The sequence below is a fragment of the Sorangium sp. So ce426 genome, from assembly GCF_051475585.1.
GTDB lineage: Bacteria > Myxococcota_A > Polyangia > Polyangiales > Polyangiaceae > Sorangium > Sorangium cellulosum_B.
Genome location: NZ_CP150341.1, coordinates 1,384,116 through 1,441,786, shown reverse-complemented (window position 1 = coordinate 1,441,786; position 57,671 = coordinate 1,384,116). Strand labels below are relative to the sequence as shown.

Here is a 57,671-nt window from a genome sequence, read left to right as displayed (position 1 = left end):
TACTGCAACTACCCGCCAGGCGACTGCGGAGAGGGCGGCGTCGTCCCGGGAAATTACGGCATCTGCCAGGAGCGGCCCACGTCGTGCGACACCGCCACGCCGCGCGAGATCTGCGCCTGCGATGGGCGCTCCTACGCCAACGCCTGCGAGGCCGCGCGGGCCGGCGTGAGCGTCGGCAACGGCGAGGAGTGCGCGGGCGCAGCGCCGCCGGGGACGTTCGCCTGCGGAAGCTACTTCTGCCGATCGGACGGCGAGTACTGCCAGACCATCGAGGATCAACACGACGAGCTGTTCCGGCTTCCGCCGCAGAGCTCCTGCAAAGCGGTCGCCGTCGCCTGCGCGCCGGAGCCCTCCTGCGCCTGCCTGATCGACGTGGTCAAGCCGGCTGGCAGCAGCGACAAAAGGGAGTGCACCACCGCGCCGACCTGCACGCAGGACGCATCCGGCAATTTCGCCCTCCGGTGCGCCGGCGATCTCTACTGAGCTGCCATCGCGAGCGGCGGGATCTGCTGAGCCCGCGAGGCGCGGCACCAGGCAAACGCTCGGTCGAGTGTACCAAAAATGAACACGATCTCCATGGAATTGTATGAATCAGAGGAATAGCGCTTCCACGAATCTGCCCGTGCCTCGCTCACACCTACGTTCGAGATCAGGAGAAAGGGTAGACAGACTCATGCAGACATCACGCACGCGAGAGGACGCAGGCACACCCGAACACCGAGAGACGAGCTGGTCGAGACGATCGAAGGGCGCCCTCTGCGCCGCCCTGCCGGCGCTCGCGGTCATCCATGCCTGCGGCGCAAATGACGAGTACATCGAGGAGGTCCTGGAGACGCGGCAGACGCTGACCACCGTCTCCTTCCAGCAGGGATCGCTCCCGAGCTCGTCGTACGCCGGCTCGACCGACGCGACCCTCCGGCAGGCCGCCGCCACCACGAACCACGGCGGAGCCACCACGTGCGAGGCCGACGGCGACGACGGCTCGGGCGTGGACAAATCTTGCCTGCTGAAATGGACCCTCTCCGGCATCCCCGCGGGGAGCATCGTCCAGTCGGCGTCGATCACCCTCCAGGTCACGGACGGCTCCGCGAACACGTACAGCGTCTACGAGGTGAAGCGCTCGTGGAGCGAGTCCCAGGTCACCTGGAACAACGCGACGTCCACGACGGCGTGGGCCACCGCGGGCGCGATGGGCTCGACCGATCGCGGAAGCCTCGTGGGCAGCGTCACCGGCAGCGCCGGCGCCAGGACGATCACGCTGAACGCGGCCGGCGTGGCGCTCGTCCAGGCGTGGGTCGACGGGACCCCCAACGAAGGCCTCCTCATCGCGAGCGCGTCGAACACCGATGGCATCGACTTCGCGTCCTCGGAGCACGCCACGGCGGCGCAGCGGCCCAAGCTCACGATCACGTATGGCGCGCCCGGCGGCGGCGCGGGCACGCCGACCGATCCCGATCTCCTGATCGCCTTCATCGGCGATCAGGGCGCGAACGGCAACTCGGACGCGGTGCTCAACCTGATCAAGGACGAGGGCGCCGCGGCCACCATCCACAACGGTGACTTCGACTATGCGAACAACCCGACCGCGTGGGACAACCGGATCAACGGCATCCTCGGCGCGAACTATCCTTACTTCGCGATCATCGGCAACCACGACGCCGCGGCCTGGGGCGGCACGAGCGGCTACGCCAGCAAGATCCAGGCTCGTCACGCGGCCGTGCCGTCGATGAACTGCACCGGCGAGCTCGGCGTCAAGGCGACGTGCAACTTCCGCGGGCTGCACATCGTCCAGTCCTGCGTCGGGACGAGCGAGCTCCGGTCGACCTGCGCCGCCAACGCGGCCGACCAGGTGGACTTCATCCGCGACTCGCTCGCCGCCGACAGCTCGATCTGGTCCATATGCAACTGGCACAAGAACCAGAACGACATGCAGGTCGGCACCAAGGGCAACGAGGTCGGCTGGAGCGCGTACCAGGAGTGCATGAACGCCGGCGCCATCGTCTCGACCGGCCACGAGCACTCCTACTCGCGCACGCTGACCTTGACCGACGTCGGCAACGCCGCGACCGGCCACGGCAAGACCGGCGCCTACGACCTCGTGGAGCTCGGCCCGAGCCGCAACTTCGTGTTCGTCTCCGGCCTCGCCGGCGTCGGCATCCGCGACTACGACGCGGCCAGCCACGACGACGACACGTGGTGGGCCTCCTACTACGCCGACAACAAGTGGAAGAAGAACAACGTGGTCATGTCGGGCACCGCCGCCTATGGCGCCCTGTTCATTCGCTTCCACGTCGGCGGGGATCCGAAGCGCGCGACGGCGTACTTCAAGGACGTGAACGGCCGCCTCGCGGACGAGTTCACGATCCAGGTCCAGTAAACCCGGGCGGACTCCGGCGGACCTGCGGGATCCGTGGGCTTCTCCTCCGGAACGGCGCGTCAAGAGGGCGGGCGCAGGGTCACGGTATTGTTCGATGTGGATTCCAATTTCGGGATCGCGGCTCGCCTCGCGCCGGTTCATTTGAGTTGACACGGACAATGTGAACGTTCACAGTCCCGTCTCGGGGCGTTTTTCCGCTTTGTCCCGGGTAGTCGTCGTGCGCAGCGGACTCTTGGTCCCTTGTATCGGGATCGATCTCTGCGCCGGCTCCGCTCGGGTGTCGTGAACGCACGTCATGGCGCGATCGCGGGGGCTCGCCCGCGCTGGGCTCGCTCAGGTGGAGCCGACCCAGGTGAGACAATCCTGGCGGAGGGAACAGCATGGCGATAGGTAGGACGAGATCGTGGTTCGGAGTGACGATGACGGCGTGCCTCGCCGGCGCGTGCGGCGGCGCGCAGACCGTCGACACGCCCCCTGCGGCAGCGCCGCCTGCGCCGCCTGCGGTCCCCGCGGCGGACGCCGCTCCGGCGGCCCCGGCCGCCAGACCCGAGCCACCTGGTGGTGAAGCCGTGAACGCAAAGCCCGCTCCCGTCTCCAAGGCGCCCTTCGGCAACGCCGATGGCAAAGAGGTGATCCTCTACACGCTCACGAACGCGAACGGCCTGGTCGCGAAGGTGATGACCTACGGCGCGACGGTGACCGAGCTCCACGTCCCCGACAAGACAGGGAAGATGGACGACATCGTCCTCGGCCACGACAACCTCGACGGCTACCTGAAGAGCAGCCCCTACTTCGGGGCGACGGTCGGCCGCGTGGCCAATCGCATCAAGAACGCGCAGTTCCAGCTCGATGGCAAGACGTACAAGCTCGCCGCGAACAACGGCGCCCACACGCTGCACGGCGGCAAGAAAGGCTGGGACAAGGTCGTCTGGGACGCGGAAGCGACCGAGACGCCGGACGGCCCGTCCGTCAAGCTCACATACGTATCGAAGGACGGGGAAGAAGGATACCCCGGCACGGTCAGCGCGACCACGACCTACACGCTCACCAACAAGAACGAGCTCAGGGTCGAGATGTCGGCCACGACCGACAAGACGACGATCGTCAACATGGCCCACCACGGCTACTGGAACCTGGGAGGGCACGGCTCGGGCTCCGTCGCCGACCAGGAGCTGACGCTGCACGCCGACAGCTACACCCCGCCGGACGCCACCGACATCCCCTCGGGCCAGATCAAGCCGGTGAAGGGGACGCCGCTCGATTTCACCGCCGCCAAGCCGATCGGCAGGGACCTGAAAGCCATGGGCGGCAAGCCGGTCGGATACGACCACAACCTCATCGTCAGCGGCGACCCGCACAAGCTCCGCGAGGCGGCTCGGATCAAGGATCCGAAGACCGGTCGGGTGCTGACGATCGAGGCCGATCAGCCGGGGATCCAGTTCTATACAGGCAACTACCTCGACGGGTCGATCAAGGGCAAGGGCGGCGCGGTCTACGGCCAGTACAGCGGCTTGTGCCTCGAGCCGCAGAAGTTCCCGAACTCGATCAACGTCCCGGCCTGGAAGAACGAGGTCATCCTCAAGGCCGGCCAGCGCTACGCGCAGACGGCCGTCTTCCGGTTCACCACCGAGTAGCTCATCGACGGTCACAGGGATCCATGACCCGCTCTATCCCACGCCGTATCTCGCTCCTCGTCGCGCTTTCAATCGCTGCCTGCGGGTCCGACAACGACGCCGCCGGCGGCTCGGGTGGCAGCGGAGGACAAGGAAGCAGCAGCTCTTCGAGCAGCAGCAGCTCTTCGAGCAGCAGCAGCAGCTCTTCGAGCAGCGGCGGCAGCACCTCGGGCGCGGGCGGCACAGACGACCCGAACCCGAGCGGCGGCGGAGGCCAGGGCGGGACGGTCGATCCGGTCGGCACCGAAGGCGACGGCGATTTCGAGATCGGGCCTGACTACCGGGACGCCCCGGAGATCAAGAGGATCGACGGCGTTCCCCAGGGGCGGACGTTCACGTTTTCCCTGTCGTCCCGGGAGAGCGAGATCTTCACCGGCCACGATCCGACGTTGAACGACAACGCCAAGGGGGATTTCAACCGCCGCGTGGAGGTCGCGATCCCCGCGACGTACGTCGACGGCGCGGAGGCGCCGTTCATGGTCGTCCAGGATGCGCGCGACAGGAACGAGATCATCAACACGATCAACAACTTCGTCGCGGACCCGAACAACCGCTTCCCGAGCGTCATCGCCATCTTCGCCGCGAGCGGAGGAGGCGACTCGTATGGCAGCGAGCGGGGGCTCGAATACGATACCATGTCGGACGCCTATCAGAGGTTCGTCGATACGGAGCTCCTCGAGGCGGTCAAGAACGACCAGGCCGTCCACGCCGCGTACCCCAACCTGAAGTTCACGAGCAACCCGGATGGCCGCGCCACGTACGGATGCAGCTCGGGCGGGGCGGCGGCGCTGACCATGGGCTGGACCTAGGGAGTGTCCTTGCGCGGCGGGATGACGTCGAAGCGCCGGGTCCCCGGCTTCCCATCGGGCATCTCGGGGATGACAGGGAGCTCGTCGACCGGGATCGGCGCGGAGCCGTCGATCGAGGAGCCCCCGCCGCTCGGGTAGGGATCGCTCGGAGCGCCCAGCCAGCAGCACCGCTCGCTCGGGACAGCGCACCTTCCCTCCACCTCCAGAGCGCCCAGGGCAGGACAGTCGTCGTGACAGGTGAAGGGGCACGGGGTGGTGGCCGTGGCCGGGCCGGCGCCGCCGCTGCCGCCTTCCCCCGCCGACGTCGTGCCTCCGCTCGAGCTCGAAGGCGAGCCACTATCCGCCCAGCCGCCTCCAGCTCCACCGGTGAGGTGCGGCGCATCGGCCTCTGCCGCGATGCGTCGCTCGCCGCAGCCCAGGAGCGCCCCGCACAACGCACTGACGCACAGCGTCGTGAAGCGGACGGTCCGACCCTCGATCATGAATGTCGCTCCTGGGGAAATCAGGGCATCGGGATGACGAAGGTGGTGACGGAAAAGGCCGGGACCGTGACCACCAGGCGATAGCCTTCGATCGCCATGTCGGGGAGCCGCTCGAGGTCCTCCGTGCGCGAGGTGCGGTGCACCTCCGCGGCGGGACCGACCGCGGGGAGCCGGGTGAGATCGAGCGTGTAGCCGCGGCTCGCGCTGCGATCGCCGTTGCGGACCACGAGCGAGAGAGAGCCCCCGCCGGCGCTGACCGCGGCCACCATGTCCTCGCTGTCGACGTCGACGAAGCGCGCGCCGGGACGGATGTAGCGGCTGAAGCCGGCGTGCATGTAAAAGCGCTTGATGGGAGCGAAGGACTGGTCGCGGTCGTTCAGCGTGAAGCTCGCCCAGCTGCGCGACGGATCGCCCGACTGCCAGTCCACCCAGGCCTCCGGCTTCAGGTCGCGTAGATCGTCGATGATGCGCGCCGCCATGAACAGCGCCGCGTCCGTGTCGTCGCTGATGTTCTGCCCGAGCGGCCCCGACTCCGATTGCCACAGCCGCTTGCCGAGCCTTGTCGCCAGCTGCCGGAGCTCCCTGCGCTGGCTGCCGGCGTAGGAGTGGACGTTGAGCTGCTGGAACGCGGCGAGCGTCCCCGCGCCGAAGGCGCCGATGTTCCGGACGGCGTCATCCATGCTGTTCTCGTCCGACGCGCTGACCGCCGTCTCGCCGAGGCCCTTGCTGGTCAGCTGCCTGGCCACCTCCTGGATGATCTTCTCCTGGCTCGCCCGGTCGAAGTGGCATCCTTCCTGGGAGCCGTTCGATTTCCACCAGTCGGCGAAGGGCTCGTTCAGCGGCTCCAGCGTGCGAAAGGTGATCCCGTGCTCGTCCCTGTAGTGGCGGACGACCTCCGTGAGGTAGTGGGCGAAGTCGTCGTAATGGTCCGCTTTGAGGTTGTCTTTGCCGTTGCTGCTGCCCGAGGCGCAACCGCTGTTCGTCATCCAGTAGGGGGGAGAGTTGGAGAACGCCTCGAAGATCAGATCCGCTCCGCGCTCCGCGATGCGCAGGAGGATGGCGCGCTGCCTGGCGTCGTTCGCCCACGTGAAGGTCCCGTCGGCGCCCTGGAATCCAGGCATCTCGCGGTGCTCCTTCATGTGCTCGTGGGACGGGTTCTCCCCGCCGCCGATGTTGTAGCGGAAGACGTTGTAGCCGAGGCCATTCACCGGATCGACGACCGCTTCGACCACGGCGTTGCGCTTGGCTTCCTGCCATCCGCCCACGTGATCGGCCCACCAGCACAAGCTCGTGCCCCAGCCCTCGAAGGACTGGTGCACCACGCTCGTGTCGACCCGGACGAGCTCCGTGCCCGGAGCGGCGGTCACCGTGGGGCGAGGCTCGCTCGGTGAGCCCCCGCTCCCGCCCGACGAGCCGCCGCTGGACGAGCCGCCGCTGGTCGAAGCCGCGCTCGCCGCCCCTGCCCCGCCCGAGCCCGCTGGCGCCCCGCCCGAGCCCGCCGGCGCCCCGCCCGGGCCCGCCGCGCCTCCTGCTCCGGTCGAGGGCGCGCCGCCACTCCCACCGTTCGACCCGGCCTCGTCAGGGGGGGCCGCTGAATCACGACCGCAGCCCGATACGAGGACCAGGGTGATCGCAAGGAGGGACGAGGTTCTCGACGTCCTGGTCATCATGGGGCCGCCCCGAGCGCCGGCGCCTCCCGGTCGCTCCACGGTGAGAGGTCTCAACAGCGCTCTCTGGTTGCCGATGACCCGTCCGGCCGGACAAGCAACGTCTTCCCGAGAACCGCAACAGTAGAGCATGGCGGCGCGGAGCGTGGAAGATGGGACCCAGGCCGATCCCGACGTCCCGCCCTCATGTAGTTCTCTTGCGCTGGTTCACGCGACTCGGCGCGTCAAGGCTCCAGCGCGTCAGGGATCCAGGGTGACGGGGGGGCGCTTGCCTCGGCAGCTGTTCGCAGACCCACCGTACCGGGGCGGTTGTGCGACCTCGTCCGCAGCTTAACCGGATCGAGCCGAGGGCGGGTCTTGAAACAGCAGCTGGAAGGGCTCTACGGGTCGTTGTCGCCACCGAGCCCTGGTGCTAGCCATGATCACGAGATCGGCCGCAGGGAATTGACCCATCTCGCCAAGGAGGATCTGTGAGTTTAACTTTGTTAAAACATTTTACTATCGCCCTAGGAGTCGTTGCCATCGGCTGCGCGGGGCCGGACGAGTCCTCTGCGGAGAGCGGGGCGGGTGGCGGCTCGTCTGGGACGGGCGGCGTGACCGCGGGCAGCACCGGCCCTACCGGCAGCACCGGCCCCACCGGCACCACCGGCACCACCGGCAGCACGGCGGGCCCGGGCGGGTCGACAACGAGCGGGACGACCGGCAGCACCACCACGAGCGGGTCGGCCGCGGGCGGGGCCGGGGGCTTCGACGGGTCCGGGGGCGGGAGCACCACGACCACGAGCAGCTCGACCACCAGCAGCTCGACCACCAGCAGCTCGACCACCAGCAGCTCGACGACGAGCAGCACGACCGCGAGCAGCTCCGCGGCCACGACCGGGGCCGGCACACCTACCCGGTGCACGGAAGCCGACCTGGAGGTCTGCAGCGACAGGACAGGCACCCATTGCGGGCTCACCTTCGAATACTGGAAGGACCGAGGAAACGGGTGCCTGGTCAACACGGCGGATGGCTTCCGCGTGGACTGGAACAACATCAACAACCTGCTGGGCCGCAAAGGCGTGAGGCCGGGCGGGAAGAACAATGTCGTCACCTACGAGGCCGACTACCGGCCGAACGGCAACTCCTACCTGGGTGTCTACGGGTGGACGAGGAACCCGCTCATCGAGTATTACATCCTCGATAGCTGGGGCACCTGGCGTCCCCCGGGCGGAGAAGGATTCAGGGGCACCGTCACCACGGATGGGGGCACCTACGACATCTATCGGACCCAGCGGGTCAACCAACCTTCCATCGATGGCACGGCGACCTTCTATCAGTACTGGAGCGTCCGGCAGCAGAAGCGCACGAGCGGAACCATCACGGTCGCCAACCACTTCGACGCGTGGGAGAAGCAGGGGCTGACCCTGGGGTCCTTCTACGAGGTCTCGCTCGTCGTGGAAGGCTATCAAAGCAGCGGCAGCGCCGATGTGAAGGTCTCGATCGAGTGAGCGCCGAGCCCTGAGCATCGCTCCGGCCAGCAGCCGCTCCTGAACGGGCGACGGCGGGCACCCGAAGCATCCCCTCGAATTCTCGGGGGGAGAATTCACAGGGAGGCGGGGAGACGGGGAGTACACTCCCGACGATCTCACCGTCTCCCTGTTCGCTCCCTGTTCGGTTTCCCGCCGAGATGCCGGCCCATGAGGGGGTTTGTCGGGACGACGACACGCGCCCCGTCCAGGCGCTGGCCGCCCTGCGCGCGCCCGAGCGCCGGCGGCGCCCGCCGCGCCGGCCCGCTCGTGCGGCGCTCGAAGGTCGACCGCCCGTCGGGTACGCTGCGGGCCGGACATGAAACAGCACGCGCCGCGCTCCCCTGACGCCCCGGCCCCCGGGGCCCACGCGAACGCGCCCTCTCTGCCGTCGCCGCCTTCCAGCGCGACGACGCAGGTCCACAAGACGCGCGTCCCGGAGGCGTTCGGAGAGGCGCCCACGATCATGTACATGCCGGGCGACGAGCCCGATCGCTCGCCGGGCCACGCCCCGCCCCACGCGGCCGGACAGGCCCGGCCCCCGGCGACCGACGAGGCCACCCTGCGCATGCCGCCCAGAGGCGGCGCCCTGGCCGGGGACGAGGCCACCCTGCGCATGCCGCCCAGAGGCGGCGCCCTGGCCGGGGACGAGGTCACCCTGCGCATGCCGCCCAGGGCCAGCGGCGGGGAGCACGACGACCGCACGCTCAAGATGCCCGAGCGGCAAGCGCGCGGCGCGGCAGCGGACGAGGACAACGCGCCGACCGTCAAGGCCGAGCCCAAGGCGTCCTACGTCGACCTGAACGCCGAGGACGAGGAGAAGCCCGGGGATCTCCGCTCGTCCGCCCGCGCCTTCCTCAAGCGCCACCACAAGAAGCTCTGGTGGCTGCACACCGCGTATGCGCTCAGCCTCGGCGCCTTCGTCGTGACCTTCGCGCAGAAGGGGTTCCAGCACGCGCGCTTCCTCGCGGTCACGGTCAGCGTCGCCTGGCTGCTCGTGCTCCTCTTCTTCCGGCTCTTCGGCACCGGCGCCCGCCAGGACTTCGCGACGGCGTGGCGCGGCGCCCGGCTGCGCTTCCTCGTGATGACCTATGTCCTGAAGAACCTCTATCAGGGCATGCTCTTCTTCCTCCTCCCGTTCTACTGGAAGAGCGCCAGCCTGGACGCGCCGAACCGGTGGTTCGTCCTCCTCCTCGCCGCCTGCGCGGTGCTCTCGACGCTCGATCTCGTCTTCGACCGCGTGCTCATGCGCTGGAAGACCCTCGCGTCGGTGTTCTACGGGGTGACGCTGTTCGCGTGCCTGAACCTCGTCATCCCCGCGCTCCTCCCCGACACCCGCACGCTGTACACGCTGCTCTCCGCCGCCCTCGTGTCCGTGGTCGGCTTCTGCACGCTGCACCTGCCGTTCGGGGCCCTCTGGAGCCGGATGGGCGCCGTGTTCCTCGTCGTCGCGATGGCCGCCGGGGTCGGGCTCGCCTACGGGACGCGCGAGCTCATCCCGCCCGTGCCGATGCACCTGTCCTCCGCGGCCGTGGGCCCCTCGGTGCTCCCGGACGGGCGTCTCGCCATGTCCGTTAAATCACTGCATTTTTCCGTGATTCGCGAGCTCCGCGCGGTGACCGACGTGGTGGTGCCGGGCGGCGACGGCGATCGGCTGCTCCACGTCTGGCGGCGCGAGGGGCGCGAGGTCCTCCGCGCGCCGGAGGAGACGCTGCGCGTGCCCGGGCCGGAGGGCGCGGTGCGCCTCCAGTCGCAGCTCGTGGGCGGGAGGCTGCCGCGCCGCCTGGCGGGGCGCTGGACGGTGGATGTCGAGACCGAGGACGGCCAGCTCGTCGGCCGCGCCTCGTTCGAGGTGACGGAATGAGCTGGCCGCTCCGGGGCGGAGGCGAGGCGAGCGCCGCGGAGCGCGCGCGCTGGGTCGACGCCGGCAACGTCGCGAACGGGTTCCTCGTGTTCGGCAACGTCGTCACGGGCTTCATCGCGATCGGCAACGTCGCGCGCGGCTTCATCGCGATCGGCAACGTCGCCGTCGGCGTCGTCGCGATCGGCAACGTCGCCGTCGGCGTGGTCGGCGGGTTCGGCGCGACGATCGCCGTGGGCGCCTTCGCCGGCGCGGGCGTGCTCGCCCTGCCGGTGCTCGACGGGGTGGCGGGCGTGACAAGCCTGCTCGCGCTGAATCCATTCCTGTCGGCGCTGCCGATCGCCCTCTGGCTCCTCGCCGCGCGCGTGCTCCCGGGGGAGCGCGCGCCCCGGCTGGGCCCCGATCCCGAGCTCGCGTCGCTCTCCTCGGTGCTCCGCGGCGAGCGCTCCGAGGGCTGGGTCCGCGGTCGGGTCGAGCGCGCGGGGGACGGCGCGCTCCGCCTCACGCAGCGCGGCCGGGCCGCCGAGCTGCCCGCGACCCCGGAGGCGCTGCGCGCGGGCGCGGCGCTGCTCCCGGAGGGGCGCGGCGCGCGGCTGCTCGCCCTCGTTCGGGCCGAGGAGCACGTCCGCGGCGGCGAGGGCGGCTACCGCGCGGCGCAGGAGCGCGAGCGGGTCGTCACCGTCGCCGATCTGCTGGCGCCGCCGGCGTGGGTGCCGCCGTGGATCAACGGCGCCGAGGTGCAGTGGTGGCTCGCGCGCGCGTGGAACGTCGGGGCGGTCGTGGCGGTCCTCCTGAGGGCGGCGCAGCTCATCGCGGGCGCGATGGGATGAGCGCCCGCCGCTCATCTACTCCCGTTACTCCGTCCCTCCATCGCTCCGCTCCTCCGCCGCCTTCCGCTCGCTCTCGGGCGCCAGGGCGGCGTCACCTCCCTCGATCTCCGGAGGCAGCGGCAGCCGGACGCGGAACGTCGTGCCCTGGCCTGGCTCGCTCTCGACGAGGATCTCTCCGCCGTGCGCCCACACGATCAACCTGCAGACGTAGAGCCCGACGCCGAGCCCGCTGTGCGCCTCCGGGGTCCACCGGAACGGCTCGAAGAGCCTGTCCCGCTGCTCCGGCGTGATGCCGACGCCGCGATCGCGCACGGAGATCACCGCGAAGCCGGCCTGCCGGACGACCGACAGCGTGATGGGCTGTCCAGCGCCGTGCCGCGACGCGTTCGACAGCAGGTTCGTGATGACCTGCTCGACGCGCGCGTCGTCCCAGTAGCCAAACAGGGATCGATCGAGCTGGAGCTCCAGGGAACACCCGTCGGCCTCGAGCTGCTCCGTCACCTGCCGGGCGGTCCTGCGCACGATCTCGTTGAGCTCCGTCCTCTCCAGGTTCAGCGCCGGCGGGCCGGTCGCGAAGCTCGCGACGACGAACATGTTGTTGATGACCTGCGTGATCCGGGCGAGCTCCCGCGAGGACACCTTCAAGAAGCGGCTGATGTCCTTCGAGCCCAGCGTCACCATGAGGGGCTGCGATCGCGATCGCAGCATGTGCTCGTACAGGAGCCGCAGGCTCGTCAGCGGCGTGCGCAGCTCGTGCGAGGCGAACCGCAGGAACTCCTCGCGGACGCGGATGGCGTCCTTCAGCTCCGTCTCCGCGCACTCCAGGCGACGGACACGATCCTCGAGCTCCCTGCGCAGCTCCTGCTCGCGCTGCACGCCTGTGGCCAGGTCCTTCGCGCGCCGCTGCAGCAGGATCGTCAGGACGAGCGTGGCGAGCAGCATCACGCCGCAGGCGGTGAGGACCACACGGCGCGTCACGACGTACACGCCGTACGCGCTTGATCTGTCGATCTCGGTCGCCAGGCCGAGGTCGAGCTCCTGATCCCACAGCCACGAGCCGACGACCTCGACGCCGCGATAATCGCGGTATCCCTCGACGTCGACCCCGGCGATCCCCGCGACGGCGCTGGTCGCCATGCGCGTGAGCGGCTGCTCCATGCGAGGCAAGGGGCGCGCGGAGCCGTCCGGCACCTCGCCCCCGGGATCGCGGATCTCCACGTTGAGGCTCGTGCGGTCGCCGGCCGCCAGGAGGCCCATGTCGCGGAGGTTCTGGGCGAACCTGAGCTCCGTGACGACGCGACCGTGCCTGTCGAACGCGTAGGTCTCCCCTGCCGCGCCGACCTGGCCGCGATGGGCGATCTGCGTCAGCTCCCTCCCGGGATCGACGCGGAAGGCGAGCGCCGCGATGATCTCCCCTTGCCCGGCGACGGAGCGCACCGGCGCCGCCACGACGAGGACGGGGGTGACCCTGCCGAGGACGGGAGACCGCATGGTGAAAGGAGTGCCCATGACGGTCGAGCCGCGCAGGGCCGCGGCGATGGTGTCCGGGTCGTGGGCGCTCAGCGTCTTGGTGGCGAGGAGCTCATCGCGATCCGAGGCGATATGGGTGCCGTCCAGCGCGATGACGTCGAAGCCGAGGCACTGTTCCCGCTCGACGACGCCCTCCAGCTCCAGCCGCAGATCCTGGAGGTAGGGGCTATCGCGGAGCGAGCCGTCGCTGCGGCGCACCTCGACCTGGGCGGCGACCGCGCGCCGTATCCTCGGCTCGTTCGCCCAGAACCCCGCGGCGCCCTTCGCCTGCCGCGCCCAGGTCAAGAGCCCTTCGCGGGTCGTCGAGAGCACGGCCTGCAGGGTCGCCGCGATGTTCCTGCGATGGACGTCCTGGATCTCGTGGAGGCTCAGGAGCAAGACGACGCCGATCGGCAGCAGCGCCGCCAGGGGCATCCAGTCGAGCCATTCCTTCCGTCGCCGTTCGTTTCCCATGCATGACGCAGGCGAGACGCGGGGGAACGGCTCCTCACAAACCACGCCACCCCCCCGTGTGAGCGCGCTTCACGCTCGCCCGCTCGGCCTGGGCTTGCCTCGATCGCCCGGCGCCGAGGAGAGCCGGCGCCTCGCCTCGGTCAATGCGCGGGCGGGCCCGGGGGCGCGGGGCTCCCCTCCACGATCGAAGGGCTCCCGCTGTACACCACCGCGTCGAGCAGCCGCTCCTCCCGCACCATCGCGAGCGCCGGCGCGTCCCGGCGCACCGAGATGCTGCCGCCGGGATCCGCGAACCCGCACGCCTCCGCCCCCCGCTGCGAGCCGATCTCCCAGAGCGCCTCGGCGGGCGTCGCCCCGCCCTCGCCCCGCAGCGTCACGCGGCGGCCCGTCCGCAGCCGCTCGACGAGCTCGACGCCGCGCATGTCCTCGAACGGATCGGTGATCACGTGGCTGTCGATCCCGACGCACAGCCGCGCGCCCGCCGCGCGCAGCGCGCCCACGTCGGGCAATCCGTCGCCGAGGTCGCGCTCGGTCGTCGGGCACAGGCACGCGAACGCCCTCGCCGCGCCGAGCAGCGCCGGCTCGTGCGGCGCGAGGTGCGTCGCGTGCACCGCCACGAAGCGCTCGCCGAGGACCCCGCGCTCGGCCAGGAGCTCCACCGGCCGCCGGCCCGTCTCGGCGAGGCACGCCTCGATCTCGGCCGGCTGCTCGGCCACGTGCATGTGCACCATGAGCCCGCGCTCCGCGGCGTACCGCGCGATCTCGCCGAGCCACGCCGGGGGCACGGCGCGCACGCTGTGGGGCGCCACGCCGACGCGCACGTCCTCGCAGCCCGCGTAGCGCGCCCGGAGCGCATCGACGTCCGCGAGCGCCGCGTCGAGCGAGGCGTCCGAGAACCGCCGCTGCGCCCCCTCGGGCGCCCTGCCCGCGCCCGCGCGCGCGTAGACGACCCGGAGGAGCGCGATCCGGAGGCCCTCCTCGCGCGCGGCCTCGATCACCGCGTCCGCGAGGACCGTGCGATCCGCGTAGGGCGCGCCGCCCGGCTGGTGGTGCACGTAGTGAAACTCGCCCACGGTGCGCACGCCCGCGGCGCGGAGCTCGCGATAGGCCACCGTCGAGATCGCATGAATGGACTCCGGCGTGAGCGACTCGGCGAGCGCGTACATGGCGCTGCGCCACGACCAGAAGTCGTCCGCCCCCGACGGCCCCGGCCGCTGCGCCTCACCGCGCATCCCGCGCTGGAAAGCATGGGAGTGGGCGCTCGCGAGCGCCGGCAGCTCGATGGCTCGCTCGGTCAGCCTCATGGCGCACGTCTATCACGTCTATCACGTCCATCGCGCCGGGATGGCCGGGGAAAAGCGCGGCTGGCCGCGCTGCGGCGCTGCGCCGCGCGCCGGAGCGGCCCTCCGCGCTGGAGCAGGGAGCGCGCGGCCCGCGGCGCGCCGCGTCCGGCGCTGTCTGCTCACTCCGCGGGTGGCGTCGTGAAGAGAGGGAAGCAGCCGGCGCCGAGCTTGCCGCAAGCCCCGTCGAGCAGGGTGTCGCCCCTGTCGGTTTGCTCGTAGAAAGCCATGGTGAGCGCGCTGCACTCGGGGAACACATCGCGCGCGTACGCGCGCATCTCGGCGGCGCAGGCGTCGATCTCCGCGATCGTGGCCGTGCACTGCGTCGGCTGGCCGCAGGGCTTTGCGTCGACCTCCATGAGGGCCTGCTCCAGAAGCTGCTCTGCCTGGCTCGGGTCGGCCATGCACCCCTCGACCAGCTCGGAGCATTTCGCCTGCAGCTCGGCGTCGCTGGTCCCGGCGTCGTCCCCGTACTCCGCGCCGAGCACGCCCTGCATGAGGCAGATGTACTCGACGGTCACCTGCTCGGCGCTGCAGCGGCGATACCCCCTGCACGCCTGCTCGACCTCCGCGGGCGAGAGCTCGCTGACGAGCGCCGACGTGTCGAGTCCGGAGCAGGACGCGGTCCCGGAGCCCCCGCCCCCCGCCGGACCCGCCGCGTCACCGGGCTTCTCCCCGTCGTCGTCGCCCCCGCAGCCCAGCCCCGACAGGCCGCAGGCCAAGCACACCCCCACCACACCAGCCCAGAACGTCGTTCGCATTCCTCTGCGCTCCCGATGAAAGGTCAAGAACCGAGCCCTGCCGCGGCGGCAGAACCACGTTTCCTTACGCCGGGCGGCTCCGGTTCCCCCCTGATGAGGCCGTCACGATGCTGCTCGCGGCGCGCCGCGAAGCGGGATCGTGATCGTCTGGATTTTCCTCGGACCTTCGCGGCCCGAGCGCGCTTCACGGCTTCGGCTCGACCTCGAGCTCGGGCAATCCCGCGAGCTTCACCTCGACCTCCGCGGCGGGCGGCGCTTCACGGGCCTCCTCGCGGCGGGGCGCCATGACCGTCAGGGCGCGCGGGAGGCACTCCACCACGAGCGGGGTCGTCCCGGCCTCCTCGCCGTCGATGAGCACGTTCTGGGGCGGATCGGTCGTGATGCAGACCCGCCGGGCGGCGAGAAAACCTATGTTGTCGCGCTCGGCCGGCTCGCCGTCGATCGCGGTCCTCAGGAGATGCAGCCCTGTCGCGACCGCCTCCACCAGCGTCGTGGCCGACACGATGGTCAGGTCGAGCCGCCCGTCGTCCGGGGACAGGACGGGCGGCCCCTGCGCCAGCACCGTGCGCGGAGGCGCCATGTTCGCGACGGTCACCGCAACCGCACGGCAGTGGACCCGCTGGTCCTCGGTCTCGATCTCGACAACGAACGGCTCGAGGCTCATCAGCTTCTTCAGCCCGGTGCGGATGTACGCGAGCACACCCCAGCGCTGCTTCTCGTCCTGCGGGGTCTCGCCGACCGTGTCGGCGTGCAGCCCGACCGCCGACAGCAGGATCATGGTCTTCCCGTTGGCGCGGGCGGCGTCGATGCGCGTCGGCTCGCCGTGGACGAGCACGTCGATCGCCCCCTCCAGGTCGGCCGGGATGCCCAGGGAGTGCGCGATCGAGTTCGCCGTTCCCAGCGGCAGGACCCCCAGGCACGCATCGGTCCCGAGGAGCGCCGACGCCACGCTGGAGATCGTCCCGTCGCCGCCCGCCGCGATCACCAGGGAGGCACCTTCGCGGCGCGCCGCGTCGGCGCAGGCGGCGGCAGAGCGCTCCGCGCTCGTCTCGTAGACGCTCAGCGCAAACTCGCGCTGGAGCCGGGCAGGCAGCGACTCGACCGAATCGCCCGCGTGGCCGGCAGCAGGGTTGACGATCAGCGCCGCTCTCCGCTCGGTCATGGCGGCATCGTAGAACGCCGAACCGGTTGAAACCCCAAGAAAAATCGGCGGGGTGAGCGCGAGCGGACCCGCGCGGGCGGCCATCGCCGCGCCCGTACGGCTGTGCCTGCGTGCGCCACGCGCGCGACAGCGGCGCCCCGCCGCGCAGCCCGGAGACGCCGCTGGCCGCACGATGGCACGGCAGTTGTACCGCGATGTTGTTCATGAGACTTCATCGAATCGGTCGACCGGCTTGTCTTGCACTCGCGCTCCTCGGCGCGGGGACGCTCGCCGCCTGCGGAGAGGACTCGGCGGCGGGCGCGGGTGGCAGCGGCGCCACGAGCAGCGGGGGCGCCACCGGCGGCGAAGGCGGCGCGGGCGGCGAAGGCGGCGCGGGCGGCGAAGGCGGGAGCGCCGGAGGCGGCGCGTCATGGCCCGTCGACACCTACCCGATCGACATCACGCCATCGGAGGACTGGAAGAACCAGATCAGCTTCCCCTTCGAGCCCTTCGCCGCCTGGCCCCCGACCTTCGAGACGCCGGGCTGGGTGAAGTTCACCGTGCTGATGCACGATCCCACCAAGGTCTATTACCAGGACAGCAACAAGTTCCCGTTCCACGGCGAGTTCGCCACGGCGCGGCTCGACCCGTTCTTCGAGATGTCGCGGGACGAGTTCGACGAGGTCTCGCTGCACGAGGAGGGGCAGAAGGCCATCCTCGGCGCCGTGATCTTCCCGCCGACCCCGGAGAGCGTGCCGGAGTACGGCATCCAGCTCGTCCGCCAGGACGCCTACGATCCCGAGGTGGCGCGCGTCGTCCTGGAGCTCGTGAAGAACAGCGTCGTCGCGCCCGAGGGGGCGCAACCCTTCTATTTCCCGACGTACGAGCAGGCGGCGTCGGCCGCGGAGAACAGCGCGTTCTTCGAGGCGAGCGGGTTCCCGGTGAGCTCGGTCGAGCGGTGGCTGGACGGCGACGCGTGTTATGCGACGGGCTGGGCCGTGGGCCGGCTCCGCTATGTCCCGCCGGACGCGATCGACGCCGCCTACGCGAGCGGCGAGCTCCGGGCCGAGGACATCCTGCTCACCGACTCCATCCCCGCGGAGGTGCCTTATGTGGCGGGCATCGTCTCGCTGTCGCCCGCGACGCCGAACGCGCACACCGCCCTCCTCGCGACCTCGTTCGGCATCCCGTTCGTCTACCTCGGCGATCCGGCCGCCGCGGACGCGGCGAAGGCGCTCGACGGCGAGGAGGTCGCGCTGCGGGCCTCGCTGCAATACGGGTCCATCTGCCGCGCCGTGCTCTTCGAGGCCGGAGGGATCGCGCCGGCGGACAGGGAGCAGCTGCTCGCGCTGAAGCGGCCCGGCGAGCTCGGGATCCAGCCCAAGGAGCCCCTCGGCGCCTACGCCGGGTCCACCGAGGATCTCGGTCCCGCGGACATCGTGCATTTCGGGGGCAAGGCCGCGAACTATGGCCTGCTGCGGGACGCCATCCCGGAGAGCTCCGATGTCGCGGTCGCGCTGTCGTTCGATCTCTGGGACGATTTCCTCGATCAGGTCATGCCCGGCGGCCGCACGCTGCGCGCCGAGATCGCGGAGCGCCTCGCGGGCCATGCCTACCCGCCCGACATGCTGGCGCTCAAGGCCGATCTCGCGGCGATCCGCGCGCGGATCACCGGGGAGACCGCCTTCTCGGCGGGGCAGCGGCAGGCGATCGAGGCGGCGCTCGAGGGCTTCACGCCCACGAAGAAGATCCGGTTCCGGAGCTCGACCAACGTGGAGGACAGCGCCGTCTTCACGGGCGCGGGCCTCTACGACAGCTACAGCGGCTGCCTGGCCGACGATCGGGACGCCGACCAGGAGGGGCCGAGCCTGTGCGACCCGGACGAGGCCGGCGAGCGCGGCGTGTTCCGCGCGATCCGCAAGGTGTACGCGAGCTTCTACAACGACAACGCCTTCCTCGCCCGGCTCCTCCATGGCGTCGACGAGGCCGAGGTCGGGATGGGCGTCCTCGTCCATCACTCCTATCCTGACGAGGACGAGATGGCGAACGGCGTCGCGACGCTCGAGCGGCGCGAGCTGGTCAACGACCAGATCCAGATCGTGACGCAGCTCGGGGCGACGTCCGTCACCAACCCGGAAGGCGGAGCGCAGCCGGAGGTCGTGACCGCGAGCCTCTTCGACCAGGAGACCTCCGTTTACCTCCTGTCCAGCTCGACGCTCGTCCCGCTCGGCGGCCACGTGATGCAATGGGAGGACGATTACCTCGCGCTCGCCGCGCTGCTCGGCCGCGTCGAGGCGCGGTTCAGCGAGCTGAACCCCGGCAGGAAGTCGTTCCTGCTCGATTACGAGTTCAAGAAGATGAAGCCCGGAGATCTCGTCGTGAAGCAGGTGCGCGAGGTCGCGCTCCCGGACACGACGCCGAGCCTCACGCCGTTCCTGCTCGACGAGCCGCGGGAGGTCTGCACCTTCCAGGGCGAGTTCGGCGACGTGTTCGCGAACCACCGGCTCAAGGTGCGCGCGAGGCTCTCGGCGAAGAGCGGGTTCCTCACGCCGGCGGCGCTCGCCAGCAGCTTCTTCGAGGACGCGCGGCTCGACTACCTCTCCGGTGGATCGGTGGCGACGCTCTCGGGCAGCCCCGCGGCGTGGCCGGCCGCGTCCCACGCGTACGCCGAGGAGACGGCCACGGACTCCTTCGTGGACGGCGCCGGGGCCTCGGAGATCACCTATGCGCTCGCCACCTCCCCGGTGCCCGAGCTGTTGCCGCCGTCGCTGGGCCCGCTTGTCGCGCTGCGCGACGTCGGGATGATGCTGAGCGCCGCCTACGCCACGCCCGTGCGGGCGCTCGACTGGGACGGGACGCCGCTCGAGGTGTCCTCGGAGGTGGTGCAGCTCGACGCTTGTCCCGCGGACGGCCCCCCGGTGGCGGGCGCGCTGCTCCAGGAGCGCTCGCTCTCGTGGACGTCCGGCGTCGCGGTGGAGACCTCGTTTTACTGGCCGCCGGCCCCCACGGGCCCGACGGCGGGGTACACGGCGCCGCTCCACAAGTGGGTGGAGACGCGCATCGAGGGGCTGACGAGCGCTCCGATCGTGCTCAGGGGCTATCACGCGCAGACGTACCGCCCGCAGCACCACAACTTCTCGGAGGACTTCATCTTCGAGCCCCGCCTCGAGCCCGGCCTGGATCCCGCGATCCTCGCCGAGCTGGAGGAGAAGGGCATCCGGCTGATCCACGTCCGGACGTCGGACGGCGGCGGGGAAGGCCCGAAGCTGTGGACGCTCGATCCAGCGGGCGTGTTCCACCAGGTCGACTGAGCGTCCCCGGAGGGCCTGCGGAGCCCCGGCGAGCCCCGCCGCCGCCTGAGGCTCCGCCGGGCTCGTCACTCCTCCTCGAAGCGCACAACCGGGCTCGACCGCCGCTCCAGGCGACCACGCGACGTGGACCGTGGCCGGCGCGCGCGCGGAGTTGACGCGCGGAGGCCGCGGGTGGACCAGAGGCGCCAGCTGTTCCTGCTGACGAGGAGAAGATCATGAGCCTTTACGACAGCTCGTTCCCCCAGATGACTCGCATGCTCGGCCAGGTGCTGGTCTGGCTCGACAAGGCGGAGGCCTACGCACAGCAGAAGAAGTTCGACCCGGAGGTGCTCCTCACGGCGCGCCTCGCGCCCGATCAGTGGAACCTCAGGCGTCAGCTCCAGAACGTCATCGCCTGGCCCCTGAGGCTGAGCGCGCTGCTCACCGGCGGGGAGCCGCCGCAGCTCGAGACGGGCGACGAGACGATCGCGGAGCTGCGCGCGCGCGTCGGCAAGGCGATCGAGCAGGTGAAGGCGGTGAAGCCGGAGCAGCTGAAGGGCGCGGAAGACCGCACGATTCCGCTCTTCTTCCTGCCGGGCAAGGGCATGAGGGCCCCGGAGTTCGTGTTCGGGTTCGTGCTCCCCAACTTCTACTTCCACGCGACCACCGCGTACTCGATCCTGCGGCACAACGGGCTCGACGTCGGCAAGTCCGACTTCATCGGGTCGCTCGACCTCCGCGACCTGTGACCGAGGCGGCCCTCCCCCGCGGGAGGCGGCGGGGGGCCGTCAGTCGTCCTCGCGCTCGTCCCCGAAGAGCACCCCGACCTGAAGCTCGATCGCATCGAACGGCTCGGCCCTGATGCGCTCGCCCCGCTCCGCGCGGAGCGCCACGAGGTACCCCTCCGGGGTCCACCGGTGCACGGTCAGCGTCTCCTCCCGGGGATCGACGATCCAGTAATGGGGGAGCTGACAGCGCTGGTAGACGCGCATCTTCTTGACCGTGTCGTTGCGCGGGTTGCTCGGGGCGAGCACCTCACAGACCCAGTCGGGCCGGAGCCGGACAGGGCACCCGCTGAGCCGCTCCGGCGCGCGCTCGCGGCGCCAGCCGACCACGTCAGGCCGGTACACCTGGTCCGGCATGAACTCGACCTCGATCTCGGTGGCGAACCACCATCCTCCGGGCCAGCGGCCCCCGGGGCGCCGCTGGAAGGGGATCTTCACGTGCGCGACGATGGCGGACTGCGCGTCGCCGTGCTCGAACGAAGGGACGGCCTTCTGCACGAGCTCGCTGTCGAGGATCTCGTGAAAGCGCTGCTCCTCGGGGATGGCCAGGAGATCCGCCACGGTGGCTGGGTGTGGCTTCTGTGCAGCGGGCACGCGTCGAGCATAGCGCCTCCGAGCGAGGTGTCGCGGCGCTTCGCTCGGCCTGACCAGCTCGCTCCGCCTGCCTCCGGGACGTGGGACCGCGACGCGCTCTCTCGCCCGATCAGCGCCGAACCTCGGTCCAGCGCGGCGCCCGCTCAGGGAACACGATCCACCTCGCCTGGCGCAAAGGCGCGGCGCAGAGCGCGCGCTTCCGGGCCGTGCAGGCGGCGCTGCTGGAGGAGGGCCGAGCGCCGCGCGGGGCTCAGCCGCCCGCGTCGCGGAGCGTGCTGGGCCCGGAGCGCGCGCCGTCCGTCCGCCGCCCGTCCAGAGTCCGCACGCTTCACCGGGCGCAGGCGCGCCGTCGAGCGATTCAGTGAAACGACGGGCAGCGCGGCGGCTACACTCCACGCCGAGAGCCCATGCTGAACTCGATCACGCTCGAGAACTTCAAGAGCTTCCGGAAGGCGGCGATCCCGCTGGGCCCCTTCACGCTGCTCGTCGGGACGAACGCCTCCGGCAAGAGCAACCTCCGCGATGCGTTCCGCTTTCTCCATGGCGTCGGCCGCGGCTACTCGCTGGCGGAGATCCTTGGCGAGAAGTACGGGGAGGGCGGCGAGCTTCAGTGGAAGGGGATTCGGGGCGGCACGAAGGAGGTTGTCTTCGGAGGAGGACCGGAGTTCTCGATCAGTGCAGAGCTCAAGGACATTGAGAACCAGTACCATCACAAATATCGAGTCTCCGTCGCCACCGGGCTCTCGAATGCTGCTCCCAGGGTCACACGCGAGGCCCTCTACGGGAGCACAGACATGGACTTCGACTCACACCCCGCTGAGGACGCCCCTGCGCAGAAAGACAAAGAGCACTTGCTCGTACGCCTCGCGCGAGGTGGTGAGGAATCCACCTTGTCAAGCTCGCCTGCGATAAGCTCGCCTGCGATCGCGCAGGTCAGGGATCCTCGTTACGTCCGGAGACAAGCAAAGCGGACGCTGCACACGCTGCGCTCGATGCGTTTCCTGGACCTCTCACCGGACGCTGCGCGGCTACCCTCGTTGCCGGGCAGACAGGTGCTCGGGGATCGCGGCGAAAACCTCTCGTCCGTGCTGCAAGCGATCTCCCTGGATCCGAAGCGAAGAGACACGCTCCTCGAGTGGATCCGCGCCCTCACGCCGCTCGACGTGATGGATCTCGAATTTCCCCAGGATTTCGCCGGACGCGTCCTCGTGCACCTCGTGGAGCAGGGCGGGCGCAGGATCTCGGCCTACAGCGCCTCGGACGGCACGCTGCGCTTCCTCGCGATCCTCGCCGCTCTTCTCGACACCGACTCCGCTCACTTCTATTTCTTCGAGGAGATCGAGAACGGCATCCACCCGACGCGCCTTCACCTCCTCGTGCAGCTCATCGAGCAGCAGTGTCGCACCAGGGACATCCAGGTGATCGCGACGACCCATTCGCCACAGCTCCTCGGATTCCTGAGCCCCGAGTCCAGGGAGAGCGCCCTCCTCATCTACCGGCTCCGCGGCGCCGACGAGTCCAGCGTACGCAAGGTGGTCGACCTTCCCGACCTGAACCGGATCCTCGAGACGCAGGACCTCGCTCGCCTTCACGCCTCCGGCTGGCTCGAGGACATGGTCGAGCTCATGGCAGACGACGCGGGCGAGGCCGCCCAGTGAGCTACCGCGTGCTCGTCATCCCCGAGGACTTTCGCAAGGATCAATACGTCCTCGAGCCCATCGTCGCGAAGATGTTCGAGGCCATCGGACGCAAGGCCAAGGTGCTCGTGTGCCGCGATCCGCTCCTCGGCGGCGTCGACCAGGCGCTCCGGTGGGAGCGCGTCCAGGAGATCATCCTGCGCTATCAGGCCATGATCGAGTGCTTCCTGCTCATCGTCGATCGCGACGGCAAACCGGGGCGGCGCGAGGCCCTCGATAGGCTGGAGTCGCTGGCCAGCGCCGCTCTTCCACCGGGAAAACGCTTTCTGGCCGAGAACGCCTGGCAAGAGATCGAGGTGTGGCTCCTCGCCGGACACGATCTGCCCTCCGAGTGGGCGTGGAAGGCAGTACGCGCCCACGAAAACCCGAAGGAACATTACTATCAACCCCTCGCCAAAAAGCGCGGCGTCCTCCAGGAGCCGGCGGATGGGCGCGGGATCCTGGCCCGCGAGGCAGCCTCGCGGTACAGCCGCATTCGCTCCCTGTGCCCGGAGGTCGCGGACCTCGAGCGGCGCCTCGGCGCGTAGCACCCCGCGCCGCCCGCGCCCCGTACAGGCTCACCCGCCCCAGTCGACCTTGGGCCTCCCCGGCGGCGTGACGTTCGGCATCTCGTGGAAGAGCCCCCGCGCGAGGTCGGGCAGCGGCGCGCACGCCTGCTCTCCCAGGTTGGTCAGCTCCAGCGGGTCGTCGAGCACGTTGAAGCAGTGGTACTCGCCGTCCCACTCGCGCGCCTCGATCTTCATCGGCCCCTGCATCATCCCCCAGTTGCGGAACGCGCAACCCCACACCCACGTGCAGTTCGTGAGCGGCATCGGCGCGACCGTGCGCTCCGGCCGCGTCAACGGGTGTCCGATCATCCGCCGGCGGAACGGTTCGAGGCCCGGCTCGTCCCAGAGGCCCATCAGATCGAGGAACGTCGGCGCCAGGTCGAGGTGCCACACGAACGTGTCCTGCGCGCCCTCGATGCTCGCCCGCTCCTCCGGCGCGAGCGTCCCCTCCGGCGCGTCGACCCACGTCGGGACGAGGATCTCCTCGTCCCAGAGCGAGCTCGTGTGGCCGAGCTGCCAGTGCTCCCGGAACGACTCGCCATGATCCGACGTGTACACGATGACCGTGCGCTCGCCGCTCGGCGTCCCGCGGATGTGCTCGATGAGCCGGCCAACCGCCATGTCCGACAGGTAAACGACGTTCTTGTAGTAGTTCTTGAAGTGCTCGTTCTTCTCGGGCGCCTTCGTCAGCTCGCTCGGTTGAAACGGCGAGTGGAGCGGATCGCTCACGTAAGGGAAATGGACGTTCGAGTAATGGACGACCGCGAAGAACGGCTCGACGAGCTCGTCCCACTCCTCGATCACCCGATCCGTGAGCTGCCGATCATAGGCGCCGTAATCGAGGTCGGCGCCCGGATCGAGCTGGGTCGCGACAGCCCGGTGCGAGACCGGGATGTCCTGCACGTAGAGCCGAGCGTTGCCGAACATGAGGTTCTGGCTCGTCCAGTACGCGGTGTCCCACCCGGCCGCGTGGGCGTAGTCCCAGAGCAGCGGCGCGGCGCCGAGCACCGCGAGGCTCTCCGTCGGAGGGACGCCGGACCAGATGTTCGAGATGGAGATGGCCGTCGTCGAGTCGTGGGCCCGCATCTGCAGGAGCGGCATGCGGCGGGGCGCGGCGGCGTTGGAGAACGGCGTCGCCTTGTCGCAGGCCGGGTCGTACGCGACGCACGTCACGTCCGCCCGCTGGCTCTCCTGCAGGAGGAGCACCACGTTCCGCGGCCGCGCGGGCCGCGCCGAGAGCCGCGGCACGCGCTCCGGGTTGCGGCGCTGCACCCGCAGATCCGGCGAGTCGTTCGTGACGCCGAGGTGCTCCTTCACCAGGGCGGTGATGCCGTGGAAGTAGATCATGTCGGCCGACGACGACTGGATCACCCGGTAGCTCACCGGGATCATCGCCACGCCGGCCAGCGCGAGCGGCACGACCGCGGCGGCGAGGCGCCGCCGGAGCCGCCGGGGGCGCACGAGCCGGCGGGAGAGCCGGAGCGCCCCAAGGGCGAACCCGAGCGCGACAGCGAAGTGGACGATCACGCGCGGGTGCCCGAGCGGGAGCGTGCCCACGATCGACCAGGGGATCGACTGGGAGTGGATCTGGGAGTCGACCGAACAGTAGATGTTGTAGAGGGCGTGGAAGCCCCCCTGCACGCCGCACGCGAGCGTGAAGAGCGCGACGAACAGCGCGCCCGCGGCGCCGCGCGCCGCGCCGCGGCGGCCCGAGGCGACGTAGAGCAAGAGGCCCCAGAACCCCAGCGACGCCGCCACGGTCGCGGCATACCCCGCGGCGTGCGGCCGATCGAACGTTGTCATGTGGCGGGCCCGGCGCAGCACGTCGAGGACGAGGATCCAGAGCGCCGGCGAGGCCAGGAGGGCCGCGCTGATCAGGCGGGCGCGGCGGAGCGCGGCCTTCCGCGCGGCGCGCGGGCGGACGCGGTCACGGGCGGCGCGATCGCCCGCGCGGGCGGGCAGGCTGACGGCGGGGGACGCGGGCGGCTCGGCGAGCGCGCCGCCCTGTCGGTCGATGTCCTGGGTCATCCGGATCAGTCGTGGCGAGGCCCGACCGCGAGGTCGCGGAGGTGGGCAGGGACGTCGACGCTGCCGGCGGGACCGCCGTAGAGGGCGTCCGCGAGCCGGGGCAGGTCGCCGCAGGCGGCGGGCCCGAGGTCGCGCTGCTCGCGGGGGTCGGCGAGCACGTCGTAGCAGTGCCAGGCGGTGTCCCAGGCGCGGGATTCGAGCTTCATGTTGCCGCGCATCATCCCCCAGTTCTTGAACGCGCAGCCCCAGATCCCGGTGCAGTTCGTGAGCGCCAGCGCCGCCGGCCCCGGCGACGGCCGGAGCAGGCTGTGCCCGACCATCGCCGCCCGGTACCCCGCGAGCGCAGGCTCGTCCCAGAGGCCCATCAGGTCGAGCAGGGTCGGCGCGACGTCGGTGTGGAAGACCAGCTCGTCCCGGGCCGCGCGCAGCGCGCCCTCCTCCGCGGCCGTCAGCGTGCCCGGCGGCGCGTCGATCCATCCGGGCACCCGGATCTCCTCGTCGAGGATCGAGCCCGTGTGGCCGAGCTGGCCGTGCTCTCGGAACGCCTCGCCGTGGTCCGACGTGAAGACGATGACCGTGCGATCGCCGACCGGAGAGCTGCGGACGAAGCGGATGAGCTCCGCGATGGCCGCGTCCTGACGGTAGACCGCGTTCCTGTAGAAGTTGCGGTACGCCTCGTTGTCGTCCGGCGCCTTGCTCTCGAGGGCGGGCTGGAACGGCGCGTCCTCCGGGTCGACGAGGTAGGGGACGTGGGTGTTCCCGAAGTGCGCGACCGCGAGGAACGGCTCGCGCAGCGAGAGCACCTCGGACCGGACGTGCGCCGACAGCAGCCGGTCGTCGGCGCCGAGATCGATGTCGGCGAGCGGATCGAGCTCGGTCGCGCCGCACTGGTGCGAGACCGGCAGGTCCTGCACGTAGAGGCGCGAGTTGGCGAACATCATGTGGTGGCTCGTCCAGTAGGCGCTGTCGAAGCCGGCGGCGTGCGCGTAGTCGAAGACGAGCGGCGCCGTGTGGAGCGCCTCGCGGGTCGCGACCGGCTGGAGGCCGGACCAGAGCACCGCCAGCCCGATCGCCGTCGTCGAGGCGTTCGAGCGCATCTGCGTGAGCGGCAGCCGGTCGGGCACCGCCGCGTCGATGCGCGGCGTGCCGGGGCACGCGGCGGGCGCCTCGCCGGCGGCCACGGGCGTGCGCGCCGAGCACGTCGCGTCGGCGCGCACGCTCTCGGTCAGGATGAAGAGGACGTTGCGCTGCGGGCCCGGCCGCGGGGTGACCGGCGGCAGCGAGGGCGGCGTGCGGAGCCCGGGGCGCACCTGCGCCGTGGTCTGGACGCCGGCGAGCTCCTTGAGCAGGCCGCCGATCGCGTGGAAGTAGATGACGTCGGGCGTGGAGGCCTGCACCGTGCGGTAGGAGCACGGCAGGACGAACGCGGCCACCACGACCGCGGGCGCGGCGAGGCGGGCGGCGCGGGCCCACGCCGTGCGACCTGGCCGCACGATCCGCCGGCCCAGCCACACGAGCGCGATCGCGAGCAGGAGCGGCGGGAGGACCGAGCGGAAGAAGTTCTCGCCGTCGGCCCGGAGCTGGCCGAAGAGGCTGGCCGAGAGCGAGGTCCCGAAGAGCGTCGCGTCGAGGTTGAGGTACGTCGCGTACTGGCGGTGGAAGTAGAGCTGGCCGCCGAGCGACAGCGTCGCGAGCGCCACGAAGAGCAGCGCCGCGAGCCACCGCGCCGCGCCCCGCCGCGACGAGGCCGCGAAGAGCAGGAGCCCCCAGAGCGCGGCGCTCTCGACCATCGCGCCGAGGTAGCTCGCGATGTGCTTCCCGCCCAGATCGAGCAGGCGATCGCCGCGGAGGAGGACGTCCGCCATCACGATGAGGAGGAGCGGGAGGGCGAGGAACAGGCGGCCGTAGCGGCGGCGGGCGCGGGCGACGGCGCGCAGCCGCGCGCGCGCCGCGGCGCGATCTGCGCCCAGATCGCGGGCGAAGCCGCGGGACGAGCGACTTGCGGCGTCGGCCTCGGCCGGCGGAGGATCGTTGAGCGCCTTGGAGCGGAGCACGGAGGCGCCCGAGTTTACCGAGGACGTGGCGTATCGGGAACGTTTCTGAGGCGGCTCGGCGGCATCGAGGTGACGGCGCCGGCCGGGGTTGCCCGCCCGGGAGGCGAGAAAACCCTTCGACCGCCGCGCGAGGCGTGCCATGGAGGCGTTCGCATGGCGGAGCAGCTCTTCCTGAACGGGATGCGCGGCGCGCAGCAAGGCCCTGGGGCCGCGGCGCCGCCGGCCGAACCCGCGCCGACCGAGGCCGCCGCGCAGCCCGAGGCGCGGCCGTCGCCGGACGCGCCGGCGCCCGAGCCGCCGCTCGAGACGGCGGCCAGGCTCAGCGCCGAGCTGGAGGCCGCGCTCGTGCGCGAGCTCATGGCGGCCTACCAGAGCCTGAACTACACGCATTTCCGGCGGAAGCTGCGCTCTGCGTCCATCGAGCTGTCCGACGCCGCGAGCCGGCTCGGGCGGTGGGTCTCGGAGGCGCGCGCGATCGAGATCTCGCGGCCGCTCGTCCTGACGCAGCCGTGGGGCGTCGTGATCGAGGTGCTGAAGCACGAGATGGCGCACCAGTACGTGCACGAGGTGCTGGGCGTCAGGGACGAGGCGGCGCACGGGCCGGCGTTCCGCGAGGTGTGCACGCGCCTCGGCATCGACGGGACGGCGGCCGGGATGCCGGCCGCGGGGCGCTCGCCGGCGGATCCCGGCGGGGTCGCGCGCGGCGGCGACGCGGACGCGTCGGAGGCGAGCGTGGACGCCCGGATCCTCGATCGCATCGCGCGGCTGCTCGCGCTCGCCGACAGCCCGAACGCGAACGAGGCGCAGGCGGCGATGAGCGCCGCGCAGCGGCTGATGCTGAAGTACAACCTCGACGTCGCGAAGGCGCGCGCCGCGCGGCAGTACGGCTTCCGCCACCTCGGCGCGCCGAGCGGGCGCGTGGGCGAGACCGAGCGGATCGTCGGCGGCATCCTGGGGAAGCACTTCTTCGTCGAGGCGATCTGGGTGCCCGTCTACGTGCCGCTCGAGGGCAAGCGGGGCAGCGTCCTCGAGATCTGCGGGACGCCGGCGAACCTGGAGATGGCGGCCTACGTGCACGCGTTCCTGCACCACACGGCCGAGCAGCTGTGGAACGAGCACAAGCGGACCCAGGGGGTGAAGGGCAACAAGGACCGGCGGACCTACCAGGCCGGGGTGATGCTCGGGTTCCTCGAGAAGCTGAACGCGGAGCGGAAGGTGTCCGCGGAGCAGGGGCTCGTCTGGGTGAGGGACGCCGATCTGGACGGCTACTATCGAACGCGCCACCCGCACGTGCAGCACCTGCGCCACACGGGCAACCAGCGGACGGCGGCGCACGCGCACGGGCGCGAGGCGGGGCGAAAGATCGTCCTGCACCGCCCGATGCAGGGGGCGACCGGCAACCGGGGCATGCTGCTGCCGCCGGGCAAGAAGGGCTGAGCCCGCGACTCCGGATCCGGGCCGCGCGAGGAGCTCGGACGGAAGCCGAACGATGCGAGAGACGCGAGACGGCGGGGCGCCAGCGTCTCGGCCGCTGCGCGCGCTCGACGCGCTCGTTGACGGAGAAGGATCGGTTCCGGCACGATGGCACGGCGCGCGGGAAAGCCTAGGAGAAGAACGAGATGCCGCTCCTGTTCACCATTGAAGAGCGCTTCGACGCATCGCCCGAGGACGTCTTCCGGCTCGCGACCGACATCGACGCGTTCGGCGACTGGATGCCCAATTTCGTGCGGGTAGAGAAGCTCACGGGCGCCGTCGTCGGCAAGGGCGCGATGTGGCGTGAGACCCGCAAGATGTTCGGCAAGGAATCGACCGAGCTGTTCGAGGTCACGGCGGCGGAGCCCGGCAGGCGTCTGGACCTCTTCGTCGACGGGCAAAAGGGCACCACGGGGCGGGGGGCCTACCGCTTCCGGTATGTCTTCGAGCCCGAGGGCGCCGGCACGCTGCTCAAGATGGAGGGCGAGATCGCCGGGATGGGCTGGTTCATGGAGACGCTGGGGCGGCTGTTCATTGGCAGCTTCAAGAAGGCGGTGCACGGGGATCTCAAGGCCATGAAGACGCACCTGGAGCGGCGGCGGGCGAGCTAGCTAGCGCTGCGCGCCCGGCCCCCCAGGAGAGGGCGCTGGTCCCGGCTGCCCGGCCCCCGGAGAGGGTGTCCGTGGGGCGGCGCGGGGGCCCCACCGAACTCGCCTGATCGACGTGCTCTCTCCGGCGCGCTGCGCACGCCGGAGAGAGCACGTCGATCAGGCTCAGACAGCGGTCCGTCCCCCACGCCGCCCCACGGACACCCTCTCCGGGGGCCTCATCGGTGTTCAAACAAGGTCGTTCGATCGCGCTCAGGGCACCAAGGCCGACCAGCGCTCACCAGCGTAATCGTGGTTATCTTATCCTCAGCGTAATCGTGGTTATCTTATCCTCCCTCGACACGAGCCTGGGGGACATCCGCTGATGCAGCGAGGGGTGATTCGCCACGATGCCGGCGTACTTCCCGCGTTGCGCTCGGGCGGACGGCGGAACAGCATCCCGGCATGGCGATGCGACGGCGGAAGGATCCGGCGAGGTCGAAGTCTACTCTTATGCCCGAGAGGCTGCCGTCTATCCTGCTGTCGCTGTTTGCGGCGTTCTTCGCCGCTATCGCGAGCTTCGTGATCTCGGCCGCCTACGCAGAGCACCGAGAGGCCGAGATCGACGCGGCGGCCAAGAGCTTGGCGGAGAACGCCACGTCGAGCATCATGCACCTGGCGGCCGCGCGCGCCGAGCTGAGGCATACCCAGGCGCTCCTGGGCGATCTCGTCAACAACGCCGCGCTGGGCCGCCCGTTCGCTCGCCATGAGCTCGACGAGGCGCGTGACACTCTCTCCCGGAGCCTCGACGCCTACCTCGACATGCCCGTGTATCCGGGCGAGCTCAGGCAGTGGCAGACCGTGGCTCAGGAGCTCGCCAAGCTCCATCTGGACGCCGACCGGGCCCTCTCGCTGGTGGCGAGCGGCCATCCGGACCAGGCCAACAAGCTCGTCGACGGCGCGCTGCGAGCGGACTTCAACTCGACGAGCGAGGCCGTGATGGCGAGCATCGATCTCAACGCGCGGCAGGCGCTTCGTCTGGCGACCGAGATCGCAGCCAGCCGCGTTCGCTCTCGCCGGATCGCGCTGGTGCTCAACACGGCGAGCGTGATGTTCGCGCTGCTGGCCTGCGCGGCGGCCGCCGTGCAGATCCGGCGCCATGTGAGGCTGCTCTGGCGGCAGGGCGTGCTCCTGGAGCGCCGAGCGGATGAGCTCGAGCAGTTCGCCGGCCGGGTCGCGCACGACGTGCTCAGCCCCCTCGGCTCGGTCGCGCTCGCGCTGGACCTCGCCCTGCGGCGGAGCGACGAGGGAGATCCGGCACGAAATGCGCTCGAACGGGCCCGGCTGTCCATCCTGCGCGTCAAGCGCATGACCGACGGGCTCCTGGAGTTCGCTCGCGCGGGCGCGAGTCCGGAGTCAGGCGCGCGCGCCGAGGTGCGCTCCATCATCGACGATCTCATGGTCGAGCTCGTTCCTGTCGCGGTGGAGCTCGGCGCGGAGCTCCGCGTCGAGCCCTTCGCCCCGTGCGCGGTGGCCGCGAGCCCCGGCGTGCTGACCAGCATCCTCGCCAACCTGATCCGCAACGCGCTCAAGTACCTCGGCGACGCGGCGGTCTGCCGCGTCGTGATCCGGGTGCTCGACGCGAGAGAGGCTGTGCGGATCGAGGTGGAGGACACAGGGCCCGGCGTCGCGCCGGCCCTCGAGCAGACGGTGTTCGAGCCTCATGTCCGAGCGCAAGGCGCTCGAGTGCCGGGCCTGGGCCTGGGCCTCGCCACCGTCAAACGCTTGACCGAGGCGCACGGCGGCCGCGTGGGGCTCCGCACGGTCGTGGGCAAGGGGAGCCTCTTCTGGTTCGAGCTGCCCAGAGCGCGCAGCGAGGCAGCGCACGCGCCCGAAATCGGCCCGAGCACCACCGCATGACATCCGGGAGGCTGCGCTCCGCGAGCGACGTGAGGATGCGCTTGCGAGAAAAGATAGGCGCCGAGCTCCTGCTCGACACGCCGGTCCCGGACGCGCCGCGGTAGCCGCCCCATCCGAACGGGGCCGGCGGCGCCTCCCCTCGCGCGAGGCTGCCGCCGACGAGACCCACGGCGCCTCGAACTCGTACGAGGTGCCCCCTCGGACGACCCCGGTTTCCTTCAGTCCACGCCGATCCGTCTTTGTTGACCCGGTACGCTGCCCCAGGCACCATCGGCGCGCAGCGCCCGGCCGGCCTGCATGGCTGGAGGCTCGACTCCGGCTCGCTCCCCTTCCCTAAACAAGCTGTTGAGGTGCTTTGATGCCCGTTCGTACGATGCTCTTGCTCTGCTTCGCGCCCTTTGTCATTGGCGCTCTCCACGGTTGCGGCGGCGACGACGGCGGCGGCAGTACCTCCGGGGACTCGCCGCTCGGTGAATGTCCGCCCGACGCGACCGCGCAGGAGGAGGCGGGCTACCAGGCGCTCCAGGACCAGTGCGTGCCCTGTCATCTGTCGACCTCGGTGGGCGCGTCGCGCATCAACGCTCCGGAGGATGTCAACGTCGACGACCCCGCCAGCGTCAGCGCCGAGGCGGAAGCGATCTTCTCGGAGATCCAGATCGGCGGGGCGAACGGCGCGGACGGGATGCCCATCGGCGTGAAGCTCTCCGACGACACGATCGAGGCCATCCGGGTCTTCCTCGCCTGCGACGCGACGAAGTAACGCCGCGCCACTGCCCCGCACGCTTCCACACCACGTCCGAACGCCGGGGCGCCAGCTCACGAGAGGGCGCTCCGGCGGCTCGCAGGCGCGCCGCTCGCCTCGATCGCTGTGCGGCCGCGCGATCCGGAGTATGGTGCAGGCATGTTCAGGCTGGATGCCCGCTCCGGGGCCGCCGCGCTCGCGCTGGCCGCCACGCTCGCGCTGACCGCGTCGCTCGGCGCCTCGTGCGCCGGCGCGCCCCCCGCGCAGCGCGGGGCGGCGGCCTGCCCGCCGCTCTGCCCGCGGCCAGCGCCCCCGCCGAGCGCAGCGCCGGCGGGGCCCGTCGTCACGGGCACGCCGGGCCAGGCGCCGGCGTTCGACCCCGAGCGCCTCACCCTCGTGCTGGACGACCCGCGGCTCGCGCAGGTGCAGAAGCTCGTCGAGCAGGAGGCGTACGCAGGCGCGGCTGCGGCGATGGCCCAGGCGCTCTCGGCGCCCCTGCCGCCCGCGGACGCGGCGGCGTTCCGCTACCAGCTCGGGCGGCTGCGCGCCCTCGCGGGCGATCCCGTGGGCGCGGCGAAGGAGTACGACGCCGCCGCGGCGGCGGGCGGGCCGCTCGCGGATCACGCGAGGTTCGCGGCGGCCGATCTCCTCGCCAGGGCGGGGCAGCCCGACGCGGCGCTCGAGCGCGCGCGCGCCGTCGCGTCGGACGTCGCGATCGCCGACGAGCTCGATCGCATCGTCGCCGGCGCGCTCGCCGACAAGGGCGACATCGAGGGCGCGGCCGCGCGCTGGCGCGCCTACCTCGCCCGCAGCTGGCCGGCGTCGACGTGGGTGCCCGAGGCGCTCCGCTTCGCCCGCGCGCTGCTCCGCCACCCGAGCGAAGACCACGCCGAGGAGGCGATCCGCGTCGCCCGGCGCGTCATCGACGAGGCGCCGGGCGGCGCCGGCGCCGGGGAGGCGAAGGAGATCCAGGACCAGGCCCTGTCGACGCTGCCGTTCGCGCGGCGCAAGCCGTTCCTCGACCTGGGCCCCGCCGATCTGCTCGCCCGCGCGCGCGCCCTGCTCGCCTCGCGCCAGGACAAGGAGGCGCTCGCCGTCACCGACGCGCTGATCGCCCTCCCCGAGGCGCAGGCGCCCTCGGCCTTCGCCTGCGACGCGTTCGCCGCGCGCGGCGAGGCGCTCGGGCGCCTCCGGCGGCGAGCCGAGGCCGCCGACCTCTTCGGCACGGCGATCGAGCGCTGTGGGCCGGCCGCGGCCGCCGCCGCAAGCGCGGCGCCCGCCGCCGCAGGCGCGGCGCCCGCCGCCGCAGGCGCGGCGCCCGCCGCCGCAGGCGCGGCGCCCGCCGCCGCAGGCGCGGCGCCCGCTGCAGGCGCGAGCGCGCCCGCCCCGCGGCGGCCCGAGACCCTCTACAACGCCGGGCGCGCGTCGCTCCGCGTCGATCGGCACGCCGAGGCGGCCGCGCGCTTCGCGCTGCTCGAGAAGGAATACCCGGATCATCGGCTCGCGGACGACGCGCGCTACCTCGGCGCGCGCGCGCTGCTCGGGCTCGGGGACCAGGCGCAGTTCGTGCAGCTGCTCACCGCCATGCCCGACGATTACCCGTCGGGCGACATGGTCGCCGACGGCCTGTTCGAGCTCGCGCTCTTCGAGATGGAGCGCGGCGACTGGGCGGGCGCGGTCAGGCCGCTCGAGCGCGCGCTCGAGCGGTTCCCGCACGAACGCGCGTACCACGCCGCCGGCAGGCTCCCCTATTACCTCGGGCGCGCCCGCATCGAGACGGGCTCGCCCGACAAGGGGAAGGCGCTGCTCGAGCAGGTGATCCGCGATTACCCGCTCTCTTTCTACATGGCGCTCTCCCACGCGCGGCTCGCCGACGTGGACCCGGCCGCCGCCGAGCGTGCCCTGTCCGCGGCCCTGGAGCGCGACGCGAGCGCGCCGTACACCGAGCTCAGGAGCCCGCTCTTCGCGCAGCCCGCGTTCACGCGCGCGGTCGAGCTCGCGCGCCAGGGGGAAGCGAAGCTCGCGCGGCGCGAGCTCGACCTGCTCGGCGTCGGGGGCAAGACGGCGCCGCGCGAGGTGATGTGGGCCTCGGCGTTCCTGCTCGCGCGCTCGGGCGCGCTGCCACAGTCGTACAGCATCCTGCGCACCGCCATGGCGGCGCCGGCGGCCGTCGAGCTCGCGGGCGAGTGGGTCGATCACTACCCCGTCGGGCGCTGGCGCGGCGCCTGGGAGCTCGCCTACCCGCGCCCCTTCTCCGGCCTCGTCGCCGCGGAGACCAAGCGGAGCGGGATCCCCGAGGCCCTCGCCTACGCGATCATGCGCGAGGAGTCGGCCTTCGACCCGAGGGTGGCCTCGCCGGCCCAGGCGTTCGGGCTGATGCAGCTCATCGTGCCGACCGCGAAGCGGATGGCCAAGCCGCTCGGGCTGCCGTGGAGCGCCGACGCGCTGAAGCGCCCCGAGGTGAACATCGCGCTCGGCTGCCGCTACCTCTCGCAGCTGCGCAGCCAGTTCTCGGACAACCCCCTGCTGGCGATCCCCGCCTACAACGCGGGGGGCGGCGCGCCGAAGCGATGGATCGCGGAGCGCCCCTCGCAGAGCTTCGACCTGTGGGTCGAGCGCATCCCGTACGAGGAGACGCGGCTCTACACGAAGCGCGTGATGACGAGCCTCGCCGTCTACGAGCTCCTCTACGCCGGGGCTCAGCCGGGCGAGGCCCTGCGGACGCCGCTGCCCGCGAGCCCGGCCGCGCGCTCGGCCGTGGCGAACGCCGCGCCCTGACCCGCGCCGGCGTGAGCCGCGCGCCGAAGCGCCGGCGGGAGCCGCATACCGCCGAGGTTTCGGCGAGCGGGCCGCGCCTAAGCTTTGGTAGAGTCCGCGTGTGATCGACCCATCGAGCCCTTCCCACCAGCTCGTGGGCGCCGTGCTCAACGGGCGCTTCCGGATCCTGCGTCTCCTCGGCGAGGGGGGCATGGGCGCGGTCTACGAGGCCGAGGGCCTTCGCGGCGAGGGCAAGCGGGCGATCAAGGTGCTCCACCCCGAGTTCACGCAGGAGGAGCAGGTCCTCCACCGCTTCTTCGCCGAGGCGGAGGCGACGAGGGGGTTCGTCCACCAGAACATCGCCTCGGTCTTCGAGGCGACCCGCGCCGAGGACGGCACGCCCTACCTCGTCATGGAGCTCCTGCAGGGCGTCCCGCTCGCCGCGTACATCGACACGGGCAACCCGATCCCCCCGCAGCAGGCCGTGCCGATCATCCACGAGGTGCTCCAGGCGCTCATGGCGGCGCACAGCCACAAGGTGATCCACCGCGATCTGAAGCCGGAGAACCTGTTCCTCATCCGCGATCCGCGCGGGGGCTTCCGCGTGAAGGTGCTCGACTTCGGCATCGCGAAGGTGATGGACGCGGCCGGCGGAATGGGCCTGAAGACCCGCGCCGGCACGCTCCTCGGGACGCCTGGCTACATGAGCCCCGAGCAGATCAAGAACGCGCAGGGCGTCGACGCGCGCACCGATCTCTGGAGCGTCGGCGTGATCTTCTACGAGATGCTCACGGCGACGCAGCCGTTCCCCGCCGAGAACGAGTTCGCGCGGCTCACCGCCGTGCTCGCCAAGGAGGTGCGCCCGATCGAGCAGGTCGCGCCCCACCTCGCGGCCTGGGGCCTCTTCTTCCAGCGCGCCCTCTCCAAGGACGTGGCCGGGCGCTTCCAGACGGCCGAGGAGATGGCGCAGACGCTGGGCGCCATCGCGCACCGCACGGGCATCGCGACGCCCAGCGCGTGGCCCGACGCGCCGGCGTCGCCCGCGCTGACGCACCAGCTGCCCTCGCTGCCGCCGCCGCAGCCGCTTCAGAGCATGACGCAGCCGCCGCAGAACATGGCGCAGCCGCCGCAGAACGTGACGCAGCCGGTGCAGAGCGTGCCGCCCATCGCGTCCAGGGTCCCGACGGTGCCCCCGCCGCGCATGACAGCGCCGCCCGTCCAGGCGTCCCCGTCGGTGGCGCCCACGGCGACCTTCTCGGCCAGGCCAACCCACATCAGCGCGCAGCAGCCCGCCGGCGTGCCGACGCTCACGGGCGGCCACTACGACGTGCGGGTCGTGGAGGTCCCCTTGGCCGCCGAGGGCGGGGGCTCGGAGGGCGCTGCCTGGTGGCTCGTGGGGCTCATCGGGCTCGTGTGCCTCGGCGTCGGCTTCGCGCTGGGCGTGCTGGTGAGCGGGTGAGCGCGTGAACGGAGGCGCCCGCGTCCGCGCCCTGCTCGCCGTCACCTGCGCCGCCGGCGCCCTGGGCTCGCCGCGGCCCACGCTCGGCGACCCGCCCGCGGAGCCCCCCGTGCCGGTCGTCGATCTGCACGTCGACGTGCCCTGGCAGGTCCACTTCAAGGGCCGCGACAGGCGCCTCGGCGAAGGCCACGCCCGCCGGGAGACGCTCGTCGCGGGCCACTACCTCGGCGTCGTGCTGCCGATCTACCTGCCCGACCAGGCGCGCCCCGAGGGCCCGCAGATCGAGGACGCCAGCGCGGTCCTCGCGACGATCGAGGCGATCATCGCCGCGAACCCCGTGCTCCTCCCGCTCGGCGCGGCGCGGGCCGAGCCGGGGAAGATCAGCACGTTCCTCTCGATCGAGGGGGCCGGCGCGTTCGCGGCGGACATCGCGCAGATCGACCGCTTCATCGCGCGCGGCGTGCGGCTCATCAGCCCGAACCACGCGAAGAACACGCGGCTTTCGTCGTCCGCGACCGGCGAGCCGGCGGCGTACGGGCTGACCGAGCTCGGCAAGCGGTTCTGCGAGCGCGTGTACGCTCAGGGCGCCCTGATCGACGTCTCGCACGTCTCGGACGCCGCGTTCGCGGATCTCGTCCCGATCGCCGCGGCGCACGGCGCGCCGATCGTCGCGACGCACTCGAACGCGCGCGCGGTGGCGAACCGGCCGCGCAACCTGACGGACGAGCAGCTGCGGCTCATCGCGCGGAGCGGCGGGGTCGCGGGGCTCAACTTCCACGCCCCCTTCGTGAACGGCACGAGCGAGGCGGGCGTCGACGACGTGGTCGCGCAGGTCGATCACATGGTCCGCGTGGCCGGCGTCGATCACGTCGCGATCGGCTCGGATTTCGACGGCGGCATCGTCCCGCCGAGGGGGCTCGACGACGCGTCGGCGCTGCCGGCGCTCGCCGCGCGGCTCAGGCAGCGCGGCATGTCGCGCGAGGACGTCGTGAAGATCTTCGCGCAGAACGCGCTGCGCATCCTCGGCTGGCGGCCGGCGGGGGACGCGAAGAGCGCGAGCGCGGCCGGCGGCGCGCGCCCGTAGCCGAGGGCCGCCGCGCGCCGCCCGCGCGATCGTGATAAAGGCGCCCATGCGCAGGGAAGTCGCTCGGTCCGTGCGAGGGCCGCTCGCCCGCGCGCTCTTCGCGTCGATCGCCGGCCCGAGCTGCGCCGAGCTCCCGCACGTCGAGGGCGCCGCCGAGGCCTCCTGCCCCGAGCTGCGCAGCCCGGGCGACGTCCTCGGGGCCCAGCGGCGCCTGCGGCCCGGTCTCGGCGGCGATCGACGCCATCTTCCTCCAGGGCGCCGGGGTGGGGGTCACGCTGAGGTGGCCGGACTGCGAGCCGAGCGGCGCGCGATGCAGCGGCTCGTGCAACGTGGAGCTGACCCTGGAGCAGATCGTGACGGAGTGCGACCCCGCGCGGCTCTCCGGCTACTGCCAGGGCCGCTGCTACGGGCCGTGCGACGGGCGCTGCACCGGGCAGTGCTGGGGGCAGTGCTCCGCCCACGACGCGCAGGGCCGCTGCGTGGGGCAGTGCGACGGCAAGTGCGACGGCGGCTGCGACGGCACGTGCCACGCGCGCTGCGCGGGCACCTGGCAGGACCCGCAGTGCTCCTGGATCGAGTGGCCCCCGAGCGGCGACGCCGACTGCGATGCGTGCTGCCGCGCGCACGCGGCCGTCCACGCGCCCTGCACGCCCACGCGGGTCCATGCGCGCGTGGTGCAGGGCGGCGAGATGGCCGCGCGGCTCGCGGCGACGCTGCAGGCCAACCTGCCGGCGTTGCTGCACGCCCAGAAGGCGCTCGGCCACCGGCTCCTCGGCGACGCCCTGACGGTGCTCCAGGTCGGCGCCGCGCTCCCGCGGCTCGTGGGCGGCGCGGGAGCGCGCGCGCTCGCGTGCGTCGCCGGGGCGGCCGAGGCCTCGAAGAGCGCGTTGGTGCGCATCCAGGTGAGCGTGCGCGCGAGCTCGAGCGTCGCGGGGCAGGTCGGGTTCGGGTTACCGGACGAATGATCGCGGGGCTGCCGCGGGAGAGCGCCCGCGCGCGCCGCGCGGCGCGCCGCCGGCGAGCCCCGATCGACGCGCGCCGGCGACGCGCGCCCGCGCCGGCAACGATGTCCTGGTCGCAGCGCCCGGCGCCCGGAGCGGCGGCGAGCGCCTTCGCCTGCATGGATGGCATGGACGGCGCCGCGCCCCTCGGACTACCCTCCGGCTCCCGCCGGGAGGATCCCATGACCGATCTCGACGACCGCTGTCTCGACACGTTCCCCGAGTGGCTGCGCAGCCTCGCCTCGGACGCCACGGATCTGGCGGGCCTGCTCGCCTCGCCGGAGAGCCCGGAGGCCACGCGCCGCTCGCTCGCGGGGGGCCTCAACTACCTCTTCAAGTCGCTCGACCTCATCCCGGACGGCATCGAGGATCTCGGCTTCCTCGACGACGCCTTCGTGCTGCGCGTCGCCGCGTCCTTCGCCGCGGCGGAGAGCCCGGAGCTGCGCGACCAGGCGCCGGCCCTCGCGCGGCTCGCCCGCGACGCGGAGCTCATCGCCGAGCTGCTCGGCGGCGACTACGCCCGGCTCAAGGGCTACGTGCGCTCGCTGGAGAAGGGCGCCGCGCGCGGCCGCACCGTCGACGACATCCTGAGCGACGAGCAGGTCCGCGCCTCGTTCATGCACGAGATCACCGGCTGGGCGTCGAGCTACACCGCCCCGAGCTTCAGCCGTGACGCGAAGAATCTGATCAAGCTGAAATCATTCCTCTCCGCCAAACTTCCGGCCTGATCGCGCGCGTCGAGGCGCCGCCGCGGCGCGGCGCGGCGCGTCCACCGCTCGCCATGGTACACCCCCGATCATCCTCCGGAGGATCGCGTCCGATGTCAGCCGCTCTCCGCCTCACCGCGCTGCTCGCCGCACTGCTCGCCGCGGGCTGCGACGCCGACCGACCCGCCTCGACGGCGCACAGCCCCGCCGCCACCTCTCCGCCTTCGCGCTCGACAGGAGCCCCGGCCGCGCCGCCGCCCGACGCGGATCGCTCCTACGCCTACCCGGCCGCCGATCGCGTGGTCGCCATCGGCGACGTCCACGGCGACCTCGCGGCGACGCGCACGGCCCTGCGGATCGCGGGCGCCATCGACGGCGCGGATCGCTGGATCGGCGGCAAGCTCGTGCTCGTGCAGACGGGCGACGAGCTCGACCGCGGCGACGGCGAGCAGGAGATCGTCGACCTCTTCGATCGCCTCGCCGTCGAGGCGCGCGCCGCCGGCGGCGCCGTGTACGCGCTGAACGGCAACCACGAGGTCATGAACGTCCAGCTCGATTTCCGCTACGTCACCGAGGGCGGCTTCAAGGACTTCGAGGACGTGCCCGGGCTCGACGCGTCGGGCCCCCGCCTCGCGCCGGTGCCGCCCCCCGCGCGAGCCCGCGCCGCCGCGTTCGCCCCCGGCGGTGTCTACGCCAGGAAGCTCGCGGCGCGCGACGTGATCATCGCGGTCGGCGACACCGTCTTCACGCACGGCGGCGTGCTCCCGGCCCACACGCGCTACGGCATCTCGCGGATCAACCGCGAGGTGCGCGCGTGGATGGAGGGGAAGAGCCCCTCCGCGCCGGCCGTGATCGCGGCCGAGGACAGCCCGGTGTGGGCGCGCCTCTACTCGAGCGAGCCGCCGCCGAGCCCGGGGTCGCCCCCCTGCGCGGCGCTGGACCAGACCCTCGCGGCGATGTCCGCGAAGCGCATGGTCGTGGGCCACACGGTCCAGAAGCACGGCGCCACGTCGGCCTGCGGCGACAAGATCTGGCGGATCGACGTCGGCATGGCGGCGCATTACGGCGGAAAACCAGCAGCGCTGGAGATTGTCGGTGACACCGTGCGCGTCTTGACGGCCGAGTCAACCAAGGCGGCCGAGGCAACCGAGGCAACCGAGTCAACCAAGGCGGCCAAGGCGACCAGCGCGGCCAAACCGAAAAAATAGCCGTAATTGTGAGAAAACTTCAGCACCGTCGGCAATGCGATCGCGTGTCGTCCACGACCACGTCCACGTTTACGTTCACGTTGACAGCCATGTTCACGCCGACGAGCGGGGGGGAGAAGCCCCCCGGGCGCGCCCCGAGCTCCATTGACGGGCGAGGCGAGAACCGGATAACGTGAATAGCAAACTGGGGTTCTTCGATCCCCAGGGGAAGGGAATCAGATGCCCGAGCGACCGCTCGCGCTGATCCACGAGGCGAATCTGAGCGACGGGGTGCCTACCCTGACGCTCGGCGAGCGGCGCCCCCCCCTTCCGGTCCCCCTTGCTGCGCCCGCGCTCCTGAGCCGGTGCCGGCGGGGCGAGCGCTGTACCGCGTGGCGCGACGCGGGGAGCGACTGATGGACGACGACGAGCTGCTGCGCGCCCTGACGCGCATCGCACAGCGGGATCCGACGACCGATCCGCGCTGGCGCAGGCTCGCCGAGGAGACGCGCCCGGACGGCGCGCAAGACGCTCCGGGAGACGCCGCGAACACCGCGGCGCGCTCGAGCGCCGGGCGGGAGGAGCGCGAAGTCCGGCCGCCCCTCGACGACGAGACCCGCGCCCGGCTCTCCGACCAGCTCCTCGCCCAGCTCCGGGAGCCGCGCGGCGGTGCGCCCGCGCCGTCTCCGCTCGCGCGTCCAGCGGTCGATCGGAAGTCGGGGATCCGCTTCCGGTGCCCCGAGGAGTGGGACTGCGACGCGGAGGAGGCGAGCGACGTCGCCGATGCCGCGCCGCTCGGCGCGGACGCCGACTCGCTCAGCGGGACGAGCGCGCCGTCCACCACGGACGCGCCGGTCTGTCGCGCGATCGACGGCGAATCGGTGCCGCCCGGGACATCGGAGCCGCCGCGCGATGCGCGATCGAGCGCGGCGCCCGGGCAGCCTGCCCAGCGCGCGCAGGACGGCGCGGACGCCCTCGCCAGGCCGCCGCGCAAGGGCCTGTCGCACCCCGAGCTGGTCGTCGAGCGGCGGAGCGCGCGGCGGACGACTCCGGCGGCGCGGGCCCGGGCGGCCGTTGGCGTGGTCGGCTGGGTCGTGTCGGCGGCGCTCGTGTCGCTGCTCGCGCTGCGGCCCGCGCCGTTCGCGCCGGGCGCCGCCCCGCTCCCCGACTACACGCTCGCGACGACGACCCTCGGCGACGGCCCGCAGCAGGGAGCTCGCGGGCCGGGCGCCCCGCGCCACGTCGGCAGGGGCGAAAGGCTCGCGATCGCGCTCTCGCCCGGCGCGCGCGTGCCGGCGCCGGTCGCGGTAAGGGCCTTCCTGGTGCAGGGCGGGAGCGCGCGCCCGTGGCCCGTGGAGCTGGCGCTGGACGGCGCCGGCGGCGCGAGCATCTCGGGCACGCGCGAGGAGCTGTTCCGGGACGTCGCGGTGGGTCCCTGCGAGGTCGTCCTGGTGGTCGGCCCCCCCGACGCGCTGCCAGGCCCGGACGACCCGCTGCCCGACGAGGACGCCATCCACCTGGCGGGCGGCCGGCTCCTGCGGCAGCGATTGTTCCTTGACTGACCGCCGGCTGCGCGCATGAGGTAGCCCGTCCTTTCCCTGGCGAGGGAGGCCCGCCGCGCCCGCGGGCGCGCTCGACCCGGCGCGCGCTCGACCCGGCGCGCGCCGCCGTCCCTGGCCGGGAAGGGCAGAGGGCATCACGCATGAACCGACGGATGTTCAAGAGCAAGATCCACCGCGCGACAGTGACCCACGCGGATCTGCACTACGAGGGCAGCGTCACGATCGACGCCGACCTCCTGGAGGCCGCCGACATCCTGCCGTACGAGGCGGTCGACATCTGGAACGTGACGCGCGGCTCCCGGCTGACCACGTATGCGCTCGCGGGGGCGCGCGGCTCGGGCGTCGTGTGCATCAACGGCGCGGCGGCGCACCTCAACCAGCCCGGCGACCTCGTGATCATCGCGACCTTCGCGGACATGGACGACGCCGAGGCGCGGCGGCACACGCCGCGCGTGCTCCGCGTCGACGGGCGCAACCGGCCGCTCGCCGACCAGCCGCCCGAGACGCCGGGCCCGCTCGCGCCCAACTGAGCGTGCGCGGGCCAGCCGGGCGCCTCGCGCCTCGCCCGAGACGCGCCGCGCGCCCGCACCCCAGGCCTCACCAGGCGAGGTGCGCCCGCCCGTCGAGGTACACGCGCTGCGCCTCGCCGAGGCCCGTCGACTCGCCCTCCACGACGCGCAGGATCCCCGTCGCGGGCCCGAGCGCCACATCCCGCCCCGCCTCGAAGCGCTGCGCTCGCACCAGGGCCCGGTAGGCCTTGTCCAGCAGGAGGGCCCGCTCGCGCGACGGCGCGACCAGGTACGCGAGATCGCGGTCGCCGCCGGGCGCGCCGCGCCGCACCTCGGCCTCGTCGAGCGCGCCGCCCGGGAAGAAGCGGGCGAGCATCTCCGCGTTCCCGCGGTAGTCGTCGGCCCCGCGCGCGCGGCGCAGGTAGGTCAGCACCTCCGGCTCCGCGTGGCCGGCCTGCGGCACGTCGGGCATGCCGCGCAGGTCCTGGTGCCGCCAGCCGGCCGCGCCGGGCACCTTGCGCGCCAGCGAGAAGGTGTGGTCCACCGTCACCCCGACCGCGCCGTGGCAGCCCATGCACGCCCGGTGCTCCTCCGCGGTCTGCAGCCGCAGCCGGCCCTGCTCGTCCTCGATGAACGCCTGGATCTGCCAGCCGAACGCGTTGCGAAGCCCGACCTCGGGCCCGCCCGGGTGGAACGGCGGCTGCCCCTCGTCCTTCTCCTCCGCCTCGCGCTCGTACGCGCGCGCGATCGCCCAGTCGTCCGGCTCGTCGACCTTGCGCGCGTAGCGCAGCTCCTTCATCCGCGCCGCGAGCAGCGCCGGGCGATCCGGGTCGAGGTACCGCACCGAGTGCAGGAGCTCCGCCCCGCGCGGGTAGAGCCACGCCCGCACCGGGACGCCGGCCGCCCCGCCGGCGTACCGCGCGGGCAGGCGGACGACGCGCGTCACCGCGGGCTCGAGCGCGCCGTCGCCGTCGAGATCGAAGCCGGCGAGGAGCTCGCTCACCGGCTCCACCTCCCGCCCGGCGGCCGCGCCGGCGGGCCCGGCCGCGCCCTCCCTCGGCAGGGGCGACGGCGACGCGATCGCCGCCTCGAGCAGCGCGAGGTTCAGCTTGTACACCTCGCGCGACGGCGCGCCCGAGGCGTCCTCGCGGAACGCGGCCGGCAGCCGTAGGAAGACGTCGCCGGCGCTGCCGTTCGTGGGCCAGAAGCTGCCGGGGAACGGCTTGTAGCGGACCGCGCGGAAGCCGCTCCCGTCGCGCGCGAAGCCCTCCTCGTCGAGCCCGGCGCCGAGGTCGAGATCCGGCACGTAGCCCGGGTAATCCCGGCGCGCGGCGAGCGCCTCGCGCAGCGGCGCGTAGTTGTCCTCCCGGATGTACTCGAGGATCTCCGCGTCGCTCGTCCGGGCGGCGGCGGCCGAGAGGTCCTCGATCAGGTTCGTCCAGGGGTTCTTCCGGGCCGCGTCCGAGAAGCCGTACTCGCGCTGGAGCTCGTGATCGGCGAGCGTGTTCGGGCCGATCCCGATCGTGTGGCACGTCCAGCAGCCGTTCGCGCCGCCGGCCGTATTCGCGTAACACATCGGCGGGATCGACGCCTCGGGGTTGCCCGCGCGCCCGGCGCGCGCGGCCGCGGTGGCGAGCGGGTCGTAGCCGCCCCCGCCGCAGCGCGCGCCCGCGGCGAGGACGGCGGACACCGCCGCGAAGGCCAGGGGCGCGGACAGCAGGCGCGCGCGGCGGGCGGACATCGGGGGGATCACTCGGGCAGGAAGGTGACCGCGATGACGCTCGACAGGGAGGCGTCGCCCTTCGGCCAGGTGCTGTAGGCGTTCTCGCCGGGGTGCTGCACCGACATGAAGATCGTGCCCATGTCGGGCGTGAAGGACGGGCCTGTCGCCTCCGCGTCGCTCGGCAGCCCCACGACGCGGAACGCCTTGCCGAAGCTCGGCTGGGTCACGCCCGGCTGGCCCGCGCGGTGGGCGGGGTCGAGATCGAGGTAGTAGAAGGCGTCCGCGTGCGAGGCCACGCCGAAGTTGCCGTCGGTGCCGAACCACACGCCGCCATCGCGGTCGAGGAGCAGGTTGTCCGGGCAGGAGGCGTCGAAGTCGCCCTGCCCCTTCGCGCCGTGCCAGACCTCGAAGTACAGGAACTCGGTCGACGCGCCCGGGTTCGCGGGGTCGGACTCCTCCAGGGCGAAGATCGAGCCCACGGCGTCCGCGCGCTTCGGGGACTGGGTCGCGTGGGTCGCCGGATCGAAGACAGCGCCGCCCTGATCGAGCGCCGTCTGCCCCGTGTGGTTGGTGAACGCCACGTAGAGGCGCGGCGTGCCGCTCGGGTCGCGCGGGTTCCACTCGATGTCCTCGGGCCGGTTCAGCTCCATGATCCCGACCTTGTTGCTCACCGTGAACAGCGCGCGCCAGACGTCGTGATCCGTCTGGAAGCCGCCGATCCGGTTCCAGCTCACGTCGCGCAGCGCGTCGCCGACGGTCCTGGCCGGGTCGCCGAGCGCTGCCGCGTTCGGCGCGATGGCGGCGCTGTCGACGGAGAGCTCGATCCACTGCCCCGTGCCCGGGGCCGCCTCGGTCGGGGCCGCGCGGGTCGCGACCAGGGTGTTGCCTGTCGTGTTGTCGAGCCCGGCCATGTGCGCCGCGTAGAGCTTGCCCTCGTCGAGCAGCGCGCGGATCGCCGCCCGCGTCATCCCGGCCGTGTAGTTGCCGCTGGTCACGTACTTGTAGATGCGGCCGCCGCGGCGATCGTCGGTCCCGTAGACGACGATCGGCCGGCCGGGCGCGAGCCTCCACGCGTCGTCGACGGCGAACGTCGCGGCCTCCCAGCGGGCGCGGCCCATGAAGCCGAACTTCTTGTGGCCCGTGCCCGGCTGCGTCTTGCCGTCGTACTCGCCTGCGGGCTGCCCCGGGTCGATCTCGGTGAGATAACCGTAATGGTCGCGCGGCTGCCGGCCGTTCGGATCGGAGATGCGCCCGAACTCCGCGCTGGTGCTCGCCTCGAAGACCGGGCTCACCGGCGCGCCCGGGTCGAAGCCCCGGCCGGTGAGGAACCGCTGATCGCCCGACCAGCTCGCCTCGAGATCACCGTAGTAGTCCTGCACGTTCTCCTCGGCGGTGATCACCGTGCCCCAGGGCGTCTGCCCGCCGGCGCAGTCGCCCATGATGCCGGCCACGAGCCCGCCCGCGAGCGCCGCGCCGGTCGTGTCGTCGTGGCCCGGACTCGAGAGCACGTGCCCCGCGAGGCGGCTCAGCGTCTTGCTCGTCGCGTCGTAGCGGACGGCGGTCGCGCTCCGGTCGACCGACCATGCGCCCGTCGCCGGGTCCTGCACGGTCCGGAGCCAGGAGCCGCCGACCTCCTTCTTTTCCCATCGAATATAGGTGTCGACGTCCGCCTGCGACCAGACGTTCGACTCGACATCATTCGTGAGGACGCCGAGCTTGCGCAGGTGCCGGGCCAGCGTGAGGTGCTGCCCGGTCGGCGCGGAGCTGACCGTCGGGCTTCGCCCGGAGACGTACTCGTGGTTGACCCAGAGCCACCCGGCGGTGGCGGAGCCGCTCCACTGCGGCGCGTCGCCCGCGGTGGCGGCCCACCCTTCGCCGAAGAACGCTGTGTAATCGTTGTTGGCGCCGAAGCGGGGCGCTTCCGGCGCGGTGCTGAAGGTCAGCGGATCGAGCCAGGTCACCACGATGTCGGAGCGCACGCCGGCGAGCGCTCGGATGGTGTCGGTCGCGGCCGCGCGGAGCGGGAACTGCTCGCCCTCGGGCAAGTTGCCGGTGGCGAACAGCGCGACGCGCTCTCTCACGTAGTGCGCGAGGTTCGCGGCGTTGCTCCACACCGGCGCGTCCTCGCCGGGCGCGCCGGGCTCGCCTGGCACACCGGGCTCGCCTGGCACACCGGGCTCGCCTGGCGCACCGGGTTCACCGGGCGCCCCGGGCTCGCCTGGCGCACCGGGTTCACCGGGCGCGCCCGGCTCCCCCGGCTCCCCCGGCTCCCCCGGCTCACCGGGCTCCCCCTGCTCACCGTTCGCGCCGTCCTTGCCTGGTGCGCCCTGTTCACCGGGCGCCCCGGGCGCGCCCTTCGCGCCATCCTCGCCGCAACCGCTCCCGATCGCGCCAAGACCGCCTGCGAGCACCAGAAGCAACGCCGTCCTCAGGGTCCGCCTCGTCATCATGTCCTCGTCTCCGCCGGGTAATGGCCGCAGACGATGCCTGGCGACGGTGGCGCCCCAATGCCCCTCACGCGACGAGTTGTTGTCAGAGATCCCCTGACCCTCGATCAGGCGTGTCATGAGCACCGCACGACCGGCGGCCACGCGACGGGGCCGCGGCGAAGAGCCCTCGGATGACCGGCGGAGCCGCCTTGCTCGTCATGACCGCGCAGGCGCCATGACCGCGCAGCCGTCGTCGCCGCTACTCGTCGTCCTCGTCGGGCACGACGACGTCTTGGCCGAAGCGCGCGCGCGCCTCGAGCAGCTCCCTGTCCGAGATCCAGGTGCGCTCGCAGCCGAGGAGCGGCTCTACCTGATAGACGTCCTTGCGCTGCTCGCCGTGCCCGTCTTCGAGGACCCGGACTACCTCGTGATGGAGGCCGCACGTGGGGCAGAGCGCTCGCATGAAGGGTCACTATAGTGCGGGCGCGCTGGGCGCAAGGCCCTCCCCTGCGCGCCGTCGACCGCGGAGCGGCGTCGGGCGGCGGGGGAGGTCAGCGCGCGCGAGAGGGGGGCGAGAGGGCGCGGGGAGCGCCGAGCGCGAGAGGAGACGCCCGGCTCAGGCCGTGGCGCGGGCGCCCGCAGCGGCGGTCGCCTTCTCGTCCGACTTGATCCGCATCCCGTAGAAGGAGCGGTACACGAACACCATCGAGAGCACGAAGAAGATGCCCGCGAGAACGAGGCTCGTCCCGCGGTCGATCTCGATCGCCAGCTCGACCGCGAGGAGGCCGAACAGCGTCGTGAACTTGATGATGGGGTTCATCGCGACAGACGAGGTGTCCTTGAAGGGGTCGCCCACGGTGTCGCCGACGACCGTCGCCGCGTGGAGCGGCGTGCCCTTCTCCTTCAGCTCCACCTCGACGAGCTTCTTCGCGTTGTCCCAGGCGCCGCCGGCGTTCGCCATGAAGATCGCCTGATAGAGCCCGAAGAGCGCGATGCTGATGAGGTAGCCGATGAAGAAGAACGGCTCGAGGCAGGCGAAGGCGAGCGTCGAGAAGAAGACGCCGAGGAAGATGTTGAACATCCCCCGCTGCGCGTACTGCGTGCAGATCTCGACCACCTTCTTGCTGTCGGTGATCGAGGCCTTCTCCACGCCCTCGAGGCGGATGTTCGCCTTGATGAACTCGACCGCGCGGTAGGCGCCGGTCGAGACCGCCTGGGTCGACGCGCCGGTGAACCAGTAGATGATCGCGCCGCCCGTCACGAGGCCGAGCAGGAACGGCGGGTGGAGCGGCGAGAGCAGGCCCATGATCTCCTTCAACCGCTCCTGGGGCGTGAGGTTCGCCGCGTTCTTCACCAGCGTGTTGCTGAGCACGACGATGATCGAGAAGATGAGCGTCGTCGCGCCGACGACCGCCGTCCCGATGAGCACCGGCTTGGCCGTCGCCTTGAAGGTGTTGCCCGCGCCGTCGTTCTCCTCGAGGTAGTGCTTCGCCTTGTCGAAGTTCGGGGTGAAGCCGAAATCCTTCTTCAACTCGGCCTCGACGTTCGGGACGCTCTCGATGAGCGAGAGCTCGTAGACCGACTGCGCGTTGTCGGTCACCGGGCCGTAGGAGTCGACCGCGATGGTCACCGGGCCCATGCCGAGGAAGCCGAACGCCACGAGGCCGAAGGCGAACACGCTCTCCGCGATCATCAGCTGCCCGAGGCCCTGGGCGGAGAAGTAGTACGAGATGCCCATCAGCGCGACGAGGACGATGCCCATCCAGTACGCGCTGAAGTTGCCGGCGGTCAGGCCCGACAGGACGTTCAGCGAGGCGCCGCCCTCGCGCGACGCGGTCACGACCTCGCGGACGTGGCGCGACTCGGTCGAGGTGAAGATCTTGATCATCTCCGGGATGATGGCGCCCGCCAGGGTGCCGCAGGTGATGATCGACGAGAGCTTCCACCAGAGCGTCGTGTCGCCGCCGAGGTTCGGGATCATGAACGCCGACACGGCGTAGGTGAGCGCGACCGACACGATCGAGGTCAGCCAGACGAGGCGCGTCAGGGGGGCCTCGAAGTTCATCTTGTCGGCGTCGGCGTAGGACCCCTTCGCGATCGCCTCGTTGAGGAGGTACGAGCCGATGCTCGCGAGGACCATCACGATGCGCATCACGAAGATCCAGACGAGCAGCTGGACCTGGACGGCCGTGTCGGGGACGGCGAGGAGGATGAACGAGATGAGCGCGACGCCGGTGACGCCGTACGTCTCGAAGCCGTCGGCGCTCGGGCCGACCGAGTCGCCGGCGTTGTCGCCGGTGCAGTCGGCGATGACGCCCGGGTTGCGCGCGTCGTCTTCCTTGATGTTGAAGACGATCTTCATGAGGTCCGAGCCGATGTCGGCGATCTTCGTGAAGATGCCGCCCGCGATGCGGAGCGCGGAGGCGCCGAGCGACTCGCCGATGGCGAAGCCGATGAAGCACGGGCCGGCGTAGTCGCCCGGGATGAAGAGCAGGATCACCAGCATGAGCATGAGCTCGGTGCTGATGAGGACCGCGCCGATGCTCATCCCGGCCTTGAGCGGGATCGCGTACGTCGGGAACGGCTTGCCCTTGAGGCTCGCGAACGCGGCGCGCGAGTTCGCGAACGTGTTGATGCGCATGCCGAACCACGCGACGCCGCAGCTGCCGGCGATGCCGACGAGGCTGCTCAGCAGGATGACCACGACCTTCGCGGCATCCATGTGACGCAGCACGCCGAAGTAGAGAACCATGACCGCGCCGATCAGGATCTCCAGGACCAGGATGAACTTGAACTGCGTGACGAGGTACGTCTTGCAGGTCTCGTAGATGAGCTCCGAGATCTCCCGCATCGCGCGGTGGACCGGGAGCTTGTTCAGCTGCGAGTAAATGACGAGCCCGAACACGAACCCGAGCGCGCAGACGCCGATGCCGCCCATGAGGAGCGTGCGGCCATCGATGCCACCGAAGGACTGGGTGCCTAGGTCGGGGAGGACCAGATCGGATTCACTGGCGCTGGCGAGCCCGCCGCTGAGCAGCAGGGCAAGCGCGGCGAGCCCAGCCAGCATCGGTGCGAGCCAGGCCTTGTGGGACCGGAGAACGTTCATGGACGGTGTGCCTCCATCGCAAAATCCGAGGCAGAGGACGGCGCCATCGCCGCTCGCTGCTTCGTGGTTCCGAGGGGTTGGCCGCCTGCGTAAAGGGGAAGGGGACCGGCGCGCTGCCGGAGGGGCTCTTGCTCTAACGCCGACGCTTCAGCACAGCCTCGTCCCTCGACGACCGGAGGGTGTCGGAGCGCCCAGAGCTGCCAGGCATGCCTCCACCGTGACCGGACCCCCGAGGCGCGCGCTAGCTACCATGCACCCGAGACGCCGTCGAGAGGGTGTGATGCGCGCCCACGACGAGAAGGCCTGTCAGCGGCGCGACGTCAGGAGATCACGTAGGGAGATTACGTACGATAGTGAGAGATTACGTACGATGGTGAGAAGAGAAAGAAGCACGCACGACCGAACGCTGTCCCACGCTGTCGCGTCCGGTCGTATTCAGCTGCGCTCGGACGCTTTCAGCTGCGCTCGATCGTGTTCAGCTGTCCTCGTCCGTGTTCAGTTGCGCTCGGTCGCGTTGTTCAGCCGCCGATCCGAGCCGGAGAGGCGCTGATCCGAGCCCGAGTCCGCGCCAGGGCTGGCGTGGGACGTGAGGAGCTCCGCCACGAGGTCCCGACACTCCGGCTTGTTGCGGAGGTGGCTCAGCAGCAGGTTGGAGGCCTCGCTGAACGACTTCTCGTAGGCGAGCCCCTCGCGCGTGCGCGCCGCGACGCGCTCGCGCCCCTGGGCCAGGTCCTCCTCCAGGGCCTCGGCGTAGCGGGCGAGCTGGGCGCGGAGCTCGTCGATCTGGCGGCGCAGGTCGCGCGCGTTCGCCTCGCGCGTGTTCTTCTTGTGCTCGTAACGCCCGAGCTGCTCGCGCTTCGCCTGCGCGGTCGCGCCGGCCGCGCCCGCGCGCTCGTAGATGAGCGGATCGTGGTTGCCCTGGCGGGCCGCCCCGTCCGCCAGCTGACGCGCGGACAGCGCGAGCTTCTCGGCGGCGGCGAGCTCGACGCGGACCTTCTCGACGTCCTCGCCGTCGGCCATCGCCTCGCGCATCACGCGCGACTCCTCGTGCGCGAGCTCCTCGACCTTGCGGCCGATCTCGGCGCGCAGCGCGCGGCCGCGGCGCTCGAGCGCCTCGAGCTTGCGGGTGAGGCTCGCGACCTCGCCCTCGAGCTTGTTGGCGCGCGCGGCGAGGTCCCAGGCCTGCGCAAGGCCGTTCTGGACCTCCTGCGGCACCTGCCCGGACGGGTAGGCGCGGGAGACCATGCGCGAGAACAGGGCCGCCCGGCTCGCCCACTCGATGACGCCGGCGCTCTGCGGCGGCGGCGGCGGCGGCGGCACCGGCACGCCGTCGCTCCCCTCGACCTCCCACGCGTGGGCCGGGAGCCCGCGCTGGAGCGCCTTCAGCTCCTCCTGGAGGTGGTGGGCGTCGCGGTAGCGCTTGCGGATGTCCTTCTCGAGCAGGCGCAGCACGATCGCCTCGCCCTGCGCGTGCGCGTCGGGGCGGATCGAGCGGGGCCGCGGCGGCGCGTGGGTCCGCTGCATCTCGAGGAGCGTGTCGCGGTCGTTCGCGCGGAAGGGGAGCTGCCCGGTCAGCATCTCGAAGAAGAGCACGCCGAGCGCGTAGAGGTCGGACTGCGACGTCGCCTCCTCGCCGCGCGCCTGCTCGGGCGACATGTACTCGGGCGTCCCGAAGACCGCGCCCTTCGGGGCGAGGCGCGGGTCGCGCGCGATGGCGGCGAGGCCGAAATCGAGGATCTTGACGAAATCCTTCCGGCCGCCGCGGTGGGTGAGCAGGATGTTGTCGCTCTTCAGATCGCGGTGCACGACGCCGAGGTCGTGGGCGCGCGCGAGCGCGGCGCACATCTGCTCGAGGATGTCCACCGATCGCGCGATCGGCATCGGGCCGCGCGCGAGCTCCGCCGAGAGCGGCGTGCCGACGAGGTACTCCATGACGAGATAGAGCTCGCCCTCCTCGGTCTCGCCGATGTCGTGGATATCGATGATGTGGGCGTGATCAACGCGGTTTGCGGCGCGCGCCTCGCGCAGCATCCACGCGCGGAGGTGGGTCTCTCCGCGGAGATCGGGCCGGATGAGCTTCAGGGCGACGACCCGGTCGATCAGCACGTGGCGGGCGCGATAAACGACGCCCATGCCGCCTTCGCCAAGCCGTGCCTCGAGCCGGTACCTGCCGGCCACGACCTTCCCGATCAACGGATCGGTGCTCGAAGCCTTGGGACCTGCCGGTCGCTGAATCGCGCGCTCCATGGTGCCTTCGTTTCTCCTCAGCGCTCCCCAGAAGAGCCGTTCTCGTCTCTCAGGGCCCTATTGCGCTGTGCGGTGAGTCGGATCGCTCGCTGAACGTATCCGGTTTGAAACAGCTGGTCTACGGGCCCGCGATCGGGTTGCGATGAATCTCGCGCGAGCTCCGCGTGGAGGTGGGGTGGGAGACCGGCGCCGAGGACGCGCTCGTCTCGTCGAGCCTAGCCTAGCCTAGCCGCGCGACAGGCCGAGCGGGCGGGCTCGCCTCCGCGGACGGCCGTGCGGGCGGGCTCGCCTCCGCGGACGGCCGTGCGGGCGGGCTCGCCTCCGCGGACGGCCGCGCGGGAGGAGGGGTATCGCCTTGCGGACGGGCGCTCGCCGGGCGAGGATCGAGGGGCAGGCGACAGACGAAGCGCGCGCCGTGGACCGAGGCCGGCGCTCCGCGGCACGGGTGTCCGCCGCGGCCGGCGTCGCCGTCTTCTCGTTCTGGTTCCGGCTCTGGCGCGAGGGCGAGCGTGCCGCCGTGCCGCCGGACGATCTCGGTCGAGATCGACAGCCCGAGGCCGGTCCCCTGCCCTCGCGGCTTCGTCGTGAAGAACGGATCGAAGATGCGCTGGGCGAGGTCCGGCGGAACGCCCGGCCCGCTGTCCGAGATCGCGACGGCCGCCATGTCCTCGTCGACCCAGGTCTCGACGCAGATCGCCGGCTCGCCGGGCGCGCGCGGCGCCGCGCCCCCGCCGGAGGTTCCCTCCTCTGCCCGCGCGGCGGGCGCCGGCGGCGCCTCGAGCGCCTGGATGGCGTTGACGAGGAGGTTCATGAACACCTGGTTGATCTCGCCGCCCCGGCAGGTGACGGGCGGCAGCTCGCCGTAGCGCCGGATCACCTCGATGCGCGCCTGCCGGAGCCGCGGGCCGAGCAGGAGCAGCGTCTCCTCGAGCCCCGCGTGCAGGTCGACAGGCAGCGGCTCGCCCGAGACGCGCGAGAAGCTCTTCAGGTTCGTGACGATGCGGACGCTGCGCTCGACCGCGCGGTGGACGAGCGTCGAGATGCCGGCGAGATCGTCGAGCGCCGCCTCGGTCTGGAGCCGCTCGCGGAGCGCCTCGAGCGCGCGGCGGCGCTCGCCCGGGAGATCGCGCTCCGCCTCGCGGTACGCGTCGAGGACGGCGCGGAGCTCCGCGGCGCGCTCCTCGATCGGCTGGGCGGCGCCGGCGATGGCGTTCAGCGGGTTATAGATCTCGTGCGCCACGCCGGCCACGAGCTCGCCGATGGAGGCGAGCCGCTCGCCCTGGATGAGCGCGGCCTGCGTCCGCTTCAGCTCGGACAGGGCGCGCGTGAGCTCCGCGGTGCGCGCGGCCACGTTCTCCTCGAGGCCGGCGCGCTCGGCCTCGAGCTCGGCGATCGTGCGGGACAGCGCCTGCCGCATGCGCTCGACGCTCTCGCCGAGGCCCACGACCTCCTTCGGCCCTGACAGCCGCGGCACGGCGGCGTCGAGCTCGCCGCGCGCGACCTCGTCGGCGGCGCGGGCGAGCTGCGCCATCGGCCGGGAGAGCTCGCGCGCCGCCCGCGCGACGACGCCGAGGGCGGCGAGGACGAGGAGGGACAGCGAGGCGAAGAGCGCGGTGATCGCGTTGAAGTCCTCGTCGAACGACGAGCCGGTGGCGAGCGCGCGGTAGAGGCCGATCGACGAGAAGAGCGAGAGGAGCCCCGTGAACAGGAGGGGCAGCCCGAAGTCGCGCAGCATGCGCCGCCGGAGGGGCGTCGGGGGCGCGCCGCCGTGCTCGGGCGCGCCCGTCCAGGCGCGCAGGAGGTCCACCGCGCGGGCGACCGAGTCCCTGTGCCAGGCGCGCTGGTAGAACGAGACGCCGAAGGCGAAGAGGGCGCCGAAGCCGAGCTGCATGAGCGCGTCGGCGACGCTGGAGGTGGCGCCGACGCGCACGTAGGCCATGCCGATCGCGGTGCACCCGAGCCACAGCGCGAAGTTCAAGGAGGCGAGCACGTCGGGGAGCCGCTCGGCGCGGGCGAGGCCGCGGCCGAGCAGGGCGCGGGCGCCGGAAGGGCCGGCCGCGAGGGCGGCCAGGATCGGGCGCGTGGCGGGGCGCACGGCGAGCGTGAAGCCGAGGGTGCCGGAGAGGGCGAGCAGGGGGACGACCTCGAACCACGCCTGGAACACGACCTGGCTCTGGGTGCGGAGGAAGGCGACGCAGAAGAGCAGCATGACGTGCCCGCCGACGATGCCCGCGGTCGCCGCCGACTCCGCGAGCCTCGGCCGGAGCGCCGCGGCGAGGGCGCGCGCCGAGGCGGCGTCTCCGGCGCCGCCCTCGACGGCGCCTTCGCGGAGCAGCGCGCGGTAGATCGCGCGGCGCATGCCGCCCGCCATGACGCCGAAGGCGACCGCGGTCACAAGGAGGCCGAGCCACGACGGCGGCGTCGCGCGGCCGATCCCGAGCGGGCCTGGCCAGGAAGGGGGCGCGGTCGGGGCGCCCCGGAACGCGAGCGGCAAGACCGCGAGCGGCCACGAGAGGGCGCGGATCGCCGCCGCGACGGCGAAGCCGCGGTCGCCGCGGCGGGTGAGCGCGCCCGAGAGCGCGGCCGAGGCGGCCAGGGAGGCGAGCAGGAGGATCGCCGGCCACGGCGTGGTGAGGGCGGCGGGGACGACGGCGGAGAGGAACAGGAGCGCCGAGAACAGCTCCCAGCCGGTCGCGACGATCTCTGCGCGGACGCGCGTGGCGCGGAGCGCGGCGGGCGGGGGCGGCGGCGGCGTGGTCACGAGGCGGGCGGCATGGAAGCGCAGGGCGCGCGCCCTCGCAATGGCGCCCTGGCCCGCGGCGGGATGAGGCGCTCAGCGGGCTCCAGCGCGATTGGCGATGTCCGCCAGGTGCTGTTTCAGCACCTCCGCGCGGACCGGCTTGACCAGGTGCACGTCGAACCCGGCCTCCCGTGTCATGCGGCGGTCCGATTCCTGGCCGTAACCGGTCATCGCGAACAGCGATAGGCCCGCGAGGCCCGGAATGCGGCGCAGCGCGCGCGCGACGTCATATCCTGTCATGCCCGGCATGCCGATATCGAGCAGCACGACGTCCGGCTGGAGCTGCGCCGCGAGCTCGAGCGCCGAAGGGCCGTCGAACGCGGCGTGCACGTCGTTGCCCATGCGCTTGAGCAGCAGCGCCATGCTCTCGGCCGAGTCGCGGTTGTCGTCGACGACGAGGATGCGCAGCTTGCGCCCGGCCTTCGTCGCGGGCGCGCCCGCCGTCGGCGGCGCGAGGGGGCGCGTCAGCCGCGGCAATCGCACGATGAACTCGCTGCCGCGGCCGGGCCCCTCGCTGAGCGCCCGGACCGTCCCGCCGTGCAGCTCGACCAGCCGGCGCACGATCGTCAATCCGAGGCCCAGCCCGCCCTCGACGCGATCGAGGCCGCGATCCCCCTGCGTGAACAGATCGAACACCTGCGGCAGCAGCTCGGGCGATATCCCCACGCCGCTGTCGCGGACACGGAGGATCGCGTGCGCGTCGTCCGCCTCCACGGTGACCCGGATCGAGCCGCGCAGCGGCGTGAACTTCGCCGCGTTGTGCAGCAGGTTGCTCGCCACCTGCGTGAGCCGCGCCAGGTCGCCCGAAACGATGGCGAGCGGCTCGGCGGGCAGCTGCAGCTCCAGGGTCTGCTCGCGCGCGTCGATCCAGGTCCGGGACGCTTCCGCCGCGCGCGTCACCACGTCGGCGAGATCGATCCGCTTGGACTCCAGGGCGATCTTGCCGCGCGTGATGCGGCTCACGTCGAGCAGGTCGTCGACGAGCCGCACGAGCTGACCGAGCTGCCGTTCCATCAGGCCGGCTGCCCAGACGACCTGGGCGTTGTCCTTGCCTTCGAGCTTGAGGACGCTGGTCGCGTTGGCGATCGGCGCCAGCGGATTGCGCAGCTCGTGCGCCAGCATCGCCACGAATTCCTCCATCTGGCGCGCGTTGGACTCCATCTGCTCCAGGCGCTTGCGCTCGCTCAGGTCGCGCGTGATCTTGGAGAAGCCGCGCAGTTCGCCGCTCGGGCCGTGGATGGCCGTGACGAGGACGCTCGCCCAGAACGACGACCCGTCCTTGCGCACGCGCCAGCCTTCGTCCTCGAAGCTGCCTTCGCGCCGCGCGGCGGCGAGCACCGCCTCTGGCCGGCCGCGCTCGATCGCCTCGGCCGGATAGAAGCGCGAGAAGTGCGTCCCGATCACCTCTTGCGCGGAGTATCCCTTGATCCGCTCCGCGCCGGCGTTCCACATGGTCACCCTGCCCTCGGGGTCGAGCATGAAGATGGCGTAATCCTTCACGCCTTCGACCAGCGTGCGGAAGCGCTCCTCGCTCTGCCGCAGCGACTCTTCCTGGCGCTTGCGCTCGGTCAGATCGCGCGTGATCTTGCAGAAGCCGCGCAGCTCGCCGCCGGGGCCGTGGAGGGCCGTGATGATGACGTTCGCCCAGAACATCGAGCCGTCCTTGCGCACGCGCCAGCCTTCGTCCTCGAAGCGGCCCACGCGCCGCGCTTCGGCGAGCTCTGTCTGTGGCCACTTCCGCTCGATCGCCTCGGCCGGATAGAAGCGCGAGAAGTGCGAGCCGATCACCTCTTGCGCGGAGTATCCTTTGATCTGCTCGGCGCCGGCGTTCCACGTGATCACGCGCCCCTCGGTGTCCAGCATGAAGATGGCGTAGTCCTTCACCCCTTCGACCAGCAGGCGGAATTGCAGATCGGCGCCGAGCTCCGTCGGATCCATGCGGCACAGCCTACAGCATGGGTGCACGTTTGCCACGCGGCGAGGCTCTCCGTTCCCGTCCTGCTCTCCGCATCTGCGAGCCGTCATCGTGGCGGCCGGCAGCGGCGAGTGACGAGCACAGCAATGGCCCCATGAGCCGGCGTCGAGAGCGCCCGCTGGCGGCCGCGCGGGGCCACCGCTGGCCGCTCGAAGGGTTCGAGAGTGCCAGGGCGGACTCATCGATTGTGGCGCCATCGAACGTGTCCGGCGCGAGCCACCCAGCCTCGAGGGCACCGGGGTTGTCTTGCCCATCAGCTCCGAGGGCGCGCGCCGCCGATCCGTTGCCGACGCCCGGTGGCTCACGCTCGATTTGGTGTGCGTGTCGCGGGCGAAGAAACGCCGGTGTACCCTGAGGCCCCCGCGAGCATCTCCGCTGCGACCGCTCCAGAACGAGCACCATCATGCATCCCGACCCCTGGCACGTGGTCACCAGACAACCGGACTACGTCCTGGCTTCCTGGCACCGGATCTTCTGTGTCATCTGGCGCCGCGAGACGACCGAGGACGGCGCGCGCCACCTGAGGGACGCGTGCGCGTAGTTCGCCAAGAAGCACCCGCGCGGCATAGGGCTGCTCACCCTCATCGAGAGCGGGGCGTCGTTGCCGCCGGCGCCCGCGCGCAGGGCGATCGCGAGCTTCCTTGCGGAGGCGAGCGCGACCATCAGGTGCTCAGCGGTTGTCTTCGAGGGCTCGGGGTTCCAGGCGGCGATGGTTCGCAGCGTCGTGACAGGGCTCACGCTCATTGCCCGTCAGCGTTATCCGCACAGGGTATGTGACCTCCGGGAAGCCTGGCAGATGTTCGCGGCGCTCCTGCCCGCGGCGACGGGCGCCGCCGTGAGCGAAGCCGCGTTCCGTGCGTCGCTCGACGCGCTACGCGAGGACCTCCGCCGGACATGAGCCGGCGCGGCGCCTACTCCCAGTACAGCGTCGCCCGCCCGATCGCCGTGAACGGCCACCCTGGCGAGTAGTGGATC

Annotated in this window: 42 protein-coding genes (2 of these 42 cut by a window edge); 24 read left to right on the top strand and 18 right to left on the bottom strand. The window is 71.8% G+C overall.

Annotated features, from left to right (window positions below; genetic code table 11):
- The 4 genes from WMF44_RS05305 to WMF44_RS05290 all read left to right on the top strand — a co-directional run.
- Positions 1–483, top strand: partial view of a hypothetical protein gene (locus WMF44_RS05305; protein WP_437298029.1) — the 3' portion only. 150 nt of this gene lie to the left of the window's left edge; the window shows 483 of its 633 coding nt (coding positions 151–633); its start codon lies off the left edge, out of view; the stop codon is at positions 481–483.
- 190 nt (positions 484–673) lie between these two features.
- Positions 674–2,377: a DNRLRE domain-containing protein gene (locus WMF44_RS05300; RefSeq protein ID WP_437298028.1), complete on the top strand. Its 1,704-nt coding sequence runs from the start codon at positions 674–676 to the stop codon at positions 2,375–2,377.
- A gap of 419 nt (positions 2,378–2,796) precedes the next feature.
- Positions 2,797–4,011, top strand: coding sequence for an aldose epimerase family protein (locus WMF44_RS05295; protein WP_437298027.1), 1,215 nt, complete (start codon positions 2,797–2,799; stop codon positions 4,009–4,011).
- A gap of 23 nt (positions 4,012–4,034) precedes the next feature.
- Positions 4,035–4,859, top strand: coding sequence for a hypothetical protein (locus WMF44_RS05290; protein WP_437298026.1), 825 nt, complete (start codon positions 4,035–4,037; stop codon positions 4,857–4,859).
- Here the strand turns inward: WMF44_RS05290 and WMF44_RS05285 are convergent.
- Positions 4,856–5,341: a hypothetical protein gene (locus tag WMF44_RS05285; RefSeq protein WP_437298025.1), complete on the bottom strand. Its 486-nt coding sequence runs from the start codon at positions 5,339–5,341 to the stop codon at positions 4,856–4,858. The two genes, WMF44_RS05290 and WMF44_RS05285, sit on opposite strands and share 4 nt — an antisense overlap.
- Before the next feature lie 20 nt (positions 5,342–5,361).
- Positions 5,362–6,708: a glycoside hydrolase family 30 protein gene (locus tag WMF44_RS05280; protein WP_437298024.1), complete on the bottom strand. Its 1,347-nt coding sequence runs from the start codon at positions 6,706–6,708 to the stop codon at positions 5,362–5,364.
- An 893-nt stretch (positions 6,709–7,601) separates the two neighbouring features.
- Between WMF44_RS05280 and WMF44_RS05275 the strand changes: the two genes are divergently transcribed.
- The 3 genes from WMF44_RS05275 (at position 7,602) to WMF44_RS05265 (ending at position 11,207) form a co-directional block, all read left to right on the top strand.
- Positions 7,602–8,498, top strand: coding sequence for a glycoside hydrolase family 11 protein (locus WMF44_RS05275; protein ID WP_437298023.1), 897 nt, complete (start codon positions 7,602–7,604; stop codon positions 8,496–8,498).
- Between the two features lie 337 nt (positions 8,499–8,835).
- Complete coding sequence (locus tag WMF44_RS05270; protein WP_437298022.1) at positions 8,836–10,380, top strand: DUF5924 family protein; 1,545 nt, start codon at positions 8,836–8,838, stop codon at positions 10,378–10,380.
- Positions 10,377–11,207 (top strand): hypothetical protein, encoded by an 831-nt coding sequence (locus WMF44_RS05265; protein ID WP_437298021.1) that lies wholly within the window; start codon positions 10,377–10,379, stop codon positions 11,205–11,207. The genes WMF44_RS05270 and WMF44_RS05265 overlap by 4 nt, the downstream gene beginning before the upstream one ends.
- Positions 11,208–11,231: 24 nt before the next feature.
- Here the strand turns inward: WMF44_RS05265 and WMF44_RS05260 are convergent, their stop codons facing one another.
- The 4 genes from WMF44_RS05260 to WMF44_RS05245 form a co-directional block, all read right to left on the bottom strand.
- Positions 11,232–13,190, bottom strand: coding sequence for a sensor histidine kinase (locus WMF44_RS05260; RefSeq protein WP_437298020.1), 1,959 nt, complete (start codon positions 13,188–13,190; stop codon positions 11,232–11,234).
- A 140-nt stretch (positions 13,191–13,330) separates the two neighbouring features.
- Complete coding sequence (locus tag WMF44_RS05255) at positions 13,331–14,494, bottom strand: formimidoylglutamate deiminase (protein ID WP_437298019.1); 1,164 nt, start codon at positions 14,492–14,494, stop codon at positions 13,331–13,333.
- Positions 14,495–14,652: 158 nt separating this feature from the next.
- The gene (locus tag WMF44_RS05250) at positions 14,653–15,291 is read right to left on the bottom strand and encodes a hypothetical protein (RefSeq protein WP_437298018.1); all 639 of its coding nucleotides are present in this window, start codon (positions 15,289–15,291) and stop codon (positions 14,653–14,655) included.
- 184 nt (positions 15,292–15,475) lie between these two features.
- Positions 15,476–16,537, bottom strand: coding sequence for a YegS/Rv2252/BmrU family lipid kinase (locus tag WMF44_RS05245; RefSeq protein ID WP_437298017.1), 1,062 nt, complete (start codon positions 16,535–16,537; stop codon positions 15,476–15,478).
- 119 nt (positions 16,538–16,656) lie between these two features.
- On the opposite strand from WMF44_RS05245, the gene WMF44_RS05240 reads away from it, so the two are divergent.
- The gene (locus WMF44_RS05240; protein ID WP_437298016.1) at positions 16,657–19,743 is read left to right on the top strand and encodes a PEP/pyruvate-binding domain-containing protein; all 3,087 of its coding nucleotides are present in this window, start codon (positions 16,657–16,659) and stop codon (positions 19,741–19,743) included.
- A 215-nt stretch (positions 19,744–19,958) separates the two neighbouring features.
- Positions 19,959–20,471, top strand: coding sequence for a DUF1993 domain-containing protein (locus tag WMF44_RS05235; protein WP_437298015.1), 513 nt, complete (start codon positions 19,959–19,961; stop codon positions 20,469–20,471).
- Positions 20,472–20,510: 39 nt separating this feature from the next.
- Here the strand turns inward: WMF44_RS05235 and WMF44_RS05230 are convergent, their stop codons facing one another.
- Positions 20,511–21,068, bottom strand: a complete 558-nt coding sequence (locus WMF44_RS05230) for a Uma2 family endonuclease (protein WP_437298014.1) — start codon at positions 21,066–21,068, stop codon at positions 20,511–20,513.
- Positions 21,069–21,508: 440 nt separating this feature from the next.
- Between WMF44_RS05230 and WMF44_RS05225 the strand changes: the two genes are divergently transcribed.
- On the top strand, positions 21,509–22,759 hold the full coding sequence (locus tag WMF44_RS05225) for an AAA family ATPase (protein ID WP_437298013.1): 1,251 nt from the start codon (positions 21,509–21,511) through the stop codon (positions 22,757–22,759).
- Positions 22,756–23,325, top strand: a complete 570-nt coding sequence (locus WMF44_RS05220) for a hypothetical protein (protein ID WP_437298012.1) — start codon at positions 22,756–22,758, stop codon at positions 23,323–23,325. The genes WMF44_RS05225 and WMF44_RS05220 overlap by 4 nt, the downstream gene beginning before the upstream one ends.
- 30 nt (positions 23,326–23,355) lie before the next feature.
- On the opposite strand, the gene WMF44_RS05215 is transcribed toward WMF44_RS05220, so the two are convergent.
- Complete coding sequence (locus WMF44_RS05215; protein ID WP_437298011.1) at positions 23,356–25,374, bottom strand: sulfatase-like hydrolase/transferase; 2,019 nt, start codon at positions 25,372–25,374, stop codon at positions 23,356–23,358.
- 5 nt (positions 25,375–25,379) lie between these two features.
- Positions 25,380–27,428, bottom strand: a complete 2,049-nt coding sequence (locus WMF44_RS05210; protein WP_437298010.1) for a sulfatase-like hydrolase/transferase — start codon at positions 27,426–27,428, stop codon at positions 25,380–25,382.
- Between the two features lie 153 nt (positions 27,429–27,581).
- On the opposite strand from WMF44_RS05210, the gene WMF44_RS05205 reads away from it, so the two are divergent.
- The 13 genes from WMF44_RS05205 to panD all read left to right on the top strand — a co-directional run bounded on the left by WMF44_RS05205 (position 27,582) and on the right by panD (position 42,437).
- On the top strand, positions 27,582–28,865 hold the full coding sequence (locus tag WMF44_RS05205) for a SprT-like domain-containing protein (protein ID WP_437298009.1): 1,284 nt from the start codon (positions 27,582–27,584) through the stop codon (positions 28,863–28,865).
- 182 nt (positions 28,866–29,047) lie between these two features.
- Positions 29,048–29,512, top strand: coding sequence for an SRPBCC family protein (locus tag WMF44_RS05200; RefSeq protein WP_012233582.1), 465 nt, complete (start codon positions 29,048–29,050; stop codon positions 29,510–29,512).
- Between the two features lie 441 nt (positions 29,513–29,953).
- Positions 29,954–31,408, top strand: a complete 1,455-nt coding sequence (locus WMF44_RS05195; protein WP_437298008.1) for a sensor histidine kinase — start codon at positions 29,954–29,956, stop codon at positions 31,406–31,408.
- 358 nt (positions 31,409–31,766) lie between these two features.
- On the top strand, positions 31,767–32,168 hold the full coding sequence (locus WMF44_RS05190; RefSeq protein ID WP_437298007.1) for a hypothetical protein: 402 nt from the start codon (positions 31,767–31,769) through the stop codon (positions 32,166–32,168).
- 141 nt (positions 32,169–32,309) lie between these two features.
- On the top strand, positions 32,310–34,928 hold the full coding sequence (locus WMF44_RS05185) for a transglycosylase SLT domain-containing protein (RefSeq protein WP_437298006.1): 2,619 nt from the start codon (positions 32,310–32,312) through the stop codon (positions 34,926–34,928).
- A gap of 100 nt (positions 34,929–35,028) precedes the next feature.
- Positions 35,029–36,366 carry a protein kinase domain-containing protein gene (locus WMF44_RS05180; RefSeq protein WP_437298005.1) on the top strand — a complete coding sequence of 446 codons (1,338 nt, stop codon included), beginning with the start codon at positions 35,029–35,031 and terminating at the stop codon, positions 36,364–36,366.
- A 4-nt stretch (positions 36,367–36,370) separates the two neighbouring features.
- Complete coding sequence (locus WMF44_RS05175; RefSeq protein WP_437298004.1) at positions 36,371–37,450, top strand: dipeptidase; 1,080 nt, start codon at positions 36,371–36,373, stop codon at positions 37,448–37,450.
- 263 nt (positions 37,451–37,713) lie between these two features.
- Positions 37,714–38,415 (top strand): hypothetical protein, encoded by a 702-nt coding sequence (locus WMF44_RS05170; protein ID WP_437298003.1) that lies wholly within the window; start codon positions 37,714–37,716, stop codon positions 38,413–38,415.
- Positions 38,416–38,633: 218 nt separating this feature from the next.
- The gene (locus WMF44_RS05165; RefSeq protein WP_012233576.1) at positions 38,634–39,179 is read left to right on the top strand and encodes a DUF1232 domain-containing protein; all 546 of its coding nucleotides are present in this window, start codon (positions 38,634–38,636) and stop codon (positions 39,177–39,179) included.
- A 92-nt stretch (positions 39,180–39,271) separates the two neighbouring features.
- A complete protein-coding gene (locus WMF44_RS05160; protein ID WP_437298002.1) occupies positions 39,272–40,366 on the top strand; it encodes a metallophosphoesterase in 1,095 nt (364 codons plus the stop codon).
- 219 nt (positions 40,367–40,585) lie between these two features.
- Positions 40,586–40,762: a hypothetical protein gene (locus WMF44_RS05155; protein WP_437298001.1), complete on the top strand. Its 177-nt coding sequence runs from the start codon at positions 40,586–40,588 to the stop codon at positions 40,760–40,762.
- On the top strand, positions 40,762–41,907 hold the full coding sequence (locus WMF44_RS05150; RefSeq protein ID WP_437298000.1) for a hypothetical protein: 1,146 nt from the start codon (positions 40,762–40,764) through the stop codon (positions 41,905–41,907). The genes WMF44_RS05155 and WMF44_RS05150 overlap by 1 nt, the downstream gene beginning before the upstream one ends.
- A 140-nt stretch (positions 41,908–42,047) precedes the next feature.
- Positions 42,048–42,437: an aspartate 1-decarboxylase gene (panD, locus tag WMF44_RS05145; RefSeq protein WP_437297999.1), complete on the top strand. Its 390-nt coding sequence runs from the start codon at positions 42,048–42,050 to the stop codon at positions 42,435–42,437.
- Between the two features lie 67 nt (positions 42,438–42,504).
- Here panD and WMF44_RS05140 read toward each other — a convergent pair whose 3' ends face one another.
- From WMF44_RS05140 to WMF44_RS05100, 9 genes are all read right to left on the bottom strand, one after another.
- Positions 42,505–44,157, bottom strand: coding sequence for a hypothetical protein (locus WMF44_RS05140; RefSeq protein ID WP_437297998.1), 1,653 nt, complete (start codon positions 44,155–44,157; stop codon positions 42,505–42,507).
- An 8-nt stretch (positions 44,158–44,165) separates the two neighbouring features.
- On the bottom strand, positions 44,166–46,589 hold the full coding sequence (locus WMF44_RS05135) for a PhoX family protein (protein WP_437297997.1): 2,424 nt from the start codon (positions 46,587–46,589) through the stop codon (positions 44,166–44,168).
- 238 nt (positions 46,590–46,827) lie between these two features.
- Positions 46,828–47,031 (bottom strand): hypothetical protein, encoded by a 204-nt coding sequence (locus tag WMF44_RS05130; RefSeq protein WP_437297996.1) that lies wholly within the window; start codon positions 47,029–47,031, stop codon positions 46,828–46,830.
- Between the two features lie 153 nt (positions 47,032–47,184).
- Positions 47,185–49,674, bottom strand: a complete 2,490-nt coding sequence (locus tag WMF44_RS05125; RefSeq protein WP_437297995.1) for a sodium-translocating pyrophosphatase — start codon at positions 49,672–49,674, stop codon at positions 47,185–47,187.
- A gap of 495 nt (positions 49,675–50,169) precedes the next feature.
- Positions 50,170–51,921 carry a protein kinase domain-containing protein gene (locus WMF44_RS05120; RefSeq protein ID WP_437297994.1) on the bottom strand — a complete coding sequence of 584 codons (1,752 nt, stop codon included), beginning with the start codon at positions 51,919–51,921 and terminating at the stop codon, positions 50,170–50,172.
- A 220-nt stretch (positions 51,922–52,141) separates the two neighbouring features.
- Positions 52,142–54,682: an ATP-binding protein gene (locus tag WMF44_RS05115; protein WP_437297993.1), complete on the bottom strand. Its 2,541-nt coding sequence runs from the start codon at positions 54,680–54,682 to the stop codon at positions 52,142–52,144.
- Between the two features lie 72 nt (positions 54,683–54,754).
- Positions 54,755–56,659, bottom strand: a complete 1,905-nt coding sequence (locus WMF44_RS05110; RefSeq protein WP_437297992.1) for a hybrid sensor histidine kinase/response regulator — start codon at positions 56,657–56,659, stop codon at positions 54,755–54,757.
- A 481-nt stretch (positions 56,660–57,140) separates the two neighbouring features.
- Positions 57,141–57,440: a hypothetical protein gene (locus WMF44_RS05105; protein WP_437297991.1), complete on the bottom strand. Its 300-nt coding sequence runs from the start codon at positions 57,438–57,440 to the stop codon at positions 57,141–57,143.
- A gap of 167 nt (positions 57,441–57,607) precedes the next feature.
- Positions 57,608–57,671: the final stretch of a TonB-dependent receptor gene (locus tag WMF44_RS05100; protein ID WP_437297990.1), read on the bottom strand. The gene runs 2,159 nt beyond the window's last position; only the last 64 of its 2,223 coding nucleotides appear in the window; its start codon lies beyond the right edge, outside the window; the stop codon is at positions 57,608–57,610.

Coding starts and splice junctions, on each gene's coding strand:
- WMF44_RS05295 (WP_437298027.1), top strand. CDS start 2,797: ATGACGGCGTGCCTCGCCGGCGCGTGCGGCGGCGCGCAGACCGTCGAC.
- WMF44_RS05260 (WP_437298020.1), bottom strand. CDS start 13,190: ATGGGAAACGAACGGCGACGGAAGGAATGGCTCGACTGGATGCCCCTG.
- WMF44_RS05255 (WP_437298019.1), bottom strand. CDS start 14,494: ATGAGGCTGACCGAGCGAGCCATCGAGCTGCCGGCGCTCGCGAGCGCC.
- WMF44_RS05190 (WP_437298007.1), top strand. CDS start 31,767: ATGCCCGTTCGTACGATGCTCTTGCTCTGCTTCGCGCCCTTTGTCATT.
- WMF44_RS05185 (WP_437298006.1), top strand. CDS start 32,310: ATGTTCAGGCTGGATGCCCGCTCCGGGGCCGCCGCGCTCGCGCTGGCC.
- WMF44_RS05110 (WP_437297992.1), bottom strand. CDS start 56,659: ATGGATCCGACGGAGCTCGGCGCCGATCTGCAATTCCGCCTGCTGGTC.
- WMF44_RS05105 (WP_437297991.1), bottom strand. CDS start 57,440: ATGAGCGTGAGCCCTGTCACGACGCTGCGAACCATCGCCGCCTGGAAC.
- WMF44_RS05130 (WP_437297996.1), bottom strand. CDS start 47,031: ATGCGAGCGCTCTGCCCCACGTGCGGCCTCCATCACGAGGTAGTCCGG.
- WMF44_RS05270 (WP_437298022.1), top strand. CDS start 8,836: ATGAAACAGCACGCGCCGCGCTCCCCTGACGCCCCGGCCCCCGGGGCC.
- WMF44_RS05215 (WP_437298011.1), bottom strand. CDS start 25,374: ATGACCCAGGACATCGACCGACAGGGCGGCGCGCTCGCCGAGCCGCCC.
- WMF44_RS05250 (WP_437298018.1), bottom strand. CDS start 15,291: ATGCGAACGACGTTCTGGGCTGGTGTGGTGGGGGTGTGCTTGGCCTGC.
- WMF44_RS05290 (WP_437298026.1), top strand. CDS start 4,035: ATGACCCGCTCTATCCCACGCCGTATCTCGCTCCTCGTCGCGCTTTCA.
- WMF44_RS05135 (WP_437297997.1), bottom strand. CDS start 46,589: ATGATGACGAGGCGGACCCTGAGGACGGCGTTGCTTCTGGTGCTCGCA.
- WMF44_RS05160 (WP_437298002.1), top strand. CDS start 39,272: ATGTCAGCCGCTCTCCGCCTCACCGCGCTGCTCGCCGCACTGCTCGCC.
- panD (WP_437297999.1), top strand. CDS start 42,048: ATGAACCGACGGATGTTCAAGAGCAAGATCCACCGCGCGACAGTGACC.
- WMF44_RS05155 (WP_437298001.1), top strand. CDS start 40,586: ATGCCCGAGCGACCGCTCGCGCTGATCCACGAGGCGAATCTGAGCGAC.
- WMF44_RS05300 (WP_437298028.1), top strand. CDS start 674: ATGCAGACATCACGCACGCGAGAGGACGCAGGCACACCCGAACACCGA.
- WMF44_RS05245 (WP_437298017.1), bottom strand. CDS start 16,537: ATGGCCGCCCGCGCGGGTCCGCTCGCGCTCACCCCGCCGATTTTTCTT.
- WMF44_RS05235 (WP_437298015.1), top strand. CDS start 19,959: ATGAGCCTTTACGACAGCTCGTTCCCCCAGATGACTCGCATGCTCGGC.
- WMF44_RS05200 (WP_012233582.1), top strand. CDS start 29,048: ATGCCGCTCCTGTTCACCATTGAAGAGCGCTTCGACGCATCGCCCGAG.
- WMF44_RS05240 (WP_437298016.1), top strand. CDS start 16,657: ATGAGACTTCATCGAATCGGTCGACCGGCTTGTCTTGCACTCGCGCTC.
- WMF44_RS05195 (WP_437298008.1), top strand. CDS start 29,954: ATGGCGATGCGACGGCGGAAGGATCCGGCGAGGTCGAAGTCTACTCTT.
- WMF44_RS05150 (WP_437298000.1), top strand. CDS start 40,762: ATGGACGACGACGAGCTGCTGCGCGCCCTGACGCGCATCGCACAGCGG.
- WMF44_RS05205 (WP_437298009.1), top strand. CDS start 27,582: ATGGCGGAGCAGCTCTTCCTGAACGGGATGCGCGGCGCGCAGCAAGGC.
- WMF44_RS05285 (WP_437298025.1), bottom strand. CDS start 5,341: ATGATCGAGGGTCGGACCGTCCGCTTCACGACGCTGTGCGTCAGTGCG.
- WMF44_RS05165 (WP_012233576.1), top strand. CDS start 38,634: ATGACCGATCTCGACGACCGCTGTCTCGACACGTTCCCCGAGTGGCTG.
- WMF44_RS05265 (WP_437298021.1), top strand. CDS start 10,377: ATGAGCTGGCCGCTCCGGGGCGGAGGCGAGGCGAGCGCCGCGGAGCGC.
- WMF44_RS05120 (WP_437297994.1), bottom strand. CDS start 51,921: ATGGAGCGCGCGATTCAGCGACCGGCAGGTCCCAAGGCTTCGAGCACC.
- WMF44_RS05125 (WP_437297995.1), bottom strand. CDS start 49,674: ATGAACGTTCTCCGGTCCCACAAGGCCTGGCTCGCACCGATGCTGGCT.
- WMF44_RS05140 (WP_437297998.1), bottom strand. CDS start 44,157: ATGTCCGCCCGCCGCGCGCGCCTGCTGTCCGCGCCCCTGGCCTTCGCG.
- WMF44_RS05225 (WP_437298013.1), top strand. CDS start 21,509: ATGCTGAACTCGATCACGCTCGAGAACTTCAAGAGCTTCCGGAAGGCG.